54 protein-coding genes (2 of these 54 only partly in view) are annotated in these 54,760 nt (G+C 72.5%); 22 read left to right on the forward strand and 32 right to left on the reverse strand.

Translation table 11 applies throughout. From position 1 onward, the window contains the following. From ACE101_RS15860 to ACE101_RS15870, 3 genes are all read left to right on the forward strand, one after another. On the forward strand, positions 1–428 hold the 3' end of the coding sequence (locus ACE101_RS15860) for a class I SAM-dependent methyltransferase (protein WP_379131186.1). It extends 676 nt beyond the left edge of the window; only the last 428 of its 1,104 coding nucleotides appear in the window; the start codon falls outside the window, past its left edge; its stop codon occupies positions 426–428. An 8-nt stretch (positions 429–436) separates the two neighbouring features. Continuing rightward, complete coding sequence (pgeF, locus tag ACE101_RS15865; RefSeq protein ID WP_379131188.1) at positions 437–1,201, forward strand: peptidoglycan editing factor PgeF; 765 nt, start codon at positions 437–439, stop codon at positions 1,199–1,201. Between the two features lie 275 nt (positions 1,202–1,476). After that, complete coding sequence (locus ACE101_RS15870; RefSeq protein ID WP_379131190.1) at positions 1,477–2,340, forward strand: outer membrane protein; 864 nt, start codon at positions 1,477–1,479, stop codon at positions 2,338–2,340. A gap of 97 nt (positions 2,341–2,437) precedes the next feature. Here the strand turns inward: ACE101_RS15870 and ACE101_RS15875 are convergent, their stop codons facing one another. Next, entirely contained in the window at positions 2,438–2,830 is a 393-nt protein-coding gene (locus ACE101_RS15875) for a hypothetical protein (RefSeq protein WP_379131192.1), read from the reverse strand. A gap of 160 nt (positions 2,831–2,990) precedes the next feature. On the opposite strand from ACE101_RS15875, the gene ACE101_RS15880 reads away from it, so the two are divergent. The 3 genes from ACE101_RS15880 (at position 2,991) to ACE101_RS15890 (ending at position 5,319) form a co-directional block, all read left to right on the forward strand. Then, the gene (locus ACE101_RS15880; RefSeq protein ID WP_379131195.1) at positions 2,991–3,479 is read left to right on the forward strand and encodes a YciE/YciF ferroxidase family protein; all 489 of its coding nucleotides are present in this window, start codon (positions 2,991–2,993) and stop codon (positions 3,477–3,479) included. A 70-nt stretch (positions 3,480–3,549) separates the two neighbouring features. Next, positions 3,550–3,963, forward strand: a complete 414-nt coding sequence (locus tag ACE101_RS15885) for a VOC family protein (protein WP_379131198.1) — start codon at positions 3,550–3,552, stop codon at positions 3,961–3,963. A 60-nt stretch (positions 3,964–4,023) separates the two neighbouring features. Then, positions 4,024–5,319, forward strand: a complete 1,296-nt coding sequence (locus ACE101_RS15890) for an adenylate/guanylate cyclase domain-containing protein (protein WP_379131200.1) — start codon at positions 4,024–4,026, stop codon at positions 5,317–5,319. Here ACE101_RS15890 and ACE101_RS15895 read toward each other — a convergent pair. The 8 genes from ACE101_RS15895 to ACE101_RS15930 all read right to left on the reverse strand — a co-directional run bounded on the left by ACE101_RS15895 (position 5,277) and on the right by ACE101_RS15930 (position 12,967). After that, a complete protein-coding gene (locus ACE101_RS15895) occupies positions 5,277–6,281 on the reverse strand; it encodes a glucokinase (protein ID WP_379131203.1) in 1,005 nt (334 codons plus the stop codon). The two genes, ACE101_RS15890 and ACE101_RS15895, sit on opposite strands and share 43 nt — an antisense overlap. Positions 6,282–6,365: 84 nt before the next feature. Continuing rightward, positions 6,366–7,316 (reverse strand): 3-hydroxyacyl-CoA dehydrogenase family protein, encoded by a 951-nt coding sequence (locus ACE101_RS15900; RefSeq protein ID WP_379131206.1) that lies wholly within the window; start codon positions 7,314–7,316, stop codon positions 6,366–6,368. 176 nt (positions 7,317–7,492) lie between these two features. Continuing rightward, the gene (locus ACE101_RS15905) at positions 7,493–7,732 is read right to left on the reverse strand and encodes a hypothetical protein (protein ID WP_379131208.1); all 240 of its coding nucleotides are present in this window, start codon (positions 7,730–7,732) and stop codon (positions 7,493–7,495) included. Positions 7,733–8,159: 427 nt separating this feature from the next. Beyond that, entirely contained in the window at positions 8,160–8,750 is a 591-nt protein-coding gene (locus ACE101_RS15910) for an SAM-dependent methyltransferase (RefSeq protein ID WP_379131210.1), read from the reverse strand. Beyond that, the gene (locus tag ACE101_RS15915) at positions 8,747–9,484 is read right to left on the reverse strand and encodes a PIG-L deacetylase family protein (protein WP_379131211.1); all 738 of its coding nucleotides are present in this window, start codon (positions 9,482–9,484) and stop codon (positions 8,747–8,749) included. The genes ACE101_RS15910 and ACE101_RS15915 overlap by 4 nt, the downstream gene beginning before the upstream one ends. Further along, positions 9,484–10,638, reverse strand: coding sequence for an acyl-CoA dehydrogenase family protein (locus ACE101_RS15920; RefSeq protein WP_379131214.1), 1,155 nt, complete (start codon positions 10,636–10,638; stop codon positions 9,484–9,486). Before ACE101_RS15920 ends, ACE101_RS15915 begins: the two co-directional genes overlap by 1 nt. Positions 10,639–10,675: 37 nt before the next feature. After that, a complete protein-coding gene (locus tag ACE101_RS15925; protein WP_379131217.1) occupies positions 10,676–11,899 on the reverse strand; it encodes a glycosyltransferase family 2 protein in 1,224 nt (407 codons plus the stop codon). Between the two features lie 147 nt (positions 11,900–12,046). After that, entirely contained in the window at positions 12,047–12,967 is a 921-nt protein-coding gene (locus ACE101_RS15930; protein WP_379131220.1) for an NAD(P)H-dependent oxidoreductase, read from the reverse strand. A 295-nt stretch (positions 12,968–13,262) separates the two neighbouring features. On the opposite strand from ACE101_RS15930, the gene ACE101_RS15935 reads away from it, so the two are divergent. Then, positions 13,263–13,715 carry a phospholipase A2 family protein gene (locus ACE101_RS15935; protein ID WP_379131222.1) on the forward strand — a complete coding sequence of 151 codons (453 nt, stop codon included), beginning with the start codon at positions 13,263–13,265 and terminating at the stop codon, positions 13,713–13,715. 113 nt (positions 13,716–13,828) lie between these two features. On the opposite strand, the gene ACE101_RS15940 is transcribed toward ACE101_RS15935, so the two are convergent. Then, positions 13,829–15,469: a GMC family oxidoreductase gene (locus ACE101_RS15940; RefSeq protein ID WP_379131224.1), complete on the reverse strand. Its 1,641-nt coding sequence runs from the start codon at positions 15,467–15,469 to the stop codon at positions 13,829–13,831. Between the two features lie 280 nt (positions 15,470–15,749). Here ACE101_RS15940 and ACE101_RS15945 point away from each other — a divergent pair, with 280 nt between their 5' ends. After that, positions 15,750–16,844, forward strand: coding sequence for a methyl-accepting chemotaxis protein (locus ACE101_RS15945; RefSeq protein WP_379131227.1), 1,095 nt, complete (start codon positions 15,750–15,752; stop codon positions 16,842–16,844). 103 nt (positions 16,845–16,947) lie between these two features. Then, positions 16,948–18,102, forward strand: a complete 1,155-nt coding sequence (locus tag ACE101_RS15950) for a DUF2252 family protein (protein WP_379131229.1) — start codon at positions 16,948–16,950, stop codon at positions 18,100–18,102. 106 nt (positions 18,103–18,208) lie between these two features. On the opposite strand, the gene ACE101_RS15955 is transcribed toward ACE101_RS15950, so the two are convergent. Further along, positions 18,209–20,731: a glycogen/starch/alpha-glucan phosphorylase gene (locus ACE101_RS15955; protein ID WP_379131231.1), complete on the reverse strand. Its 2,523-nt coding sequence runs from the start codon at positions 20,729–20,731 to the stop codon at positions 18,209–18,211. A 468-nt stretch (positions 20,732–21,199) separates the two neighbouring features. Between ACE101_RS15955 and ACE101_RS15960 the strand changes: the two genes are divergently transcribed. Further along, positions 21,200–22,822: an alpha-amylase family glycosyl hydrolase gene (locus tag ACE101_RS15960; RefSeq protein ID WP_379131233.1), complete on the forward strand. Its 1,623-nt coding sequence runs from the start codon at positions 21,200–21,202 to the stop codon at positions 22,820–22,822. A 212-nt stretch (positions 22,823–23,034) separates the two neighbouring features. Further along, positions 23,035–24,579, forward strand: coding sequence for a glycogen synthase GlgA (glgA, locus tag ACE101_RS15965; RefSeq protein ID WP_379131236.1), 1,545 nt, complete (start codon positions 23,035–23,037; stop codon positions 24,577–24,579). 31 nt (positions 24,580–24,610) lie between these two features. Here the strand turns inward: glgA and ACE101_RS15970 are convergent, their stop codons facing one another. The 3 genes from ACE101_RS15970 to ACE101_RS15980 form a co-directional block, all read right to left on the reverse strand. Beyond that, positions 24,611–25,192 (reverse strand): pyridoxamine 5'-phosphate oxidase family protein, encoded by a 582-nt coding sequence (locus tag ACE101_RS15970; protein WP_379131238.1) that lies wholly within the window; start codon positions 25,190–25,192, stop codon positions 24,611–24,613. A 102-nt stretch (positions 25,193–25,294) separates the two neighbouring features. Then, positions 25,295–25,903 (reverse strand): alpha/beta hydrolase, encoded by a 609-nt coding sequence (locus ACE101_RS15975; RefSeq protein WP_379131241.1) that lies wholly within the window; start codon positions 25,901–25,903, stop codon positions 25,295–25,297. A 73-nt stretch (positions 25,904–25,976) separates the two neighbouring features. Then, positions 25,977–26,906, reverse strand: a complete 930-nt coding sequence (locus ACE101_RS15980; protein ID WP_379131243.1) for a ring-cleaving dioxygenase — start codon at positions 26,904–26,906, stop codon at positions 25,977–25,979. Between the two features lie 131 nt (positions 26,907–27,037). Here ACE101_RS15980 and ACE101_RS15985 point away from each other — a divergent pair, with 131 nt between their 5' ends. Further along, positions 27,038–27,946 carry a LysR family transcriptional regulator gene (locus ACE101_RS15985; protein WP_379131245.1) on the forward strand — a complete coding sequence of 303 codons (909 nt, stop codon included), beginning with the start codon at positions 27,038–27,040 and terminating at the stop codon, positions 27,944–27,946. Between the two features lie 55 nt (positions 27,947–28,001). Here ACE101_RS15985 and ACE101_RS15990 read toward each other — a convergent pair whose 3' ends face one another. The 4 genes from ACE101_RS15990 to ACE101_RS16005 form a co-directional block, all read right to left on the reverse strand. After that, the gene (locus ACE101_RS15990; protein ID WP_379131247.1) at positions 28,002–28,439 is read right to left on the reverse strand and encodes a DUF3429 domain-containing protein; all 438 of its coding nucleotides are present in this window, start codon (positions 28,437–28,439) and stop codon (positions 28,002–28,004) included. Between the two features lies 1 nt (position 28,440). Next, positions 28,441–29,205, reverse strand: coding sequence for a TIGR02186 family protein (locus tag ACE101_RS15995; protein ID WP_379131250.1), 765 nt, complete (start codon positions 29,203–29,205; stop codon positions 28,441–28,443). Next, complete coding sequence (locus tag ACE101_RS16000) at positions 29,205–30,128, reverse strand: sulfite exporter TauE/SafE family protein (RefSeq protein WP_379131253.1); 924 nt, start codon at positions 30,126–30,128, stop codon at positions 29,205–29,207. Before ACE101_RS16000 ends, ACE101_RS15995 begins: the two co-directional genes overlap by 1 nt. 112 nt (positions 30,129–30,240) lie before the next feature. Next, positions 30,241–33,774, reverse strand: a complete 3,534-nt coding sequence (locus tag ACE101_RS16005; protein WP_379131256.1) for a hypothetical protein — start codon at positions 33,772–33,774, stop codon at positions 30,241–30,243. 511 nt (positions 33,775–34,285) lie between these two features. Here ACE101_RS16005 and ACE101_RS16010 point away from each other — a divergent pair. Next, positions 34,286–34,720, forward strand: a complete 435-nt coding sequence (locus tag ACE101_RS16010) for a MerR family transcriptional regulator (protein WP_379131259.1) — start codon at positions 34,286–34,288, stop codon at positions 34,718–34,720. Positions 34,721–34,796: 76 nt separating this feature from the next. On the opposite strand, the gene ACE101_RS16015 is transcribed toward ACE101_RS16010, so the two are convergent. The 7 genes from ACE101_RS16015 to ACE101_RS16045 form a co-directional block, all read right to left on the reverse strand. Continuing rightward, positions 34,797–35,711 carry a manganese catalase family protein gene (locus ACE101_RS16015; protein ID WP_379131261.1) on the reverse strand — a complete coding sequence of 305 codons (915 nt, stop codon included), beginning with the start codon at positions 35,709–35,711 and terminating at the stop codon, positions 34,797–34,799. Between the two features lie 176 nt (positions 35,712–35,887). Further along, on the reverse strand, positions 35,888–36,529 hold the full coding sequence (locus ACE101_RS16020; RefSeq protein ID WP_379131263.1) for a riboflavin synthase: 642 nt from the start codon (positions 36,527–36,529) through the stop codon (positions 35,888–35,890). After that, positions 36,493–37,614: a bifunctional diaminohydroxyphosphoribosylaminopyrimidine deaminase/5-amino-6-(5-phosphoribosylamino)uracil reductase RibD gene (ribD, locus tag ACE101_RS16025; RefSeq protein WP_379138723.1), complete on the reverse strand. Its 1,122-nt coding sequence runs from the start codon at positions 37,612–37,614 to the stop codon at positions 36,493–36,495. Before ribD ends, ACE101_RS16020 begins: the two co-directional genes overlap by 37 nt. 41 nt (positions 37,615–37,655) lie before the next feature. Continuing rightward, positions 37,656–38,201, reverse strand: a complete 546-nt coding sequence (nrdR, locus tag ACE101_RS16030) for a transcriptional regulator NrdR (RefSeq protein WP_379131266.1) — start codon at positions 38,199–38,201, stop codon at positions 37,656–37,658. A gap of 116 nt (positions 38,202–38,317) precedes the next feature. After that, positions 38,318–39,619 carry a serine hydroxymethyltransferase gene (gene glyA, locus ACE101_RS16035; RefSeq protein WP_379131269.1) on the reverse strand — a complete coding sequence of 434 codons (1,302 nt, stop codon included), beginning with the start codon at positions 39,617–39,619 and terminating at the stop codon, positions 38,318–38,320. A gap of 355 nt (positions 39,620–39,974) precedes the next feature. Next, positions 39,975–40,184 (reverse strand): SlyX family protein, encoded by a 210-nt coding sequence (locus tag ACE101_RS16040; RefSeq protein WP_379131271.1) that lies wholly within the window; start codon positions 40,182–40,184, stop codon positions 39,975–39,977. A 69-nt stretch (positions 40,185–40,253) separates the two neighbouring features. Next, positions 40,254–41,537 (reverse strand): L,D-transpeptidase family protein, encoded by a 1,284-nt coding sequence (locus ACE101_RS16045; RefSeq protein WP_379131274.1) that lies wholly within the window; start codon positions 41,535–41,537, stop codon positions 40,254–40,256. A 346-nt stretch (positions 41,538–41,883) separates the two neighbouring features. Here ACE101_RS16045 and ACE101_RS16050 point away from each other — a divergent pair, with 346 nt between their 5' ends. Then, the gene (locus ACE101_RS16050) at positions 41,884–42,264 is read left to right on the forward strand and encodes a hypothetical protein (protein WP_379131276.1); all 381 of its coding nucleotides are present in this window, start codon (positions 41,884–41,886) and stop codon (positions 42,262–42,264) included. Positions 42,265–42,319: 55 nt separating this feature from the next. Continuing rightward, a complete protein-coding gene (locus ACE101_RS16055) occupies positions 42,320–43,285 on the forward strand; it encodes a copper chaperone PCu(A)C domain-containing protein (protein WP_379131279.1) in 966 nt (321 codons plus the stop codon). Between the two features lie 181 nt (positions 43,286–43,466). On the opposite strand, the gene ACE101_RS16060 is transcribed toward ACE101_RS16055, so the two are convergent. From ACE101_RS16060 to ACE101_RS16090, 7 genes are all read right to left on the reverse strand, one after another. Further along, positions 43,467–44,402, reverse strand: coding sequence for a YVTN family beta-propeller repeat protein (locus tag ACE101_RS16060; RefSeq protein ID WP_379131281.1), 936 nt, complete (start codon positions 44,400–44,402; stop codon positions 43,467–43,469). Beyond that, entirely contained in the window at positions 44,399–44,938 is a 540-nt protein-coding gene (locus ACE101_RS16065; RefSeq protein ID WP_379131283.1) for an SRPBCC family protein, read from the reverse strand. Before ACE101_RS16065 ends, ACE101_RS16060 begins: the two co-directional genes overlap by 4 nt. Before the next feature lie 14 nt (positions 44,939–44,952). Then, positions 44,953–45,552: a DUF447 domain-containing protein gene (locus ACE101_RS16070; protein WP_379131285.1), complete on the reverse strand. Its 600-nt coding sequence runs from the start codon at positions 45,550–45,552 to the stop codon at positions 44,953–44,955. A 4-nt stretch (positions 45,553–45,556) separates the two neighbouring features. After that, positions 45,557–46,972, reverse strand: coding sequence for a DUF6513 domain-containing protein (locus ACE101_RS16075; RefSeq protein ID WP_379131288.1), 1,416 nt, complete (start codon positions 46,970–46,972; stop codon positions 45,557–45,559). Positions 46,973–47,326: 354 nt separating this feature from the next. Then, complete coding sequence (locus ACE101_RS16080) at positions 47,327–47,908, reverse strand: uridylate kinase (protein WP_379131290.1); 582 nt, start codon at positions 47,906–47,908, stop codon at positions 47,327–47,329. A gap of 10 nt (positions 47,909–47,918) precedes the next feature. Continuing rightward, positions 47,919–48,626, reverse strand: coding sequence for a (5-formylfuran-3-yl)methyl phosphate synthase (locus ACE101_RS16085; RefSeq protein ID WP_379138726.1), 708 nt, complete (start codon positions 48,624–48,626; stop codon positions 47,919–47,921). 13 nt (positions 48,627–48,639) lie between these two features. Further along, a complete protein-coding gene (locus tag ACE101_RS16090; protein ID WP_379131293.1) occupies positions 48,640–49,158 on the reverse strand; it encodes a DUF3280 domain-containing protein in 519 nt (172 codons plus the stop codon). A gap of 167 nt (positions 49,159–49,325) precedes the next feature. Here ACE101_RS16090 and ACE101_RS16095 point away from each other — a divergent pair, with 167 nt between their 5' ends. The 7 genes from ACE101_RS16095 to ACE101_RS16125 all read left to right on the forward strand — a co-directional run. After that, a complete protein-coding gene (locus ACE101_RS16095) occupies positions 49,326–50,588 on the forward strand; it encodes a lanthanide ABC transporter ABC transporter substrate-binding protein PedA1 (RefSeq protein ID WP_379131296.1) in 1,263 nt (420 codons plus the stop codon). Positions 50,589–50,678: 90 nt separating this feature from the next. Next, complete coding sequence (locus ACE101_RS16100) at positions 50,679–51,662, forward strand: YVTN family beta-propeller repeat protein (protein WP_379131300.1); 984 nt, start codon at positions 50,679–50,681, stop codon at positions 51,660–51,662. A 161-nt stretch (positions 51,663–51,823) separates the two neighbouring features. Further along, entirely contained in the window at positions 51,824–52,252 is a 429-nt protein-coding gene (locus tag ACE101_RS16105) for a cupredoxin domain-containing protein (RefSeq protein WP_379131303.1), read from the forward strand. Between the two features lie 68 nt (positions 52,253–52,320). Beyond that, positions 52,321–52,584 (forward strand): hypothetical protein, encoded by a 264-nt coding sequence (locus tag ACE101_RS16110; RefSeq protein WP_379131306.1) that lies wholly within the window; start codon positions 52,321–52,323, stop codon positions 52,582–52,584. Further along, complete coding sequence (locus ACE101_RS16115) at positions 52,581–53,327, forward strand: lanthanide ABC transporter ATP-binding protein PedB/LutE (protein WP_379131308.1); 747 nt, start codon at positions 52,581–52,583, stop codon at positions 53,325–53,327. The genes ACE101_RS16110 and ACE101_RS16115 overlap by 4 nt, the downstream gene beginning before the upstream one ends. Continuing rightward, entirely contained in the window at positions 53,324–54,199 is an 876-nt protein-coding gene (locus ACE101_RS16120) for a lanthanide ABC transporter permease protein PedC (protein ID WP_379131311.1), read from the forward strand. Before ACE101_RS16115 ends, ACE101_RS16120 begins: the two co-directional genes overlap by 4 nt. Positions 54,200–54,220: 21 nt before the next feature. Next, positions 54,221–54,760: the 5' portion of a hypothetical protein gene (locus ACE101_RS16125; protein ID WP_379131313.1), read on the forward strand. Its footprint extends 66 nt past the window's final position; 540 of the gene's 606 nt are visible here — the first part of the coding sequence; the start codon lies at positions 54,221–54,223; the stop codon falls past the right edge of the window.

Below are 54,760 nucleotides of genomic sequence, written 5' to 3' on the forward strand. Positions count from 1 at the left end.
GACGCCTCGCCCGCGAGGGCGGCGCGCTCCTCGCCATCGATTACGGCGAGGCGGATCTCGGCCTCACCGACACGCTCCAGGCGGTCTCCCGCCACCGCAGCATCGGCGTGCTCGACGCGCCGGGCGAGACCGACCTCACCGCGCAGGTCGATTTCGGCGCCCTCGCCCGGGCGGCGCACGCGGCGGGCGCGGCGATCCACGGGCCGGTGCCGCAGCGCGACTTCCTGCTCGCCCTCGGCCTGCAGCAGCGCGCCGACCGGCTCGCGGCCGGGGCGCCGGCGGATCGGGCCGCGGCGGTCGTCGCGGGCGCCGCCCGGCTCGTCGACGAGGCCCCCACGGGGATGGGGCGCCTGTTCAAGGTTCTGGGCGTCTCCGGACCGGGGCTGCCGAACCTCCCCGCCCTCCCCCGCTCCACCCTGTCAGGATAGGCGCCGCCATGCTCGTCGAAGCCCCCGCCCTCAGCGCCCTTCCGGGGCTGCGCCACGCCTTCTTCACCCGGCAGGGCGGCGTGTCGGAGGGGCTCTACGCCTCGCTCAACGGCGGCCCCGGCTCGGGCGACGAGCCCGCCCGCGTCGCCGAGAACCGTCGCCGGATGACCGCGCGGCTCGGCCTCGCGGCCGGCGCGCTGGCGAGCGTCCATCAGATCCACTCGGCCGAGTGCGTGATCGTCGAGGCGCCCTTCGCCGAACGGCCGAAGGCCGACGCCATGGCGACCCGGGTGCCCGGTCTCGCGCTCGGGATCCTCACCGCCGATTGCGGCCCGATCCTCTTCGCCGATCCGGAGGCCCGCGTCGTCGGCGCCGCCCATGCGGGCTGGAAGGGCGCGCTCACCGGCATCGTCGAATCCACCCTCGACGCGATGGAGCGGCTCGGCGCGGCGCGGGGCCGCGTCACCGCCGTGCTCGGGCCGACGATCGGCGCCGAGGCCTACGAGGTCGGCCCGGAATTCCGGGAGCGCTTCCTCGACGCCGACCCGGACAATGCCGCCCTCTTCGCGCCGAGCCCCGGCCGGGCGGATCACCACCTCTTCGATCTGCCCGGCTACATCACGCGGCGGCTCGTGCGGGCCGGAACCGGCACCGTGGCGGATCTCGGCCTCTGCACCTACGGCGACCCGGACCGCTTCTTCAGCTACCGGCGCACGACCCATCGCCGGGAGGCCGATTATGGCCGTCTCGTGTCCGCCATTGCGCTGGCGTGAGAGCAGGTATTCCGGTTCGACAAGTACCGGCCGCGGCCGCGCCCGAAAAATTTCCGGGATCTAGTGAACCTTGGCCGTTCGGCCGCGTTGAAGCCGCAAGGAGCCAAGGGAGTTCAGGCGACGAACCGCCGATAAGGCCGCGGTGAACCTCACCAGCGTTGTCGCCAGGACACAGCTTTCGCAAGGCTGCCGGGATATGTCGAGGCACTGCTTCGGGTGAGGGTCGGGCTTCCAGCCGGGCCATCCCCGCAGCGATGTAGAGAGGACCAGAAACCATGAAGTCGCTTCTGAAGAGCGCCACCGCCCTCGCGGGCGTGCTCGTTGCCGGTTCCGCCCTGGCCGCGGATCTGCCGCGCCGGGCCGCTCCCCCGCCGGTGTTCACGCCGGTGCCGGTGTTCACCTGGACCGGCTTCTACGCCGGTTTCAACGCCGGCTACGGCTTCGGCACCAACGACAACAACAACCCGACCGTGATCGGCGTCGGCCCGGCCTCCGGCCTCGTCCTCGCCCCGACGGTCATCGCCTTCCAGAACCGCAACAACTCCGACGGCTTCGTCGGCGGCGGTCAGATCGGCTACAACTACCAGTTCACGCCGGGCTCGGGCGTGGTGATCGGCCTCGAGGCCGACGCCCAGTACGCCGATTTCGGCCGTGACCGGAACCGCTTCCTGGCCACCGGCCCGCTGGCCGCCCAGCAGGTCTTCAACCCGAACGGCCTGTCGGGCCTCGACTACTTCGGCACCGTGCGCGGCCGTCTCGGCTACGCCTGGGATCGGACCCTGGTCTACGCCACCGGCGGTTTCGCCTACGGCGGCGGCGGCGGCAGCGACTTCGGCACGGCCAACCGTGACGACTTCCAGACCGGCTGGACCGTCGGCGGCGGCGTCGAGTACGCCCTGCCCACCGACTCGTTCCTGAACTTCTTCAAGTCGAACGCGGTCACGCTGAAGGTCGAAGGCCTCTACGTGAACCTCGACCGGGGCAACGGCCTGAACGGCGCCTTCGCGGTGAACAACGCGGGCGGCATCGTGACGACGTCGAGCCCGGGCGTGGTCGTGGTCAGCGGCGCCAACCTGCGCCGCGACACCGAGTTCGCGGTGGTCCGCGCCGGCCTGAACTACAAGTTCGGCACCTACTAAGATCCAGCCTGGGCCCCGATCACCCAGCGCGAGAGCCCGGCCGAAAGGCCGGGCTCTTTGCGTTGGGGCGGAGCCGGCCGGCTGCCCCCGCCTTGCGTCAGTGCAGCGCGACCACCGATCCGGCCTCGCGATCGGTCCGCGGCGCCGGCGATGCACCCTCCGCCAGGGCCGTGCGGATCTGCGTCAGCTGGGCCTCCATCCCGGCGAGCTGCGCCTCCAGGCGGCGCACCCGCTCGCGCTCCACGGCGAGCATCGCCTCGGCCGCGCCTTGCCGAGCCTGAGCCTCGGCCGCCTCCCGCCGCGCCGCCGCCACCCGGTCGGCCGCCGCGCGCAGCTCGGCCTCGACCCGATCCAGCAACGGACGCACCTGCGCGGCGATGCGGGCCGCGCGGGCCTCGGCGGCGTGCGTCCGGGCGGTCGCGGCCCGGACCTTCTCGGTGGCCTGCCGCAGCAGCGTGAGGATCGTCTCAAGGTCGGGAAGCGCGGGCATGGCGGGCTCATCCTGGCGGGGACGGGGAGCGCGGAGCGGATGCCCCACGACGCCCTTCCGCATCGCCGGGGTCAAGGTGCCCGAGGGCCGAAAACGCCCGGAACGATCCCCCGAAGCCCGAGTTTCCGGGAGGACGTGCATACTAATCGGGAGTACCAAGATGGCTGGGAAAGACCTCAAGGCCCTGTTCCTTCACCAGCTCAAGGACACCTATTTCGCCGAGAACGCGATCCTCAAGGCGCTGCCCAAGATGGCCGAGGCGGCGCGGACGGAAGCCTTGCGCGGCGCCTTCGGCGTCCACCTCCAGGAGACCCGCGAGCAGGTCAAGCGTCTCGATCAGGTCTTCCGGATCCTCGGCGAGAAGCCCGAGGGCGTCACCTGCAAGGCGATCCAGGGCATCATCGCCGAGGGCGAGGAGGTGATGGGCGAGTTCGCCGACAGCGAGGCGCTCGATGCGGGCCTGATCGCCGCCGCGCAGGCCGTCGAGCATTACGAGATCACCCGCTACGGCACCCTCCTCGCCTGGGCCCGCCAGCTCGGCCTCAGCGAGGCCGAGGGGCTGCTGAAGGAGACCCTTGTCGAGGAGGAGAACACCGACGAGGTTCTGTCCGAACTCGCCGAGGAAGCGGTGAACCCGGCCGCCGCGTAAGGCGGGGTGCCGCCTGCGGATCCTGGCCGGAGGGACGCGCGTTCCTCCGGCTTCCCACGGGACCATGACCATGCCTGAGATCGCGGGCGTTCTCGAAACCGTTCTCTACGTCGAGGATCTGGAGCGGGCTGCCGCCTTCTGGGGCGGTCCCATGGGCCTGCCCTGCCTCCACGCCGACCACCGCATGCGGGCTTTCGACGTGGCCGGCCGCGGGGTGCTGCTCCTGTTCCCGCGCGGCGGCTCCCTCGACCCCGTCGTGACGCCGGGCGGGACCATCCCGCCCCATGACGGGAGCGGGCCGCTCCACGTCGCCTTCGCGATCCCCGCGGAGGCCCTCGCGGATTGGGAGGACCATCTCGCCGCGAGCGGCATCGGCGTCGAGGGGCGCACGGCTTGGCCGCGCGGGGGCACCAGCCTCTATTTCCGCGATCCCGACGGCCATCTCGTCGAACTGGCGACGCCCGGTCTCTGGAAGGGCTATTAGGTCTTATCGGGGAGGGGGCGGGCCTCGACGGCGGCGCGGCCGCCGCGTAAAGCCGGGCGCATGACCGCACACGTTCGGGGACCGGCGCAAGGGCTGACGCGGGAGACCCTGGCTTCGGTGCTGACCGCCGGGAACCGCCGCCGCATGGTCGCGCTGCGGCTGGTGATCTTCCTGTTGCTCCTCGTGGCGGCGCAGATCCACGACGGCTCGCTCCATGCCGGCAGCCACTGGTTCATCCTGGGCGGCTATGCGGCGAGTTCGGTCTGGCTGGTCCTCGCCGAGCGCCATCAGAACGGCCGGCGGCTGTCCTGGATCTCGACCCTGCTCGACGCGGCGCTCGCGATCTACGTCGTCATCGAGCACATGATGGCCGGCTCGGACGAGGCGGTCGATGCCGGCGACATGGTGAGCCGCCTGCCCGCCTTCCTGCTCCTGCTGCAAACCGGCCTGTCCCTGCGGATCGTGCAGACCGCCGTCTTCGCCGGGCTGGTGGCCTCGGCCTGGGGGCTGGTGCTGGTGGCCGGCATCCTGCGACCGGACCTCGCCCCGTTCGGGCCGGCCGTCACCCTCAACCACCAGATCTTCGGGCTCCTCGCCTTCGTGGTGGCGAGCCTGTTCGTGGTCGACGGGGTCGCCCGCCTGCGCCGGGCGGTGGGGGAGGCCCTGCGCCTCGAACAGGAGCGGGCCCGGCTCGCCCGCTTCGTGCCGGCGGGGATCGACCTCGTGACCCCGGACGGCCACACGCCCCTGCGCTTCCGGCACGCCGCCCTCCTCGCCCTCGACATCCGCGGCTTCTCGACCCTCACCCGCAGCTGGGGCGGCGGCGCCGTCGCCGGCTGGCTCCTCGAGATCCGCGCCACCGCCCACGCGGCGATCTCCGGGCAGGGCGGCATCGTCGACAAGTACGTGGGGGACGGCGTGCTCGCCCTGTTCCTCGACGGCCCGCCCGCCGCGCAGGCGCGCGCCGCCCTCGCCTGCGCCGGCGAGATCCGGCGCCGGGTCGCCGCCAACAACCGGGACCGCGTCCGGAACGGCCTGCCGGCCCTCGACGTGACGGCGGCCCTGCACACGGGCGAGGTGCTGGTCGGCGTCTTCGACGACGGCCACCGGGCCGAGTTCACGGTGCTCGGGCCGGCCATGAACGCGCTCGCCCGCATCGAGCGCCGGGCCAAGCACGAGAATCTCGATCTCGCCGCCTCGAAGCGCTTCGCCCGGCTCCTCGGGCCCGGCGGCCCGCCCGCGCGCCGGCTCCCCCGCCGGGCCGGGGAGGAGGATTGCCCCGACGTGGTGGCCCTCGATCCCGGCGATCCGCCTCAGGCCGCCGCCGTGCCGCTCGACCAGACCTGCCCGTCATAGGCGAAGAGCTTCGGCTTCGCGGCGAGGGCGGAGAGGCCCGTGAAGGCCGGATCCGCGATCGTGATCACGCAGGTCGGGATCGCCGCCATCATGTCCGCGAAGGGCGGCTTGTGCGCGAAGGCCCGGCGGAAATCCCCCCGCTCCAGCACCGGCAGGATGCGCGGGGCGATGCCGCCGCCGATATAGACGCCGCCGGTGGCGAGGAAGGTGAGCGCGAGGTCGCCGCACAGCCGCCCGAGCAGCTTGGCGAAGAGCCGCAGCGTCTCGACCGCCACCGGATCCTCTCCCGACAGGCCCCGGGCGGTGATCTCCGGCGGCTCGGCCCCGGCCCCGCCGAGGGCGGCGTAGAGCCGCGACAGGCCGGGCCCCGAGAGCAGGGCCTCGACGGTGACCCGCCCCTCGATCCGCGCGATGGCGGGCCAGAGCGCCGCCTCCTCCGCGTCGCTCGGCCCGAAATCCGTGTGGCCGGCCTCCGTCGAGACGATGGCGAGCTGCTCGCCGAAGGGCACGAGGGCCGCCGCGCCGAAGCCCGTGCCGGGGCCGAGCACCAGCCGGGAGCCACGGCCCGGCGCGAGGGCGGGGCCGATCGGCTCCAGGATGCGGCGGTCCTCGCCGGCCGGGTCGAGGGCGGCGGCGCCGGCCGCCACCGGCACGTAATCGTTGACCACCACGCAGCGGGACAGGCCGAAATCCCGGCCGATCCGCTCGCCCGCGATCACCCAGTTCGCGTTCGTGAGTTGCACGGCGGGCCCGTCCACCCGCCCCGCGATGGCGAGGATCGCCGAGCGGGGCGCCGGCGCCGCGCCCTGCGCCAGCGCCGCCCGGATCGCCGCGCTCGGGTCCGGATAGGCGGCGGTGCGCAGATGGTCGAACGCTACCGGATCGGCATCGGGCCGCGGCAGGACCGCGAACCGCGCGTTGGTGCCGCCGATATCGCCGATGAGGACGGGATAATCGAACATGGACGACCGGGTTCCCGTGCGAGAGGGACGACCGACCCGATATAGCACCGCTCCGGCCGCGGTCGACGGCCTCCGCCGCCGAGGTCAGGCGCCCTCCATCCGTCCGACCGTCTTCATGGCCTGCTTCAGGGCGAGCAGGCGCCGGTCGCGGTCGCGGAACAGCTCGGCCGGATCGCGCCCGCCCCAATCGAAGAAGCCCCGCCCCGCCATCACGCCCGTATGCCCCTGCGCCGCGAGGGCATCGAGCGAGTCCGAGGCGGTGCGGGCGACGGGCGGGCTGTAGCTCGCATTGGCCAGCGCGTGGCGCAGCAGCTCGATCCCGGTGAAATCCGCCTTGGCGAGATGGCCGAGGATCGGGATGCGCAGGGCGAGCCCGTGGATGATGGCGTCGTCGATCTCCCGCGGCGAGGCGATGCCCTCGTCGAGGAGGTGATAGACCTCCGCCGAGATCGCCGACTGGATGCGGTTGGCGACGTAGCCCGGAATGAAGCGCTTGAGCACGATCGGCACCTGACCGAGGCCGATCACGAGGTCGCGGATCTCCGCCACCACCGCCGGATCGGTCGTCGGCCCCGGCACCACGTCGACGAGATCGACGATGTAGGGCGGCGTGTACCAGTGCGCGACGAGGGCGCGCGTCTGCCGCTCCTCCGGGATCAGCGGGAAGACGTCGAGATAGCTGGTGTTGCTGGCGAGGATCGTCTCGGGCGGGCAGAGCCGCGCCAGCTCGGCGAACAGGGCGCGCTTCGCGTCCGGGTTCTCGGTGATCGCCTCGATGACGAGATCCGCGCCGGCCACGGTGGCGGCGAGATCGGGCGTGAGCTGCACCGCCCCGGCGAGGCGGGCGGGCGTCCAGTCGGCGGAGACCGCGCCGGCCTCGCGCAGGGTGTCGAGGGCGGAGGCCATCAGGCCGGGAACCTGCTCCAGCGTCTCGGGACGGCTGTCGGTCATGCGCACCCGGTGCCCGCCGAGCGCCAGCACCAGCGCGATCCCATGGCCCATCAGGCCCGCGCCGATCACGGCGATCTGCCTCATCGCATCTCCTCCCCATTTGGCAGCCCCGTTCTGCGGCGGGAGCGGGCGGCACTCTGGGGCGGCATCGGCGCTGCGGCAAGGGCGGAGGCCGGATCGCGCCGCAGACCCGGCATGCAAAAGGCCGGTGGAGCGCCACCGGCCTTCGGACCCCGTCAGATGGATGAAGCGAAGCGCCGTCAGCGGGCCTGGGCGACCCGCTCGGCGATCTCGGCCTTGCGCGGCGCGGCCGGCACCGGCTGGGGCGTGGTGGTGAGGCCGGCGATCGGGGCCGCCGCGCGGGTGTCCCGGGCCATCTCCCGGTAGAGCGGCGGGAACACCGCGGCGCGCGCCTCGTCGGCCCGGACGGGAGCGGAAGCGAGCGCAGCGGCGGCGACCGCGAGGGCGGCGGACGCGCTCAGCGAACGGCGGACGAGCATGGGAACCTCCAGTGATCAGCAGTTGATTTAATTAAATCATCTGATGCGGCGCTGCACAACAAATTTTTGCATTGCAAAATATCGCCGATTGCCGGCGCGGCGGCACGATCGTGCAAGGGCGCGCCCGGAGCGCGGGACCGGTGCCGTCGCGCTCCCGCAGCGGGGGTCGGGACACGATAAAGACCGGACGAGTGATGACGGACGTCGAATCCCGCGCATGACACGAGCTGCCGATCCTCATTCCGAGGTGGCGCGCAGCGCCCTCGACGCATTCCTGAACGGCATGTCCGAGGCGATCATCTCCTGGATTGCTCTTCCGGAGTGCTTCGAGGCTCGGTTCGCAAGCACTCAGCATGAGGACCGGCAGATCATGTCATGCGGGTGCGAAGCCAGGAGAGGCTCACGGCCCGAGAGGCTGACCCGGCCGTCAGTTTGCGGCGCGGCGCAGCACGTCCAGCCGATAGGCGTCGGTGCGGGACTGGTGGGTGACCGCGAGGAAATCTTGCGCCGCGGCGATGAGGGTCTCGGCCGCCTCATCGCCGCTGAGGGGATAGTCGGTCTCGCCGGTCCAGTGGACGAGAACCACGTCCCCGCCCGGACGCAGGCTCGCACGGAGGCGGGCGGCGAGGTGCGCCACGTCCGCGGCATCGAGGTAGTAGACGACCTCGGACAGCAGGACGAGGTCGAAGGACTCCGGCGGCCACGCGCCGGGGATCCGGCGACGGGCGAAGCGGACCTGGGGCCGGTCGGCGCAGCGCGCGCGGGCCTGGGCCAGGGCGGCCTCGGCCACGTCGAGCGCGAGCAGCGCCTCGCAGCGCGGGGCGAGGGCGTGGGTCAGAACGCCGATCGAGCAGCCCACCTCCAGGGCCGCCACGTAGCGCTCCCGCGTCAGGGCCGCCAGGGTCGCGGCGTATTTCGCCCGCTCGTAGGAGCTGGTGGCGAAGCGCCAGGGATCGGGATCGACGGCATAGCGCGCGTCGAAGTAATCCGGCGGCAGGGAGGCGGCGTGCCGGCTCACGGCGCCATCTCGAGAAAGATCTCATAGGGGCGCGCGAAGCGGGCGAGCATCGCCGCGTCGAGGCGGAATCCCTCCGGGTCGTCGTCGATCAGGGCCGTGGTCTGCGAGCGGTGCGCGGCGATCGCGGCGGCCTTGGCCCGGCCCTGCCCATCGATGGCGAGGCGCAGGCCGCGCGGCGGCCCGCCAACCTCGCGGTCGGGCGGGAGCGTCCAGCCCCAGACCGGGTAAGCGTAGAGGCGAAGGCCGACGATGCTGCCGGCCGCGCGCCGGGCGAGAGCCGCCGCCGCCGCGTGGTCGCAATGCGGATCCTGCGCCCAGGTCACGAACACGGCGCCGGCCCCGCAGGCCCGCGCCGTCCCGGCGATGGCCGCCACCGCCCGGTCGGCTTCCGCGCCGTCGGTCGGTACGAACCGGTCGGGCAGGCGCAGGAAGCGGACATGCTCCCGGGCGAGGCCCAGCGCCTCCGCGGCGGCGAGGGTCTCCGCCTCGCGCACCGCCCGCAGGCGCTCGGGCGGGTGGCTCGGCGAGTTCGGATGCGAGCCGACGCCGTCGCTCACCACGATCAGCCGCACCGGCAGGCCGGCCGCGCAGGCCTGCGCGATCAGGCCGCCGCAGCCGAGGCTCTCGTCGTCCGGGTGCGGGGCCACCACCACCAGCCCGCCGCCGCGCGTCAGGGCGTCGAGGTCGCCGAACGGCAGGGCCTCCGCGGCGGCGAGGAACGCGTCGGCCCGCATCAGACGCCCTCGTCCGAGGGGCGCCAGAGATCGCCCGCGGCGCCCTCCGCCCGCAGGATCTCGGCGGCGGCGCCCGTGAGCGCCCGGTCGGGCGCCGGCTGGCGCAGATAGGTGGCGAGATCGCGCGAAAGGCGCTCCAGCGGATGGCCGCGCAGGAAGCCCTGCAGACCCACGGAGCGCTGGGCGAGTTGCAGCACGTCGAGCCCCGCCCGCTCCACGGCGAGCCGCGCGAGGTTGACGAAGGCCACGATGCGGTCGTCGGGAAGCCGGGCCTCGGCGGCGGTGCGGGCCGCCGCCTCCACCCAGAGGCGCGCGCCTTCGAGGGTGATAGCTCCCTCGCCGAGCCGGGCGAGCTGGTGGGGATCCTCCCCGCGCCCGGTGCGGGCGAGATGGCTGCGCCACGCGTCGAACACCGCCTCGATGCCGCCGAGTTGCACCGCCGCGAAGCGCCACGCGCCGCCGGAGAAATCCGGCTGCCGGTGGTAGTCGTCCGGCCTGCCGAGGACCGCGTCCGGGGCCACGCAGAGCCCAGTGAAGCTCACGGTTCCGGTCGCCGAGGCGCGCATGCCCTGGGCCCGCCAGTCCGAGAGATCCGCGCGGGCGCCGGCCGGAAGCGGCACGACGAGCATCACCGGCGCGCTCTGCCCCGGCGCGCGCGCCGTCACCAATGCACGCGTGACGAAGCCGGCCCCCGAGGCGAAGGTCTTGCAGCCCGCGAGGGCGAGCCCGCCGTCGCGCTCCGCGATCGTCAGGCCGCCCTCCGGCGGCTCGGTGTTCCAGACCCCGAACAGATGGCCCGCCCGCGCATCGGCGAACAGCCGCCCGCGCTGGGCCGCATCGCCGTAGCGGGCGACGAGCCGGAGCGCATTGACGTGGCCCTCGTAGAGGCGCCCGAGGGCGAGGCTGCCGGAACCGATGCGGCGCAGAACCTCTGCGAGCCGATGGGCACCGGGCTCCTCGCCGAGCCCAAGCCCCCCCGCGTCGCGCGGCGTCGGCGCGGCGAGGAGCCCCGCCCGGGCGAGATCGGCGACATCCTCTGCCGGGAAGCCGTCGTCCCGGTCCTCGGCATCGGCCCGGGCGGCGGCCGCCTCCGCGATGCGCCGCGCCGCCCGCAGAAGGTCCTCGGCCGATCGCGCCGCAGGCGCTGCCTCCATCGTCCCCGGCTCCCGCGGGGAGGTGGCGTCGCCGGGCTCAAGCATGGCCGACGCCCTCGCTGGGCCGAGGGGCGGGCGGGACCGGCCCGCCGCGGGCGGCGCGCTCGACCGCCGGACCGGCGCGGCCGGGGAGGCCCGGCCACCGGAGGGCGGGAGCCGACCGCAGCAGGACCAGGAGGGTCTGCGCCCGGCGGATCTGCGCCGGGAGGTCGCGCGGGCGCAGGGGGCGCACGGCGAGCCGGGGGCTCGCCGCCTCGACGGCCGCCAGCACCGCCTCGGGCTGATCGAGCCGGGCGATCGCGCGGGCCTCCGCCGCCGGAAGGCCGAGCCAGGGCGCCCAGAGCGGGAGCCGGTCGAGCCGGCCGGCGAGGCAGAGGCGGCGCAGGTGCCGTCGCCAGCCATAGCGCAGGACGGCCCGGGACAGGGCTTCGAGGCGCGGATCGCAGGGAGCGTCCGGCTCCATGCAGCGCTGCCGCATCGTGTCCGCCGCCCCCCCGGGGGCGCGTCCCTCGAGGCGGCCCGAGGTGACGACCGTGATCGCGGGATCGTGCCGGACTCGCGCCCCATTCTGCCGGAGGGCCGCCACGAAGGCCCGGTCCTCCCCGACCGGGAGGGCCGGCATGCCCCCCGCCCGGTGATAGGCGGCACGGCGCACCGCGAGGCTCGCGCCGGAGGCGGTGGCGTGACGGGGCCAGGGATCGTGCGCCAGCGGGTCGATGCGGGCTTCGAGTTCGGTGAGCAGCGCGTCGTAGCAGGCTTCCAGCCGGCCGAGGGCGTGCAGGGCGTCGGGCAGGCGCCGTGCCTCCTCCGGGTCGAGGCCGATGCCCCCGGCGACGGCATCGGCACCGGCCGCGATCGCCGCGAGATTGCAGGCGACCCAGTCCGGCGGCACCCGGCTGTCGGCGTCGGTGGTCAGCAGGACGCCGTCCGCCGCCCCCGCCTCGTCCAGCCACGCGGACGCCGCCTGCATCGCCTCCCGCCGCGCCCAGCCGGCATGCGCCCCGGCACGGTCGCACCGGATGACGCGGGCCGGCAAGCCGAGGGTGGGCAGCAGGGCGGCGACCTCGTCCGGCGTGCCGTCCGTGCAGTTGTTGAGGAACAGCACGACGCCGAGGCTGCCGGCCTCGACCCCGACCTGGCTCCCGAGGGCGCTCAGGCAGCCGCCGATGCGCTCGGCCTCGTTACGGGCCGGGATGGCGACGACGGCCCGGAGGCTGCTGGCGAGGGCGGGATCCCGCGCGGCGGATTCGGTCGGACCCATGGGAAGGCTCGGCACGCGGGCTCTCGGCACTCCGGTCCAGGATGGCCGGCGGCACGGCAATGAGCAGGATCGGCCGAGGTTCCGCCGCGCGCCTGCGGCGGAATTGCGCGCCATCGGTTCGCGGACGACCGGATCGTGCGGATCGCGTCACGCCGTCGTGGGCTGGGCGGCCCGCTCGGCCTCGCTGGTGCCCGGCACCCGCCCCTTCGACGCGACGTGCCGCACGAACTCGTCCGTCCAGGCGCCGAAGCACGCCATCGCCTCCGCGTCGCCCGCCATGTCGCCGGCCTGATCGTCCGCGCAGGGCTTGCCGAGCCCCACCGTGGCGTGCCGCCAGAGGGGATCGGGCACCTCGATGCCGCTGTAGCGGCACTGCCAGACGAGGCCCTGATCGGCGAGCCGCTCCTCGCCCCGGTACGGCTGCCGGTCGGGATCGAACCACACCTTGTGCGCGAGGATGCGGGGGCGGCCATCCCCGTCGAGTTCGTTGCCGCCCTCGTTGCCGTAGCAGAAGAAGGCGGCGCTGCGCCCCTCAAGATGATTGCGGGTGAGGTCCCGCCAAAGGGCCGAGCGCTCCAGCGCCTGCGCCTTCAGGGTGCTCTTCTTGCCGATCAGGTCCGGGCGCGGATTGCCGCCGCTCATGCAGACGAGGCGGTCGAACATCGCCTTCAGGTTCGTGGTCGGGCCGTACCACCAGACCGGGCCGATGATCGCCCAGGCATCCGCGCGGGCGAGGCGCGGATAGAGCTTCTCGTTCCACATCAGGTCCGGCTGGTGGTCGCTTCCCGGGGCGTAGCAGTTGCAGGGCCAGACGCAGAGCGCCATGGAGGACCCGACGCAGCCGTTGCAGCCCTGGATCTTGGGCTTTCCGTGCTCGTTGCCGATGTCGACGTGGTCGACCTGCCAGTCGGGCGGCAGGCGCCCGAGCATGCGGTGCATCAGGTAGCGCGCCTTGCCGTCGAGGCCGGGACAGCCGTCGAGGCGGCGGGCGGAGCCGGCGACGATCAGCACCTGCAGGGGGCGCTCCTCCACCGGCAGGGACTCGGTCTCGGCTCTCGGCGTATCCACGGCGGTGGCCCTCTCGTGCAGGGCGGTCCGATGCTGTGCGCGACTGGACCGACCCGGCCTCGGCCAATCCGCCGGCCGCGGCGGCGTTCCGTGGCCACCCTGCGCTCAAGCGTCCGGAAGCGCGGCCGGAACCGGAAGCGAAGCTCTCCGGTTGGCTCGCCGACCACGCGCCGCCGCGCCCCGGCCCGCTCGCCATGCCGACACGTCATGCCGAGCGGGCCCGGCCGCGGGGCCGATCCCCCATCATCCGCGAGGTCTCATGCATCCACGAGGTCTCATGCATCCGCGAGGCATCATGGTTCGTCTGCCCCTGTCGCTCCTGCTCGCCGCCGGCCTGACGGCGCCCGTCCACGCCCAGTCGCTCGATCCCGCGCCGCGCATGCCGCCGATGCTGATCCACGGCAATTACTGCGGACCGGGCAACAACGCGCCGCTGCCGCCGGTCGACGCCCTCGACCGGGCCTGCGCCCATCACGACGCCTGCACGCCGGATGGCGGCCTGCCCTCGCCGGCCTGCAACGCCCGCCTCGCGCGCGAGGCCGACCGCATCGCGCGCGATCCGCGCCAGCCCGAGGACCTCCGCGCGCTCGCCGGCATGATCGCCCTGGGCGCCGGCGTGATGCCCACCGCGCCGCAGGTGGCCGGGCGCCGGGCGCCGGCGACCGCCGACACCACCGGCTCCCTCGCCCCGGCGCCGCAGGTCCTGCCCGAGGAACCGGGCGCCTTCGACGAGGAGAACGGTGAGTAGACGCGGCCTCATACGGTTTCCGGATGATCGCTTCGCGATGCGGAAACCGGCCTCGCTCAGGCGCCGCGCGGGCTCGTCATACGGTTTCCGAAAGTGATCGTCCGGAAACCGTATCAGGCCTGCCGGGCATCCTCCAGGATCATCGCGGCCCCTTTCTCGGCCAGCATGATGGTCGGCGAGTTGGTGTTGCCGGAGGTGATCCGCGGCATGGCGGAGGCGTCGACGACGCGCAGGCCCCGCACGCCCCGCACGCGCAGGCGGGCGTCGAGCACGGCGCCCGCCTCATGGTCCGGCCCCATCCGGGCCGTGCCCACGGGGTGGAAGATGGTGGTGCCGAGATCGCCCGCCGCCCGCAGCAGGCCGTCGTCGGTGGTGACGTCCGGCCCCGGCCGGTACTCCTCGGGCCGGTAGCGCGCGAGGGGGGGCTGCGCGACGATGCGGCGGGCGAGCTTCAGGGAATCGACCGCGACGCGGCGATCCTCGTCGGTGGAGAGGTAGTTCGGCCGGATCGCCGGGGGCGCGGCCGGATCCGGGCTCGCCGCGTGGACGCTGCCGCGGCTCGACGGACGCAGGTTGCAGACGCTCGCCGTGAAGGCGCCGAACGGATGCAGGCCCTCCCCCCACTTGTCGAGGGAGAGGGGCTGGAAGTGGAATTCGAGATTGGCGGTGGCGTAGTCGGGCGAGGACTTGGCGAAGACCCCGACCTGGCTCGGCGCCATGGTGAGCGGTCCGGTGCGGAACAGCGCGTACTCGACCCCCATCCAGGCCCGCTTGAGGAGGTTGGCATAGGTGAGGTTGAGCGTCGGCACGCCCGTGACCTTGTAGACCGGGCGGATCTGCAGGTGATCCTGGAGGTTCTCGCCGACGCCGGGCGCGTGGTGGACGACCCCGATGCCGAGGGCCCGCAGCCGCTCGCCATCGCCGATGCCGGAGAGTTCGAGGAGCTTGGGCGAGGCCACGGCCCCCGACGCGAGCACCACCTCGCCCCGGGCGCGGGCGAGGAAGCGCCGGCCGTCGCGCTCGAACACGACCCCGGCGGCGCGCCCCTCCTCGATCAGAACCCGCTCGACATGGACGCCGGTCTCCAGCCGCAGGTTGGAGCGGCCGAGCGCCGGCCTGAGGAAGCCGCGGGCCGCGCTCCAGCGCCGGCCGCGGCGCTGGTTGACCTGGAAATACGACGAACCCTCGTTGTCGCCGGTGTTGAAGTCCGGGATCTTGCGGATGCCCGCCGCCTCCGCGGCGTCCCGGATCGCGTCGAGCACCGCCCAGCGGATACGCGGCGGCTCGACCCGCCATTCCCCGCCGGAGCGGTGGAATTCGTTCGGTGGGGCGATGTGGTCCTCGTGCTTGAGGAAATAGGGCAGCACGTCGTCCCAGCCCCAGCCGGCGAGCCCGAGCTGGCGCCAGCCGTCGTAATCGGCCGCCTGTCCCCGCATGTAGATCATGGCGTTGATGGCCGAGGAGCCGCCGATGACCTTGCCGCGCGGATAGGCGAGCTGGCGCCCGTTCAGCCCGGCCTCCGCCTCCGTGGTGAAGAGCCAGTCCGCCCGCTTGTTGCCGATGGCGAAGAGGTAGCCCGCCGGGATGTGGAACCAGATCCAGTTGTCCCGTCCCCCCGCCTCCAGCACCAGCACCGACCGGCGCGGATCGGCCGAGAGGCGGTTGGCGAGCACGCAGCCCGCCGAGCCCGCCCCCACCACGATGTGATCGTAGGACCCGAAATCCTCGGATGCCTCGTGCGTCACGTCCACCATGTCCCCTCCCGCGATCGGCCTTGTTTGCGCAGGTGTGTAGCGCAATCCGGGACCGGCGCGGAATGGGCCGGTGCGCGACGGCAGGACGATCGCCGAAGCGAAGGTCCTGCCGTCCGTCCAACCGGACAGCCCGCCCACAGGGCCGCACCCGACCGCAGGAACTCGGGCCTTCTCTCGCGAGAACTCGCGCTTGGCACCGCCAGAACTGTCCGGGATTTCAGACTTCCTCAACGACGACTGGCCAGGATGGCGGTCGCAGAGGAAGAGGGCGAGCGGCCAGATGGCGGTCAAGACGATTCCGGCTCCGCGGGACGAGCCCGTCGGCGTGAGCCTCGCGCAGGTCGCGCGCGAGACGGACGACGTCCGCACGATTGTCACCGACAAGGCCCGCGCCATCCAGGCGATCACCGGACAGGTGAAGATCCTCGCCCTCAACGCCCTCATCGAGGCCGCCCGGGCGGGCGAGCACGGGCGCGGCTTCTCGGTGGTGGCGCAGGAGGTGCGCGCGGTCGGCGCCCAGGTGGAGCAGATCGCCACCACCCTCGAGGCCGAACTCGCCGGCCGCGTCGCCTCGGTGCAGGGCATGATGCGCAGCCTCACCGAGACCGCCCAGGGCGAGCGCTTGGTCGATCTCGCGCTCAACGCCGTGGAGCTGATCGACCGCAATCTCTACGAGCGCACCTGCGACGTGCGCTGGTGGGCCACCGACGCCGCCATCGTGGATTGCGTCGCCGCGCCCTCGCCGGAGCGCGCGGCTCACGCCACCGAGCGCCTCGGCGTGATCCTGTCCGCCTACACGGTCTATCTCGACCTGTGGATCTGCGACGCCGCCGGCACGGTGGTGGCGAACGGGCGCCCCGGCCGCTTCCCGGGCGTGCGGGGCGCGAGCGTGGCCGGGGAGGAGTGGTTCCGGCGCGCGGCGGCGCTGCCGAGCGGGGACGCCTACGGGGCCGCCGAGGTGACGCGGCGGCCCCTGCTGAACAATGCCCAGGCCGCCACCTATTGCGCGAGCATCCGCGCCGGGGGCCGCGCGAACGGGGCCCCGCTCGGGGTGCTGGCGATCCATTTCGACTGGGAGCCGCAGGCGAAGGCCATCGTCGCCGGGGTGCGGGTCGCACCGCAGGATCAGGACCGCACCCGCGTCCTCCTGGTCGATGCGGGCGGGCGCGTGCTCGCCGCCTCGGACGGGCACGGCGTCCTCGCGGACGTCCTGCGCCTCGACACCCGCGGCCGGACGGGCGGCTTCGACCACGATCCCCAGGCCGGCCTGCTCACGGCCTTCCACCGCACGCCGGGCTACGAGACCTATGCGGGACTCGGCTGGTATGGCGTGATCCAGCAGCAGGACCCGGGGCGGAAGGCGCGCTCGCGCTGACGGGTGACGCTGCGTCCGTTCGGCCCCTTGCGCGGCGGCCGCTCCCGCGGCTCTGATGCGACCCCGCCCGGCTCCGGGCGCGCGATGCCCCGACGAGTGACGCATGAGCCAGGACCTCCGCGGCAAGGACCGCCGCAGCAAGGAGCATCGCAGCAAGGACCGCGCCGCCCCGAGCTTCGCCGACGAGACCGAGGCCTATCTGGCCTGGGTCGAGACCTATTGCCCGCTGCGCCGCAAGGACCTGAAGCGCAAGCACGCGGCCATGCGCGCGAGCCCCTTCGCCTTCCTGCGGGGGAGCTTCTACCGCTGGCACCGGCATTTCGCGGCGGTGCCCGAGCCGGTGCGGGTCGCGCCCGCATGGCTGGTGATCGGCGACACGCATCTGGAGAATTTCGGCACGTGGCGCGACGCGGACGGGCGCCTCGTCTGGGGCGTCAATGATTTCGACGAGGCGGCCACCCTGCCCTTCACCAGCGATCTGGTGCGGCTCGCCACCAGTGCCGCCCTGGAGACGGACAGCCCCGGCTTCCGGCTGAGCGCCACGGAATCCGCCGATGCGATCCTGGAGGGCTACACGGCCCATCTGCGCTTCGGGCCCGAGCCCTTCGTGCTGGAGGAGCGGCACGCGTGGCTGCGCGATCTCGCCGCCGCGAACGGCGACGCCGCCCAGGCGGTCTGGCGCAAGCTGCGCACGCGCAAGCGGCTCGACCCCGCCGAGGTCCCGGCCCCCGTGCGGCGACGCCTGGAGGCGGCCCTGCCGCCGGGCGCCGGGCCGGTGCAGTTCCACCGGCGGCGGGCCGGCATCGGCAGCCTCGGCCGCCCGCGCTACCTCGCGCTCGCCGAGTGGAAGGGCGGCCTCACGGCGCGGGAGGCCAAGGCGGCGGTGCCCTCGGCGGTGCATCTGGGCGAGCCGCCCCGGCCCGATCCGGCCGCGGATTCGGCGCGCCTTCTCGCCGCCGCCTGCCGGGCCCCCGATCCGATGCTGCGCTACGACGGCGACTGGGTGCTGCGGCGCCTCTCGCCCGAGGCCCGCAAGGTGGAGATCGGCGAGATCAAGGGCGTGCCCGATCAGCGCCATCTCGTGCACGCGATGGGGCGCGAGATCGCCAACGTGCATCTCGGCGTGGTGGGCGGGCCCGGCCCCCTGCGGGCCTATCTGGAGATCCTGCCGGACACCTGGCTGCGCCACAGCGCCACCCTGGCCGCGGAGCAGGTGCAGGCGGATTTCGCGGCCTTCCGCGACACCGAGGAGGAGTGATCGGGCCCCCGCTTGATCGAAGCGAAGTCCAAATCCGTCGTCCCGAAGGGATCAAGCGGATGTGGGATGAGGCCCGAGGGCCCCAGCCTCTGCGGCCTCTCCCGCCCTAGGCGACCTTCACCCGCCAGATCTCCTCGGCGTATTCCCGCATGGTGCGGTCGGAGGAGAACCACGCGGTGCGGGCCGTGTTGAGGATCGCCGAGCGCCACCATGTCCGCGGCCGGCGCCACGCGGCGTCGACCTCGCGCTGCGCCCGCCAGTAATCGTCGAAATCGGCGGTGAGCAGGTAGCGGTCCTCGCCCGAGACCTCGTCGACGAGGGGGCGGTAGCGGCCCGGCTCCCCGGCCGAGAAGCCGCCCGTCGCGATCAGGTCGAGGGCCGCCTCCAGGCGGGGCGAGGCCGCGATGGCGCGGGAGGCGTAGCCGGGCTCGGCCTTGGTGGCCCGCACCCCCGCGGCGGTCAGGCCGAAGATGAAGATGTTCTCGTCCCCGACATGCTCCTTGATCTCGATATTGGCGCCGTCGAGGGTGCCGATCGTCAGGGCGCCGTTGAGGGCGAGCTTCATGTTGCCGGTGCCCGACGCTTCGAGGCCCGCCGTCGAGATCTGCTCGGAGAGGTCGGCCGCCGGGATGATCGCCTCGGCGAGGCTCACCGAGTAGTTCGGCACGAAGGCGACCTTGAGCCGGCCCGCCACCGTCGGATCGGCGTTGACGCGCTCGGCGACGTCGCAGGCGAGACGGATGATCAGCTTGGCCTGGTGGTAGCTCGGGGCCGCCTTGCCGGCGAAGAGCTTCACCCGGGCCGGCCAGTCGCGGTCGGGCTCGGCCAGGATGGCCTGGTAGAGCGCAACCGTCTCCAGGATGTTGAGGAGCTGGCGCTTGTACTCGTGGATGCGCTTGATCTGGACGTCGAACAGGGCGGCCGGATCGATGACGATGCCGGTGCGCTCCTTCACGACGCGGGCGAGCGCCTGCTTGCGCTCGCGCCGCACGGCCGCGTAGCGCTCCTGGAAGCCCGCATCCTCGGCGAGCCGGGCGAGCCCTTCGAGAGCCGTCGGATCGTCGAGCACCCGCGCGCCCACCGCCTCGACCGCGAGCTTGGTGAGGCCCGGATTGGCGTTGTGGAACCAGCGCCGGAAGGTGATGCCGTTCGTCTTGTTGACGATCTTGTCGGTGTCGAGGGCGTGGAGCGGCGCGAATACCGTCTGGCGCATCAGCTCCGTATGCAGGGCCGAGACGCCGTTGACCCGCCGTGCGCCCAGGAAGGCGAGGTGCCCCATGCGCACGCGCTTGCCGTGCATCTCGTCGATGAGCGAGACCGCGGCGAGCTGCCCCGCGCCGACCGTGCCGTGCTTCGAGAGCTGCTCCAGATGCATCCAGTTGATGAGGTAGATGATCTGCATGTGGCGCGGCAGCAGCCGCTCCATCAGCTCGACGGGCCAGGTCTCCAGCGCCTCGGGCATCAGGGTGTGGTTCGTGTAGCCGAGCGTGTGCGTGGTGACGTGCCACGCATCGTCCCAGGACAGCCCGTGCTCGTCGACGAGGAGCCGCATCAGCTCCGGCACGGCGATGGCCGGATGGGTGTCGTTGAGCTGGATCGCGGCGTGGTCGGGCAGCGTGCGCAGGTCGCCGCGCTCGGCGATGTGGCGCCGCACGAGATCCTGCAGCGAGGCCGAGGTGAAGAAGAATTCCTGGCGCAGGCGCAGCTCCTGGCCGGCCGGCGTGCCGTCGCTCGGGTAGAGCACCCGCGAGATCGCCTCGGCGCGGTCGCGCTCGGCCATGGCGCCGACATGGTCGCCGCCGTTGAAGCGGGCGAGGTCGATCGGCTCGGGCGCACGCGCCTGCCACAGGCGCAGCACGTTGACGTGCTTGGCGCCCCAGCCGATCACCGGCGTATCGTAGGGGACAGCCCGCACGATCTCGGCCGGGCGCCAGACCCGGCGGATGGCGCCGTCCGGCAGCACGGTCATGCTGACCTCGCCGCCGAAGCCGACGCAGCAGGCCGAATCCGGCCGCTCGAACTCCCAGGGGTTGCCCTCGGCGAGCCAGGTCTCCGGCACCTCGCGCTGGACGCCGTTCTCGATCACCTGCCGGAACAGGCCGTGGTCGTAGCGGATGCCGTAGCCGTAGGCCGGAATGGCGAGGCTCGCCATGCTCTCCATGAAGCAGGCGGCGAGCCGCCCGAGGCCGCCATTGCCCAGCGCCGCGTCGGGCTCGGCGCCCGCGATGGCGTCGAGATCGACCCCGAGCTGCGCCAGGGCCGCGCGGGCCGTCTCGGTGAGGCCGAGATTGCCCATCATGTCGGAGAGCAGGCGGCCGATGAGGAATTCGAGCGACAGGTAATGCACGCGCTTCTGCGGCACGGGGGGCGTCGCGGAGGCGAGGCAGGCATCCATCACCCGGTCGCGCAGGGCGAACGCCGTCGCGGCGAACCAGTCGCGGTCGCGCGCGGTGGCCGGCGACCGGCCGATCACGTAGGCGAGCTTGCTCAGGATCGCATCGCGCAGGAGCGTCACCGCATCGGCGCTCGGCGCCGCGGCGGGCGCCGGGGGGCGCCAGTCGGACCGCGGCTCGTCCGCGAAGGCGACGTCGCTGCGGCGATCCCCTGCGAGTAGAACTTCGTTCAGCACCTCAAACCCCCTTCGATCGCTGCCGGTGAAGTCTTCGCCGCATCGCGCTCTATGTCGCGTTATGAGCGGCAAACCAACAGCCCATCTGTGGTATCGTGTGACCTTAAGGTCTATGTGTCGAGCCGGCCGGAGACTCTGTGGTCGAGTCTCCCGGCGTGTGGCCGGGGCGACACGTGACATCGAAACAGGTCACGACTGTGGCCGGTCCGGGATGAAGCGGCCATGAATGACCCCGGCGGCGCATGACCCCGGCGGCCTTCGCCCTGGGGAACGTCGCCCCCGGAGCGGGGTTCCGCCCGGCCGCCCCGTCGGCCAACCGTCACGCGTCCGCGGTAACCTCCAGCCGCTGCGGGAACCCGCGCCGCCTTGCGGGCTTGCTTGCGGAGGTCCGCGCGGGGCGGCTTTGCGCGATCACCCGCCGGACCGCTCTCCCCGATCCCCCGAAGGCCGCAGAAACGGAGCCGAGCCATGCCCGGTGAACTCTGGTGGAAGACCGGGACCGTCTATCAGGTCTATCCGCGCTCCTTCCAGGACGCGAACGGCGACGGCGTCGGCGACCTGAAGGGGATCACGGCTCGTCTCGACTACCTCGCGTGGCTCGGGGTCGACGCGGTCTGGCTGTCGCCGGTCTGCCGCTCCCCCATGGCCGATTACGGCTACGACGTCTCCGATTACTGCGACATCGACCCGCTCTTCGGCACGCTCGCGGATTTCGACCGCTTCGTGGCGGAGGCCCATCGCCACCGGCTCAAGGTCATCATGGACTTCGTGCCGAACCACAGCTCGGTGGAGCATCCGTGGTTCCGGGAGAGCCGGTCCTCGCGCGACAACCCGAAGCGCGACTGGTACATCTGGCGCGACCCCAAGCCCGACGGCTCGCCCCCCAACAACTGGGTGAGCAATTTCGGCGGTCCGGCCTGGACGCGGGATCCGGCCACGGGCCAGTTCTACTACCACGCCTTCCTGAAGGAGCAGCCCGACCTCAACTGGCGCAATCCAGAGGTGCGCCGGGCGATGCTCGACGTGCTGCGCTTCTGGCTCGACCGCGGCGTCGACGGGTTCCGGGTCGACGTGATCTGGCATCTGATCAAGGACGAGGCGCTGCGGGACAACCCGCCGAATCCGGACTACGTCCCGGGCGATGCCGCGATCAACAGCCTGACCCCCCTCTACTCCGCCGACCAGCCGGAGGTGATGGACGTCATCGCCGAGATGCGGGCGGTGCTCGACGGCTACGACGAGCGGGTGCTGATCGGGGAGATCTACCTGCCCCTGGAACGGCTGATGGCCTATTACGGCGTCGACCTGTCGGGCGCGCACCTGCCCTTCAACTTCCAGCTGATCCAGACGCGCTGGCACGCCGAGACCATCGCCGCCCTGGTGGCCGAGTACGAGGCGGCGCTGCCGCCGGGGGGCTGGCCCAACTGGGTGCTCGGCAACCACGACCAGCCGCGCATCGCCGCCCGGGTGGGCGCCCCCCAGGGCCGGGTCGCCGCCGTGCTCCTGCTCACCCTGCGCGGCACCCCGACGCTCTATTACGGCGACGAGATCGGCCTCGCCCAGGTGCCGATCCCGCCGGAGCGCGCCCGCGACCCCTGGGAGCGCAACGAGCCCGGCCGCGGCCGCGACCCGGCGCGCACGCCCATGCAATGGGAGGCGAGTCCCGGGGCCGGCTTCTCCGCCGCGGAGCCCTGGCTCCCCCTCGATCCCCGGGCCGCGACCTGCAACGTCGAGACCCTGCGCGACGATCCGGGCTCGATCCTCACCCTCTACCGGCGCCTCCTCGCCCTGCGGCGCGAGCACACGGCGCTCAGCCTCGGCGCCTACCGGGCGGTCTCGGTGGAGGACGACGTCCTCGTCTACGAGCGGGAGCATGACGGGGAGGTCCTGCGCATGCTGCTGAATTTCGGGCATGCGGCTTGCACCGTCCCCCTGCCCGCCGAAAACGGCTGGCGCGTGCTGCTGTCGAGTTCCGGAAGCCGGATCGGCGAGAGGCCCCGGGACGGCCATCTCGCACTTGCGGGAGACGAGGCCCTCGTTCTCCTGAGGGAGCCGCTCGCGCCGCCGACGGCCACGCTTGATCCAAGTTAATCTCCAGGAAAGCTTCGTAAATTGCCCCGCTTGGCGAGGAATATTTCGGTTTTTTCTCGTCGATTTCGCCTTTGGTCTTGAAATCCGGCCCGATCGCGATATTGTGCAATGCGGCGGAACCGGTCGCGTGCCTGCGCGTTGCCGGACTGACAACAGGCGCCGTGGCGACGTCCGCCAGCATCCTTGCGGCCCGCGGCGTGGGGGCTCTATCGATGACGGGATCGGCGTACGTGCGCTCGGTGTGTTCTGCGTCGCCGTCTTCGTCCCGTCCGCCCATCATCCCTCGTCCGGATTCATCGCGCGGATCGCTGCGCCAGCGCATCCTGTTCGCGACGCCGGAGATGGCGGACTTCCTCAAGACCGGCGGCCTCGGCGAGGTGGCGGCGGCCCTGCCCCGGGCGCTCCGCCAGCACTACGACGTGCGCATCCTGATCCCGGGCTACCGGCAGGTGGTCGAGCGCTACGCCGACATCCCGGTGGTCGCCCAGCTTCCCGGCCGGGACGGCCTGCCGCCCTCCAGCCTCGGCCTCGTGGAGACCGGGGACGGCCTGCCGGTCTACGTGCTGCTCAACGCCGAGCTCTACGACCGCGCCGGCTCGCCCTACGGCGACCAGGGCGGCGACTTCCCGGACAACGACCTGCGCTTCGCGCGCCTGAGCCTCGCGGCCGTGGAACTCGCGATGGGCGCCGATCCGGACTGGCAGGCCGATCTGCTGCACCTGAACGACTGGCAGACCGCCCTCGCCCCCGCCTACCTGGCCTGGCAGGGCCTGCGGGTGCCGAGCATCCTCACCGTCCACAACCTCGCCTATCAGGGCCTGTTCCCGCGCGAGAATCTCGGCTGCCTCGGCGTGCCGGAGAGCGCCTTCCAGATCGACGGCGTCGAGTTCTACGGCAAGCTCTCCTTCCTGAAGGCGGGTCTGTTCTACGCCTCCCACGTCACCACCGTGAGCGAGACCTACGCCTACGAGATCACCACGCCGGAATCCGGCTGCGGCCTCGACGGGCTCCTGCGCACCCGCGCCCAGCAGGGCCGGCTCACCGGCATCCTCAACGGCATCGACGAGATCTGGGACCCGCGCACCGACCCGCATCTGGCCACGTCCTTCGAGCCCGACGACTGGAAGGGCAAGCGCGCCAATGCCGACGCGGTGCGCCAGCGTTTCGGCCTCGGCGTCTCCCGCGGCCCGCTCTTCGCGATCGTCTCGCGGCTCGTCCATCAGAAGGGCGTCGACCTGACCCTCGCGGCGGCGGAATCGATCGTGGCGGAGGGCGGCCAGCTCGTGGTCACCGGCCAGGGCGAGCCGCGCTTCGAGAGCGCCTTCGCCGACCTCGCCCGGCGCCATCCCGGGGCGGTGGGCGTGCGGATCGGCTTCGACGAGACCGACGCGCACCGGATGTTCGCGGGCAGCGACTTCCTGCTGATGCCCTCGCGCTTCGAGCCCTGCGGCCTCTCCCAGATGTATGCCCAGCGCTTCGGCTCCCTGCCGATCGCCCACCGCACCGGCGGATTGGCCGATACGGTGGAGGATGGCGTCACCGGCTTCCTGTTCGGCGAGGCGACGCTGAAGGGCCTGACGGGCGCCATCCGCCGCGCCCTCGACGCCTTCGCCTCGAAGCGCCAGCTCAACACCATGCGCCGCACCGCGATGGCCCGCACCTTCGGCTGGGATCAGGCGGCGTCGAGCTACAGCGCGCTCTATGCCCGCACGATGGGCAACGGCGGCGACTTGCTGCGCGCCCGCGCCGCGGCCTGATCCGGCGCGGTGGCGGGAAGCCGGGCGGTCGCTACCCCGGCGCGATCTCCCGCCGCCGCCGCTCCATCGCCGCCTCGATCTCGGCGGCGGTGAAGCGCGGGGTCATGTGCTGCGGGCAGTTCCAGTCGAAACCCGCCACCTCGACCACCGCCACGCGCTCGATCCGCGCCCGGTAGGCGTCGAGCGCCACCGCGGCGGCGAGATCCGGCCGCTCCGCCGGCTCATGCATCGTCAGGTGGCCGAGGAGCTTCAGCCGGTGCCGGGCCGGGTAATCCATGAAGAACAGGGCCACCCGGTCGTTCGCCGCGACGTTGCCGAGCGAAATGTACTGGCGGTTGCCGGCGAATTCCGCCCAGGCGAGGGTTGTCCGGTCGATCACCCGCACAAAGCCCGGCGGGCCGCCGCGGTGCTGGATGTAGGGCCAGCCATCCTCGGAGGTGCTGGCGAGATAGAAGCTGTCCCGCCGGGCGAGGAAGGCGGCCTCGGCCGGCGTGAGCGCGGCGTCGGCCGGAGCGGCATCGGGCTCGCGCGGCATCGCCGCGTAGGGTGAGCCGAGCCGCTCCTGCCCGGCGCGGACCGCCGGGGTGAACAGGGTTTCGTGAAAGCGTCGCATGGCCGCTCCTCCGGTGGGAGACGTCAAGATGGATCCGCACTCCCACCGGCGGAATGGCCGCCTTCGACACGACACTCTTTCAACCGGCGCAGCAATCACGGATCAGCGCGCGAGCCACGCCCCCGCCCGGACGAGGTCCGCCTGCATCAGCCCGTGCCCGCCCGGCAGCACCTCGTGGGTGACAGCCGCCCCCGCCTCCCGGAGCATCCCGGCGAGCCGCGCCGCATTGGCCGCGGGCACGATCGGGTCGAGGGCCCCGGAGAGAATCAGCACCGGGGTGCCGGCGAGGTCGGCGGCGGGCGGGTCCGCCAGCGGCACCATCGCCCGCAGGAGGACGGCGCCGGCCAGCACGCCCGGATGCAGCAGCAGCAGGGCCGCCGCGATGTTGGCGCCGTTCGAGAATCCCACCGCCACGGGCGCCGGGAGCCCGTAGGCCTCGCGGGCCTGCCCGACGAAGCCGGCGAGGTCGGCGGCCCGGCGGCGCAGGTCCGCCTCGTCGAACACGCCCTCGGCGAGCCGGCGGAAGAAGCGCGGCATCCCGTTCTCCAGGACCGGCCCGCGGGGCGACAGCAGCGCCGCGCCGGGCGCGAGGGCGCGGCCGAGGGGGAGGAGATCGCCCTCATCCCCGCCGGTGCCGTGGAGGAGGAGGAGCGGAGCCCGGTCCGGGCCGGAGGCGGGCTCGTGGCGATGGATGAAGGACAGGGCGGTCATGGGGAATCCTCGATGTGGACCGGGACGGCGGGGCCCGCCCCCGGTGAGGGGAGCGGGCCCGCGCGGGGCGGCGTCAGGCGACGGCCGGGAGCACGCGCTCGATCTCGCCGCGGTGCGGCTCCAGGAAAGACGGCAGCTTGAGCGCTTCGCCCAGGGTCGCGACGGGCTCGTCGGCCGCGAAGCCGGGGCTGTCCGTCGCGATCTCGAACAGCACGCCGCCCGGCTCGCGGAAGTAGACCGAGCGGAAGTAGTTGCGGTCGCGCTGCTCGGTCACGGCGAGGCCGTGCGCTTCGGTCAGGCGGCTCACCATCGCGGCCTGGGCGGCGTCATCGGCCGCCCGGAACGCGATATGATGGACCGATCCACCCCCCGGCCGGCCGCGCAGGAAATCGCCGACCGCCCGGATCGTCACGTGGCCGCCGCGACCCGCGCTGCCGCTGAAGCGGGTGAGCACGCCCTCTCGGCCGGTCTCGCGCAGGCCGAGCGCGTCCGTGAGGATCGCGGCCGTGGGCGCAGCCTCGCGCAGGAGCAGGGTGACGCCGTGGAAGCCGCGGATCGCGTGCTCGGCGGGGACGTCGCCGCCGGTCCAGGCGGGCTCCGCCTCCGCCCCGGCGACACCGACGAGCGCGAGCGGCATCCCGTCGGGATCGCGGAAGGGCAGCACGGTCTCGCCGAGCACCTTCGCGGGCGCCTCGTGCGGCACGCCGGCCGCGATGAAGCGGTGCGTCCAGTAGCCGATCGACCCCTGCGGCACGCGGAACGCGGTCTCCTGCGTCTCGCCGACGCCGATCCGGCCCGGCGCCACGTGTTCCCAGGGGAAGAAGGTCAGGATCGTGCCGGGCTGACCGGTCTCGTCGCCGTAATAGAGGTGATAGGTGCCCGGATCGTCGAAGTTCACGGTCTTCTTGACGAGGCGCAGGCCGAGAACCCGGGTGTAGAAGTCGAGGTTGCGGCGGGCGGGGCCGGAGATCGCGGTGACGTGGTGCAGGCCGGTGGCGGTCATGTCTGCCTCCATGGGAACTGGGTTTCGGGGGACCGGCTCCGCGGTCCCGATCGGGTCGAGGCGGAATTTAGGAGTTGCCCTTTCGGCGCGAAACGGAAACGATGGAAAGACATCGTTTCCGGAATTGACTGATGGGCGCGCTTCCCGATTTCGAGGCCTGGGCGGTGTTCGCCCGGGTGGCACAGATCGGCTCCTTCTCGCGGGCGGCCACCGATCTCGGCCTGTCCACCGCCACCGTGTCGAAGGCGGTGAGCCGGCTGGAGGCCCGGCTCGGGACGAGCCTGTTCCACCGCACCTCGCGGCGCCTCGCCCTCACGGAGGCGGGCCGCGCCGCCCTCGACGGCGCCGCCCGGATCCTCGCGGCGGGCGAGGCGGCGGAGGCGGATGCCCAAGCCGGCGCCCGCGAGCCGCGGGGGCTCGTGCGGGTGGCCGCGCCGATGTCCTTCGGGCTGAAGCACCTCGCGCCGGTGCTGCCGGATTTTCTCGCGGCCTATCCGGAAGTAGCCGTCGACCTGCATCTCGCCGACGCCCTGATCGATCTCGTCGGCGGGGGCTTCGATCTCGGCCTGCGCATCGCGGCGCTCGCGGATTCCTCGCTGCGGGTGCGGCGCCTGTGCGGGGTGCGCCGCTCCCTCGTGGCGGCCCCCGCCTATCTCGACCGGGCGGGCCGGCCGGCGCATCCGCACGACCTCGCCCGCCACGTCTGCCTCGGCTACGCCTACCTGCCGAACCCGGACCGCTGGCACTTCGCCGGCCCCGGCGGCGAGGTGGCGGTGACGCCGTCCGGCCGCCTGCGGGCGAACAACGCCGACGCGCTCACCCCTGCCCTGCTCGCCGGCCTCGGGCTCGCGGTGCAGCCGGATTTCCTGATCTGGGAGGAGCTGGCCGCCGGCCGGCTGGAGCGGGTGATGACCGACTGGGCGCCCCCGCCCATCGCCCTCAACCTCGTGATGCCGCCCGGCTCTCTGCGCCCGGCCCGGGTCGCCGCGCTGATCTCCTTCATCGAGCGGCACTTCGCGGCGGCGCCCTGGGCGTCATGACCGGCCGGAGCCGATCGCCGGAGGCGCATCCCGGGGCCGTCGGCCTCTCCGAGACTCAGGGAGCGAGGATGCCGGCCGCGAGGAGTGCGGCACCCGCGACACCCGACAGGGCGAGCCGCAGGCGGCCGAGCCAGCGCGGCACCAGCCCGCGCCGCGGCAGGTCCTGATCGATCGCACCCCAGACGAGCACGAGAGCGCCGAGGAGCCGCAGGTCCCAGGGTGGTGGCGCGGCCAGCGCCGCCCAGGCGACGAGGGACGGCACGACCGCGATCAGGTAATCGGCTTGGCCGCCGCCCCGCCCGGCCGCGCCCCAGCGGATCCCGCCGAGGAACGAGGCGATGATGGCCGCGTAAGTCGCGAGCGCCGGCCGCACCGCGAGGCCGAAGAGATCGCCGTGCCCGAGGATCAGGAGCAGGGCGAGCCCGAGGAACGGGATCAGCCCCGCCGCCCCGAGAACCAGGGCGCCGACCGGGGCGGTTGCGTCGCGCTCCATTTCAGTCCCTCCGGAAGATCACGCTGGCGAGCCAGCCCGAGAGCAGCGCCAGCACCCCGGTTCCAACGCCGTAGAGCAGGGACCAGTCGCGGGCGACGCTGGCGAGGCCCTGCTCGACGCCGGTCTTCACCAGATCGAAGCGCGCGGATTCGCGGGCGAGCGGCACGGTGCCGGCGAGCAGCGCGACCTCCACGTCGTAGGCGCCGACCGGCGCCCGCGCGGGCAGCGGCACGGTGGCACGGAACACCGTGGGCGTCAGGAAGCGCACGGCGGCCTCGTTCTCGACGAACAGCCGCTCGCTGCGCCGCAGGCGCAGGAGCGCGTCGCGGAACGGGTCGTCCTCGGGCGAGGCGGTCATCTCGGGCGACTCGACGATCGCCCGCAAGCCCAGCCGCAGCCGCCGCCGGGTCGCCTCGTCGGCCACCTCGGCCAGGGGCCGGGAGGCGAGCACCGCCAGGAAAGCGGGCACCTCGGCGAACTTGCGCTGGGCGCGGTTGACCCAGAGCGGCCCGAGCGCCTCCTTCTCGCGCACGGTGAGCGACTGGCGGGGCCCGCGGATCGTCACCACCACGTCGTAGGCGCCCCGGCGGGCCGCCATCTGCGCGTCGCGCTCGACCGCCCCGAAGATCGCCACCGACGACCCCGCGTAGTTCGAGGTGATGGCGAGCCGCGTGAAGGACAGGCTCACCACGAGCGACTCGGCGGCGGCCGGGATCGCGGTCAGCCCGTAGGCCGCGAGCCCGAGGAGCAGAGCGAGGGCCCGCATCAGCGCCCCTCGACGGCCGCGATCGAGAAGGGCTCGGTCGGGCGCAGGGTCAATTCCAGCACGAAGCGCAGATCGACCGTGAGCACCAGGACGGCGAGGAGCAGCCGGAAGGTGTCGGCGCGCAGGTTTCGGCCGAGCCGCCCCCCGAATTGCGCCCCGAACACGCTCCCGGTGATCAGGATCACCGCCAGCACCACGTCCACCGCCTGGTTCTGCACCGCATGCAGGACGAGGCCGACGAGGCCGGTCCAGAGGATCTGGAACTGCGAGGTGCCGACCACCACGCCCGTCGGCACGCGCAGGAGATAGAGGAGCGCGGGGACCAGGATGAAGCCGCCGCCGATGCCGAGCACCGCCCCCGCGAAGCCCACGAAGAGGGCGAGGCCGAGGATCGGCAGCACGCTCGCGTAGAGCCGGGAACGCGGAAAGCGCATCCGGAGGGGCCACGCCATGTAGGCCGGGTGCTCGCGGCCGAGGCGGACCGGGGCCGGCCGGCCTCCCCTTCGCGCCCAGAGATCGCGCAGGGATTCGACCAGCATCAGGCCGCCGACGACGGAGAACAGCGTGACGTAGGCGAGGGTGATGACGAGATCGAGCTGGCCCGCCCGCCGCATCGCCGCGAAGAACCAGACGCCGAGCGCCGTGCCGATGAGCCCGCCCGCGACGAGGACGAGGCCGAGCCGGATGTCGACGCCGCGCCGCCGCAACGCCGCGAGCACGCTGGTGGTGGAGGAGGCGACGATGGGCGCCGTCTGGGTCGCCACCGCGACGGCCGGCGGGATGCCGAGCACGATCAGGACCGGCGTCATCAGGAAGCCGCCGCCGATCCCGAACACCCCGGAGATGAAGCCGACCGCCGCGCCGAGCCCGAGCAGCAGCAGCACGCTCACCGGCATCTCGGCGATCGGAAGATAGATCTGCAACGGCAGGGCGATCCGGGCGGCGACCTGCGAGAGGTAAGGCCGCCCCGATGAACGAAGGCTGACCGTCGCCGGCAGCGAAGCCCCCGGGAAGGTCAGCCTGGGGGGACCGCCGTCACACGCCGGTCCCGCTGAACTTGCCGGCCGTGGGCTTGGCCTCGCCCGGGCGGGAGGTCGGGAAGGGCGGCGGGGCGCCGACCAGCGACATCGGCGCCGGGGCCTGGGCGGAGGCCGGCTCCGCCCGCGGCGGCGGGGGCTCGTTGCTCGCCGGATCGGGGGTCTTGGGCTTCCAGCCCTCGGCCAGGGCCTTGGCGGCGGCGAGATCCTTCGCCGACAGCTTGGCCGCGACCTCGTCGCGCTTGTGCCCGGCGTCGTCGTCGCCCTGCGCCGCCGCGGCCGCGAACCAGCCGTAGGATTGCGCGAGATCCTGCGGCACGCCGAGGCCGCGGGCGAGCAGCACCGCGAGGTTGTACTGGCTGTCGCGCACGCCGTACTCGGAGGCGCGGCGGAACCATGAGGCCGCGGCGGCGTAATCGGGCTTGCCGCCCGCCCCCCCCGACTCGGCCATCAGCACCGCGAGGTTGTGCATGGCGCGGACATGCCCCTGATCGGCGGCTTTGCCGTACCAGAGCCGCGCCTGGGCGACGTCGCGGGTGACGCCCATGCCCTTCTCGTATTGGCTGCCGAGCCGGTACTGCGCCGGAGCGTAGCCGTGATTCGCGAGGCGCTCGAACAGCTTGGCCGAGAGCGCGAGGTCCCGGGGCAGGCCGCGGCCATCCGCCTCGCGGCTCGCCAGCTCGTAGATCGCGGCGCCGTCCCCGTCCAGGGCGGCCTGCCGCAGGCTCGCGAGCGCGGGCGGGAGGCCGGCGAGATCGGGAGCGAGGGAGGCGGCGGCAGCGATGCGCGGCACGGCCGGTGTCTCCGGTGCGGGCACGCCCGGGGCCTTGCCGGGCCGGGCGGCGGCATCCCCGAGCGCCTGCGTGGTGGTCGGATCGGCCGGCGGGGCCGCGGTTTCGGGATCGGCCTGCACGGCCGCGATCGGGCCGGGCGCCGCCGGGCTCTCGGGGGCGCGCCGGTAGCCGTGCAGCGCCTGCAGGGTTCCGAGCGCGAGCACGATGGCGGCGAGGCCGAGGAGGAGCGGCCGGCGCCGGCGCTCCAGGGTCGCCCGCAGCTGCCCGACGATCCCCGGCCCGGAGGACACCTCCGCGGGAGCCGCCGCCTCGTCCCGGTCGGCGGCGCGGGGGGTCCTGGCGGCGGCCTTGCTGCTCGCGGCCTCCGCCGCGGCGGCCTGCGCCGCGCGGCGGGCGGCCGCGATGAAGTTCGCCTTGATGTCGGCGGCCGGAAGCTCCGCGGCCGGAGCCGTGGTCTCCGGCGCGGCGGGACGGGGCGCGCGGGGCCGGCTGGCGCCGGGCTCCAGCATTTCGTCCGCCGGGCCGGCGGCTCCCCCGCGCCCCTGGCGGACGGGCGGTGCGACGCTCTCCTGCAGGGAGTCGCGGATGGAGGGGCTCGCGCGGCGGCGCGGCGGCAGCACCGGCGCGGTCGGCACCTCCGCCCGCTCGGTCTCGATCTGGGAGAGCCGCGTCACGAGGCGCTCGAGGGCGCCGTGGACGCTCTCCATGGTCGCCTGCATCCGGCGCTCGGAGGCTTCCTGCTGCGCCCGCAGCTCGGAGAGGGTGGTGTGCAGCGTCCCGAACGGGCCGGGTGCGGCCCCGCTCCCCGGAACCCCGGCGCCGATCGTATCCGCGACCGCGTGGCGGGCCGCCCGCTCGGCGGCGGCCTGGATCGGGGCCTCCTCGCGCAGGAGAGCGACCTGGGCGAGGAGATCGCCCATCGTCCGCTCCAGCCCCTCCAGGGCCGGGTCATTGCCGCGGGTGTCGATGCGGGCCGCGAGCGCGAGAACCTGCTTCTCGAGCCCGTCGAGGGCGTCGTTGCCCGCGCCCTCGCCGACGCGGTCGAGCTTGTCGGCCAGGGCACGGAGCATGCCGTGGATCGAGGCGAGATCGCCGCCGGGCATCGCGGGACGGCGCAGCGAATCGCCGATCTGCTCCAGCCGCTCGATGACCTCGCTCACCGGACCGCCCGTGGCGACCCGGTCGACCTTCTCGGACAGGGCGTCGATGCGCCCGATGATGTCGTCCGACGCATCGGGCACGGAACGGGGCGCGGTCGCGGCGGCCTGGGCGCGCAGCTCGTCGAGCTTGCGGTCGAGATCGGCGAGGCCCTGGGCGATGACGGGCGAGGCCGCGCTCGGAGCGCGCAGCCCGCTGCGGATCTCCTCCAGCAGCGGCTTGATCTCGGCGACGATCGGGCGCTGCTCGGCAAAGCCGCTGCTCAGCTCGGTGATCCGGGCGTTCAGCTCCTCGACCGCGTGGACGAGGGTCTGGATGCGCTCCGGCGTCGCGAGGCCGGACACCTGGCGGCGGATCGCGTCGAGTTCGCGGAAGAGGTCGGCGATCGCATCCCGGTTGGCGAGGCTGCCGACGTCGGAGGTGTTCAGCGCACCGCTGACCTTGCGCGACAGGACCTCCACCTCCCGGGCGAGGCGATCATGCACGTTCGCCGCGACATCGTCGGCGAGCCGTTCCACCTGCACCCGCATGAGGTCGATGGTCCCGGCGACCGCCGCGATATCCTCGGGCTGCCGCGCCCGCCGGACCTCCTCGGACAGGGTGCGGACCGCCTGCTCCATGGCGCCGAGGTCGCGGCTGGTGGCGAGCCCCGTCACCGATTCGCGCAGGCGCAGGGTCTCCGCCTGCAATCCCGCGATGGCCGGCGAGAGGGTCTCGGCGGCGGCCGTCGCGCTCCTCGCCACTTGGTGGAGGTCGCGGCGCATGGCATCGACCACGTCCTCGGCCCGCTCGCCCGGCCCGTCCTCCGCGCCTTCGAGCTGCTGCTGGCGCTGGCGGATCTCCGCCACGGCCGCGCGCAGCTCGTCCTGGACCGGCAGGCCGCGGCGCCCGATCGGCCGCTGACCGCTCGCCGCGATCCGCTCGCCGAGCGCCGTGATGCGGGTCTCGAACTCCTTCAGCATGGCCTGGAGCCCGGCGGGCTCGGCCGCGGCGGCCCCGGCGCGCAGCACCTCTCGAAGGCGGCCCTCGATGCCCTCCACGGCGCGCACCACCGCCTGATCGACGATCTCGCGGCTCTCGGCGAGGCGGCGGTCCATCTCGGCCTTGAGGAGATCGGGCAGGCGGGCCGGATCCCCCGCGCCCGCCTGCTCGCGCAGGATCTCGGAGAGCCGGCTCTCGATGCCCTCGACGGCGCGGACCACCGCCCGGTCCGCGCTCTCGAAACTGGTGTTCAGGCGCCGGTCGATCTCGTCGAGGCGCCGGGTCATGGCCGCGAAGGCCGCGCCCATCCCGGCCTCCGCCGGCAAGGGCGCGTCGCGCTCCCGCCGCCGCGGCGGCTCGGGCGAGCGGGCGGCGTCGTGCGGCGCCTCGAAGCGCGCGCGGCCTCCGGAGCGGACGGACGGCTTCGCGCCGTCGCCGCCCCGCATGCGCGGGCGCGCACCGCCGCGGGCGGATTCCTGCGAGATGGTGAGCGCGAGCCAGTCCTCGACGGACATGCCCGCGCGGCGGGCGGCTTCCCGGGCGGCCTGCCGCACATCCGGGTCGAAGGCGTCGAGGCTGGGAGGAGCGTTCCGTCTCATAAGCGGGGACCTGAGGAGAAGCGGCGGGCAGCGCCGGGCCGGCGGAGGAGAGGCCGGCTGCGACGATCGTGAAGGCTTGGTCAATGGCATGGGGCGCGGAAGCCCTGGGGCGGACTTTCTTTCGGTCAAGGTAAACAAGCCCTTAAGCTGGGCGCGGATGCGCCCTCGCCCGCCGGCCAGCCGCGACGGCGCTGGTATACCCGCAGAACGACCTGAATGATTTTTGTTCACAACCGGAAGGCGAGATTCGGCCCGCCTTGACGCATTTCGGCCTGCCGAAACCCTCCCGGAACGGGCGAAACGGTAAGGGGAACAGCCCTGCAACCTCTTGTTCAGACAAGCGTTTTACTGTAATTAACACACGCCCAAGTTGACGTTACCTTTCCCTAAGGTAGGTCAGATGACCTTCTTTGTGTCATGGTGAGGTCGGGCAAGGGCGCGAACCGCCCATGCCGCGGGTCCAGCCGTGGGGTTTTGAATGGAATACGAGAGACAGGGGGAAACGATGAGAATGGCATCCGGACGCACGAGCTCCCCCGCTTCCGCCCGGACCGGGCGCGGGCCATCGAGTCGCCATGCGGCGCCGGCGACCCTGACGATCGGAGACCTCGCGGAGGAATTCGGCGTCACGCTGCGGGCGCTGCGCTTCTACGAAGCCAAGGGTCTGCTGCATCCGCAGCGCCGCGGCACCACACGTCTCTACACCGAGGAGGACCGCACGCGACTCGCCACGATCCTGCGCGGCAAGGAGCTCGGCTTCACCCTGCGCGAGATCGCCGCGATGGTGGACGGGGACGAGATCGTGGAGCCGGGCACGGCCCCGACGCTCGCGCTGAGCCCGGCGCAGGTCGAGGAGCAGATCACGCATCTCGAGAACCAGAAGGCCGAGATCGAGCGGGCGCTCGAGGCCCTGCGCAGCTACAGCAAGGCGAAGCCGAGCGCCTGAGCCGGAGCCGCACGGGCGCGGCCGCGAGGCCGCACCCGGCTGCTGGCGGAGGAGCCGATCGCTCCGCCGACCTGGGTCACCGGCTCTTCTTGTAGAGCTTGCTGGCGATCTCGAAGATCTCCTCGGGGGCGTAGTTCGGCGCGAAGGCGCCGTAATTGCCGTCGAGTTCCGGGATCTTGCCGCCTTCCGGCAGGCCGTCCACCACTTCGAGGTTTCCGGGCGGGTCTCCGGGCAACGCGACCTCGTCGTTGGACCAGACGCCGGCGGCTTCCGCGTAGTCGTCCGGGCTGAAGCGGTAGAGGCGGCGGTGGCTGCCCTCCTCCAGGTATTTCTGGCATTCGGGAATGCGGCTGAGGTCGATGTTCGGCGTCGGCAGCATCTTCTCGATCTCGACGCCCGTGAGCTTCTTGAGCGCGAGCGCGTAGGCATGGGCGTGGACCGAGCCACGCACCAGCAGATAGCCGCAGACCTCCCGCCCCGTCGGGGCCGTCAGCGTTTCATAGACCCGCAGCTTGTGCAGCCTCGCCCCGCATTCGAGGTGGAAGTTGTGCAAGAGGTCGATGATGATGTTTCCGGTCGTGGTGACCATGTCCATGTTCCACGACGCGGCATTGCTGTTCATCGGCATCGCGCCGCCGCCGTTGCTGAAGAAGCTTCCGGCGAGCCGCACGTCCTGCATGTCCTTGAACGGTGCTTTGGACACGTCGACATCCGGCGTCTCGTCGCCGGGACCGTTGTTCAGCATGGCGACGCCGGTCGAGACCAGCTCGACATGCCCGAGTTCCTCGGCGAAGATGCTCGATACGAGGCTGTAGAAGGGCCGGAGCTTCGACTTGTTCCGAAAATTGAAGCTCTGGAACATGTAGTTCCCGAGGGTCGACATCTCGCCGTACTTCCCCCCGAGCAGTTCCTGCAGGGCCGCCGCAGCATTGGGCTCCGGGCGCTTCGGCTCCGGCAGGGCTGCCTGAAGGCGGTCGATGCGCATGAACATGAGCGGATCTCCCGGGAGCATGATACTCCCCCGGGGCTACGATCGGACCGGCCGCTTGTTCCTTCGCGCGTGAACTTATTTGCCGCGAGTTATTGAGCCGGCACGCTACCGGGTGGCGCGACCGCCTGCATCGCGCGACCGTCCGCGTGACGAGGCCGCCGAAACGGGCCCCGGCCTCACCCCTGCCGGGCGGCATGCGCCTCGGTGAGACGGGCGGCATAGCGGGCGATGAGGTCGATCTCCAGGTTCACCCGGTCCCCGGCCCGCCGCTCGCCCCAGGTCGTCACCGCGAGGGTGTGGGGGATCAGCAGGACCGTGAACAGGTCGCCCTCGACCCCGTTCACCGTGAGCGAGGTGCCGTCCAGGCAGACCGATCCCTTCTCGGCGATGAAGCGCGCCAGGGCGGCGGGCGCCCGCAGCACGAAGCGGTCGCTCGGCGCCCAGCTGTCCCCCTCGCCGCCGGTCACCGCCTCGCGGGCGACGATCTCCGCGAGGCCGTCGACATGGCCGGTGACGAGATGGCCGCCGAGCTCGTCCCCCATCCGCAGGGAGCGTTCGAGGTTGAGGCGCGTGCCCGGCTGCCAGCTCCCGACGCTGGTGCGGTCCAGGGTCTCGGCGGCGGCATCCACCGCGAAGCGGCAGCCGGTGCCGTGCGGCACGATCTCCACCGCGGTCAGGCAGGGCCCCGAGCAGGCGATCGAGGCGCCGAGCGCGATCGTCGCCGGATCGTAGGCGGACTCGATGGTGATGCGTCGCAGGCGCTCGCCGCCCTCGACGGCGATCACGCGTCCGACATCGGAGACGAGGCCGGTGAACATGGCGAACTCCGCGCATAGGTGGTGAAGAGGTCGGGACCGAGCCGGATCTCGTCCGTGCGGACGAGCGTCCCGCTCGCGATCAGGCCGGCAAGGTCGAGGCCGATGGCCGGCACGCCCGGAAGGCCGAGGGGCCGGCTGCCGGTCACGATCAGGCAGGCGTCGATCAGGTCGTCGCGGGCGAGCGCGTCGGCCAGGGTCGGGCCGCCCTCGCAGAACACCCGCGTCACGCCCTGTTCGCCGAGCCGCCGCAGGGCCTCCGGCAGGTCGAGTCGCTCGCCGGGACCACCCGGGACCCGCAGCACCTCGGCGCCCGCCGCCCGCAGCGCTTCCGCGGCCGCGGCCGGGGCATCCGGGCCGCACAGGATCAGGGTCGGAACCGCATCGCTCGTGCGCACCAGCCGGGCCCGCGGGGGCGTGCGCAGGAGCGGATCGAGCACCACCCGCAGGGGTGAGCGGTCGCCGAGCCCCGGCAGCCGCACGGTCAGCTCCGGATCGTCCGCCAGCACCGTCCCGACGCCGACCATGATGGCGTCGCTATGGGCCCGCAGCAGGTGGATCCGGGCATTGGCGAGGGGGCCGGTGATGAGGAGGCGCCCGTTGCCCCCCGCCGCGAAGCCGTCCGGCGTGCGGGCGAGCTTCAGGACCAGGGCCGGGCGCCCCGCCGTGACGCGCAGGATGTGGCCGCCATGGTCGCGGGCCGCCTCGGCCCCGAGCGTGCCCACGCTCACCGACAGGCCCGCCGCCCGCAGGCGTCCGTGACCGCGCCCGGCGACCCGCGGATCGGGATCGTCCATGGCGCTCACCACCCGGGCGACGCCCGCGGCCACCACCGCATCGGCGCAGGGCGAGGTCCGGCCGTGATGCGAGCAGGGCTCCAGGGTGACGTAGAGGGTGGCGCCGCGCGCGGCCTCGCCCGCCTCCGCGAGGGCGACGCGCTCCGCGTGCGGCCGCCCGCCGGGCTGCGTGACGCCCTGCGCGAGGATGCGCTCCGCGCCCATCGGGCCCGCCACCAGCACGGCCCCGACCGAAGGGTTGGGCCATGTCCGCCCGAGATTGCGCCGGCCGAGGGCGAGCGCCAGGCGCATGTAGCGCCGGTCGAGGGCGGCCTGCCGCTCGGAGGAGGATGTCACGCCCGGGACCGGGCGCGGCGCACCGACGCGTCGCCGCCCTCCCCTGCTGGGGGCCGGGCCGCCTCGGGCACGGGGTCCGGCGCGGCCGGCTGCGCGGCGCTCAGGCGCCCGAGCAGCTCCTCGAAATCCTTGGCCTCGCGGAAGTTCTTGTAGACGGAGGCGAAGCGCACGTAGGCGACGTCGTCGAGCTCCTTGAGCCCCTCCATCACCAACTCGCCGATGGCCTCGCTCGTCACCTCCGCCTCGCCGCCGCTCTCCAGCTGGCGGGTGATGGCGCTGACGAGGCGCTCGACGCGGTCGCTCTCCACCGAGCGCTTGCGCAGGGCGACGTCGATGGAGCGCTGCAGCTTGTCGCGGTCGAACGGCACCTTGCGGCCGGAGCGCTTCACGACGCTGAGTTCGCGCAGCTGCACGCGCTCGAAGGTGGTGAAGCGCCCGCCGCAATCCGGACAGACCCGGCGGCGGCGGATCGCGGAGGCGTCGTCGCTCGGCCGGGAATCCTTCACCTGGGTATCCAGGCCGCCGCAGTAGGGGCACCGCATCGGCCGCCGACCCTCCGTGAGACGCCCCGCCCCGGCCCGGGCGGCGGCGCTATGCCGAAACGAACGGGGGCCGGGCCCGCTGCCACGGGCCCGGCCCCCGAATCGCGTGTAATCGATCAGCCGTAGATGGGGAAGCGGTCGGTGAGGGCGTGCACCTCGTCCAGCACCTTGGCCTCGGCGGCGGCATCGCCCGCCTCGCCCGCCCGGGCGAGCCCATCGAGCACCGTGACGATCAGCTCGCCCACCTTCTTGAACTCAGCGACGCCGAAGCCGCGCGAGGTGGCGGCGGGGGTGCCGAGGCGGATGCCCGAGGTGATGGTCGGCTTCTGCGGGTCGAACGGCACGCCGTTCTTGTTGCAGGTGATGCCGGCCCGCGAGAGCGCGGCCTCGGCGGCCTTGCCGGTGAGGGTCTTGGGCCGCAGGTCGACCAGCATCAGGTGGTTGTCGGTGCCGCCCGTGGTGATGTCGAAGCCGCCCGAGATGATGGTGTCGGCGAGCGCCTTGGCGTTCTCCACCACCTGCTTGGCGTAGACCTTGAATTCCGGCTTCAGCGCCTCGCCGAAGGCCACCGCCTTGCCGGCGATGACGTGCATCAGCGGACCGCCCTGGAGGCCGGGGAACACCGCCGAGTTGATCTTCTTGGCGAGCGCCTCGTCGTTGGTCAGCACCATGCCGCCGCGCGGGCCGCGCAGGGTCTTGTGCGTCGTCGTGCTGACGACATGGGCGTGCGGGAATGGCGAGGGATGCACCCCGCCCGCCACGAGGCCGGCGAAATGCGCCATGTCGACGAAGAACACCGCGCCGACGCTGTCGGCGATCTCGCGGAACCTCGCGAAGTCCCAGTGGCGCGGGTAGCCCGAGCCGCCGGCGATGATCACCTTGGGCTTGTGCTCCTCGGCGAGTTTGGCGACCTGCTCCATGTCGATGCGCTGGTCCTCGCGGCGCACCGTGTAGGAGACCGGCTTGAACCACTTGCCCGACACGTTCGGAGGCGCGCCGTGTGTGAGGTGGCCGCCCGCGGCGAGGTCGAGGCCGAGGAAGGTGTCGCCCGGCTGCATGGTGGCCATGAACACGGCCTGGTTCGCCTGGGAGCCGGAATTCGGCTGCACGTTGGCGAACGCGCAGCCGAACAGGCGCTTGGCGCGCTCGATGGCGAGGTTCTCGGCGATGTCCACGAACTGGCAGCCACCATAGTAGCGGCGGCCCGGATAGCCCTCCGCGTACTTGTTGGTGAGCACCGACCCTTGCGCCTCCAGCACCGCCCGCGACACGATGTTCTCGGAGGCGATCAGCTCGATCTCGTGCTGCTGGCGGCCGAGTTCCTGATCGACCGCGCGGGCGAGCTCCGGATCGACATCAGCAAGGGAAGCCGAGAAGAACGAGTTGGACAGGGATGTCTTGGCGGTGCCCGCGCTCATGTTGACCTCGACTGTTGGAGAGTTTCGTCCCGAAGACGGCCGGTTGACTTTATCGCCTCATGTGGGCCGGCTTCTACACGGCGCCGGATCCGCGGCCAAGGGCGCTCCCCGATCCGCCGAGGGGGACCAGGGTGCGGCCCGCAGGCGCGGGGACGATCCGTGCAGGACCGGCGGCGTTCCGTTCCCCGGAGGGCCGACCGGATGCAAGGCATCACATGGCCGTGGTATCCTCTCAACGGGATTTAAGTCAAGGAAGGCAATGAATAGAAAAACTTAATGCCAATGCAGAAAAACTTGGGATGCCACATCCCTCCCGGCCCGAGCCCGCCCCGGTCCGGAGCCGGACAATCCCCGCTCAGTAATGCGGCGGGGGCGGCTCCTCGCCCGGTGCGGTCGGGCGCTCCGCCATCTCCCGCAGGCGCTCGTTCAGGGCGGCGACCTGCCGGGTCAGCAGATCGACCCGCGCCCATTGCTCCGCGACGGTGCGGCTGAGGTCGTCGATGGTGCGCTCCTGATGCGCGAGGCGGATCTCGAGATCGGTCAGGCGGGTATCCGGTTCGGCCATGGGGGTCGCTCCAACGCGAAACGGCCCGGGCGGGCCCGGGCCGTCTCTGACGAAAGGGGAAGGCTGCGATCAGTTCGTCTGATCGTCGTCCGCGTCGGGGTTGAAGTTGCGGGGCCCCTGGGCGGCGGCGGTCATGGCGGCGGTCGGCGCGCCGACGCCGTCGCGCTTGTAGATGTCGTCGCGGAACTGCACGAGGCCGTCCGGCGTGGACCAGGCGGTGATGTAGGTCCAGTAGACCGGGATCGGCGCCACCGGGCGCGCATCGACGCGCTGGCCGCTCTGGATGATCGACTCGATCGTCTCCGGGTTGCCCTGCGGGGTGCCCTGGAGGATCCAGGCGACGTAGTCGCGGACGTTCTGGACACGCACGCAGCCCGAGGAGACGAAGCGGAAATCGTCGCCGAAGATGCCCTTGGCGGGCGTGTCGTGCATGTAGACGCCGTGCGGGTTCGGGATGTTGATCCGCACGAAGCCCATCGAGTTGAGGTCGACGCCCGGATCCTGGCGGAAGCGGTAGCGGGTCGCCTCGTCGGAGCGCCAGTTCACCTGCGACGGCGGGATCTCGCGGTCACCGTCGAAGATCCGGATCTTGTTGTCCGTCAGGTAGCTCGGCTCCTTCTGCATCTTCGGGATCAAGTCCTTCTTGATGATCGAGGCCGGGACGGTCCAGTAGGGGTTGAAGTTCACCTCCTGGATCTTGGCGTTCATGATCGGCGACTGGCGGTCGATCTTGCCGACGCCGGCGGCGTGCCGGGTGGCGACGTGGTCACCCTCGACCGTCTCGACGAGGGCCGCCGGGATGTTCACGATCACGTAGCGGCCGCCGAGATTGCCCGAGTAGGAGCGCAGCCGCACCGCGTTGAGTTCGAGCTGGCGCAGGCGCACATCCGCCGGCACGTTCATGGCCTGGACGGTGGTGAGGTTCATGGAGCCGGTCTGATTCAGGCCGTGGCGGGCCTGGAACCGGCGGACGCCCGCATCGACGTAGGAATCATAGACCGGCGAGGAGCCGGCGGCCGGGTCGAGGTCGCCCGAGACGATGAGGCGCTGACGCAGGGCCACGACCGCGGGGCTCTTGGAACCCACGCGCAGCCGGTCGGCGCCGGAGACCGGCTGCCAGCCACCCCGGGCGACGATGTCGCGGTAGCGCTCGATCATCTGCTCGGTGGCCGCGAGGGTCTGCGGCGACAGGATCGGCGTGTTCGAGCGCTGGACCCGCATCGTCGAGGCGGAATCGTAGTTCTGCGCCCATTCGGCCTGGGCGAGGCTCCGCTCCTCGGCCGTGGCCGGGATGGCGACGGCGGCCAGCAGCGCCAGACCGAGCGAACCACTGAGAGACGCGCGTGTCAGCATGGAAGCAAGCTCGTGAAATCTTTAAGGGGACGGACATGCCGATCGGCAAATCACCGTGCGACGTGACCGTGTCGGTGTGCGGTTAAGACTCCATGAGGAGCGGGCCAGATTGTGGCGGGGCCGGAACACCCCTGTGGAGACGGGAGGTTCGCCGTGGACTGCGTCCTTACGGCAACATCCGGTGCGTCCCGGCTGCGACGGCCGGCCCGTGGCGGGCGCGGCCTCGCTCCGCCCGGCAGGGTTCGCGAAAGTGGCCACCGGTTTTGCGGCAAGAACCTGCGACACATCAGGAATCGAAGCGGACGAAGCGTTGGCTTGCCACCGCAAGTCTGCTTAGAGGAACCCCATGAGGAACGAGCGGCAGCACCGGCGAGGATCGCGCCTGCGGGCGCTCGGCGCCGTGCTGGCCCTCTACGGGCTCGTGCTCCAGGCCTTCCTCATGGGCCTGAGCCCGGTGCCGGCCGCGTCCGCCGCAGGGGTGATCTGCACCGCGCACGGCCCCGGCCATCCCTCCCGTGGCGGCCGGGACGCTCCGCTGCCGTCCACGGCCCATGCCTGCTGCGCCGCCGCCTGCCAGGGACTCGCCCCGCCGCCCCTGCCGCAGGCCGCCGCGCTCGCCCGGCCGCTCCGCGTCGCGGTCGCGCTGACGTGGCGGCGCGGCGACGCCGTGCCGGTGCGGACGCCGCCGCCGCTGTCCGGCTCCGCCCGCGGCCCTCCCCGCGCCTGAGCGCATCCGCGGCGCCACCGCGCCGCATCGATCCCTCACGCGACTGGAACAACCGATGATCCGCTTCGTCTCCGGCGGCCTCTGCGCCGCGCTCGCCCTCTCGTCCGTGCCCGCCCTCGCCCATGCGGTGCTGGAGCGGAAGGAGGCCAGCCCCAACCAATCCTACCGGGGCGTGGTCCAGATCGGCCATGGCTGCGCCGGCCAGTCCACCACCCGCATCACCGTGACGGTCCCGGAGGGCGTCCTCGGCGCCAAGCCGATGCCGAAGCCCGGCTGGACGCTCACCACCACGACGGGGCCCTATGCCCGGGCCTATCCGTACTATCACGGCGAGATCCGCGAGGGCGTGAAGGAGATCACCTGGAGCGGCGGCCCCCTGCCGGACGATCAGTTCGACGAATTCACCTTCCAGGCGCGGATCTCCGACGCTTTCGCTCCCGGCGCGACGGTGTATTTCCCGGTCCGCCAGGAATGCGGGGCGGAGGCGGTCGCCTGGGCGGAGATCCCGGCGGCGGGCCAGAGCGCCTACGACCTGAAGAGCCCGGCCCCCGGGGTCCGGATCGTGGCCGCGGCCCAGACCGCGACGGCCCGGCCGGCCCCCGCCCCGGTGAAGGCCGGCGACCTCACGATCGAGACCCCGTGGATGCGGGCGACGCCGGGCGGCGCCAAGGTCGCGGGCGGCTATCTGCGGGTGACCAATATCGGCAGCACCCCCGACCGCCTCGTCGGCGCCTCGATCCCGCTCGCGGGCCGCGGCGAGGTGCATGAGATGTCGATGGCGGGCGGGGTGATGCGGATGGCGCCCGTCGAGGGCGGGCTGGTGATCAAGCCCGGCGAGACCGTCGAGCTGAAGCCCGGCGGCTACCACCTGATGTTCCTCGACCTGAAGTCTCCGGTCACGGCCGGCGAGACGGTCGAGGGCACGCTGACCTTCGAGCGGGCCGGATCGGTGCCGGTGCGGTTCCAGATCGGGGCGATCGGGGCGGCCGGGCCGGGCGGCGCGGGCGGCCACCAGCATTGAGGCTCCGGCCTCGCCTAACCTCTCCCCGTTGCGCACGACCGTCCGGGACAGGACGGGGCGCTTCTCCCCCTCTCCCACCCGGGAGAGGGGTCCCGGTGCCCGCATTTTTCCCGGACCGTGCGAGGGGAGGCTCAGGCTCCGGAGGGTGGCACCGCGGAGCCGCATGCGCGAGGGATCCGGATCACCGCAGGAAATCCCCGAAGGCCCGGGGGCCGTCCGAGGTCTTGACCTGGCCGGTCACCCGCAGGCTGCCGGTGTCGATCACGCTGACGCTGTTCGATTCCCAGTTCGCCACGTAGACCTGCCGGCCGTCGCGGCTGGCGGCGATCCCCTCCGGATACTCGCCGACATCGATCCGCGGTCCCGGCTGGAGCGTCGCGAGGTCGAAGGTGCTGACCGTGCCGCCATACTGGTCGGTGACGAAGGCCCGCCCGCCGGTGAGCGCCACCGCGTAGGGCCGCTCGCCGACCGCGACCCGGGCGATCTCCCGGCGCGCCGCGATGTCGATGACCGAGACGTCGTTCGAGCCGACATTCGCCGTGTAGGCCCGCCCGCCCTCCGCATCGATGGTCACGCCGAAGGGCCGGGTGCCGACCTTGACCACGCCGAGGCGTTGGCGCGTCGTCGCGTCCACCACCGAGACCGCGTCATCGTCGCGATCCGCCACCAGGAGGAGGCGGCCGTCGCGGGTCACCGCGATCCCCGAGGGCGAGGTGCCGACCGCGATCTCGCCCTCCACCGCCAGCGTCGCAGGGCTCACGGCCCAGAGCCGCTTGGCGTACCAATCCGCGACGTAGATCGCGCCGCTCGCCGGGTTCACCCCGACGCCGAGCGGGCCGCCGCCGAGGGGCACCGTCCGCTCGATGCGCCGGGCCGGGACGTCGATCACCACCAGGGCCTTGTCCTCGGGGGCGGTGACGTAGGCGCGGGCGCGGTCGGGCGAGAGGGCGATTCCGGCCGGCGCGCCGGGCACGGGGATGGTCGCCACGACCCGGCCCGCGGCGAGGTCGACGATGTCGACCGCGTTCGCGTTCTGCGCCGTGACGACGGCCTCCCCGGCGGCGGCCGGACCGAGCAGGCCGGCACCGAGGAGCAGCCCCGCGAGGAGACGCCTCACGAACCGCTCTTCTCGAGCTTCGCCTTCAGGTTCTCGAGCCCGCCCTTGTAGAGATCGGACACCGCCTTCACGGCCGCCTCGTCGCTCAGCTCGGGCGGCGGATCGTTGTTCATGTAGCCGCGGTAGAACGCGCCGTCCCAGCTCACCGTCGAATTGCCGCCCTCGGCCGGCTCGACCTTGATCGTCGATGAGTAGTTGTTGACCGGGAGAACCTTCACGTCGACCTTGTTGATCCGGTACGACAGGCTCTTGTTCTCGGTGGAATACTTGTAGAGCTCTTCATCGACGGTGGCGCCGCCCTTGAGCGTGAGGGTGCGGGTGGCCTTGACCTCGTTGCCGCCCTTGCCCTCGGTCTTCTCGACCGGCGGCAGCCAGCTCATGTCCTGGAAATTGCCGACCACGGCCCAGACCTTCTCGGGCGCGGCGTTGATGGTGACCTTCTCCTCGACCTTCTTGCGGGTCGGGCCGTGAGCCTGTGCGGCGAGCGGCGCGAGCGCGACCAGCGCCGCGACGGCGCCCCCGATCAACAGCTTCATGAAAGCATCTCCTCTCAAGCCTCGGTGTCGTCGACGAGGAGCCGGTCCGCCGCGGCGAGATGGAGGGCCGCGGCGACCTTCTCCTCGATCCAGGACCAAGCCTCGCGCTCGGCGGGGCCGGCCGTCTTGGAGACCGCGATGTGCAGGTATCGCATCTCCGAGAGCACTTTGTCGGGGGGCAGCCGGTCGAGGCGCGTCGACAGGATCGCGGCCTCCAGCACGGCGGCCTGCGCCCGGTTGTAGCCCGTGAACGGGCGGTGGGCGGCCTCGTGCACGATCCGCGCGCGGAAGCGCGGCCGCACGGGGTCGTCCTCCACCGCCACGACCGCGAATTCCCGGTGTCCGTAGGCTTCGGCGAGGCGCCGGCCCGGGATGCGCGCGCAGGGCACGGTGGCCCAGTCCCGCCGGCCGGTGACGCAGCCCGCGATCACCCGCATGTCGGACGGAGCCGCGGCGGCGAAATGCGGGTTCGTCTCGAGGTTGGCGATGGTCGGCGAGGGCCGGAACGGCGCCAGCACGCAATGGTCGCCCTCCGCGATCAGACCGAACGGCACGAGGTGCAGGCTTCCGTCCTGCCCCTGCGTCGTGACGATGGTCTCCAGGATCAGCGGCACCGCCTCACTCCGTGTCCTCGCTGCCGCGCGACGGCTTGCGGCCGTGCAGCGTGTGCCCGACCTCCTTGAACGTGGTGGTGTCCTGCGCCACCGCGTCCATCGCGCTGCCCCATTCCAGGGGCTCGTCCTGCACGTAGCGCTTGCCGAGCCGCCAGGCGAGTTCGGCTTTGGTCAATTCCCCGCCGAGATAGAAGGCGTGGCCGCCATCGCTCGCGACGTCGAGATCGGGGAAGAACGCCATGGCGTCGGTGCCGATCCGGTGGATCGCCCGGTTGTAGATGTGCACCCCGTCCTCGGCGACGGCGACGCGGTAGTTGGGGTCGCGCACCTCGGCGGCGAGGGCGGCGATCTCCTCGGGCGTCTGGGTGTAGGGGCGCTTGTCGTGGAGGCTCAGCAGCTGGCGCCCGTAGCCCTTGGGCAGGGCGCCGTCGGCGCGGGCGGCGTACATCACGCGCCGGGCCGCGTCGTGCTCCTCCACGGTGCGGCGGGTGTGGTTCGAGACCTGCACGATCAGCACGTTGCGGATCGCGAGTTCCGAGCACATCCCGACGAGGAGCGCGGTGACCCCGACGCTGTCGGCCTCGGTCAGCTCCGTGAGGTTGCCCGTCCCCATCATCATCTCGATGTCGGGGTGGCGGCGGCGGGTCTCGTGGTAGCGCACCACCGAGGCCGCGAAGCCGAAATGGATCGGCTCCAGGATCGGATCGGCGAGGAAGGGGCGCCCGGCCTTCTGCAGGCGCTCGATGGCCCGGTCGAGGGAGGGCAGATCCTCCGGGCGCATCGGCACCAGCACCGGCACCGCGTCGGTCTCGAAGGCGAGGTCCAGCGTCTCCTCGTTGAGGCTGAGGAGGAAATCCGCCCCGGCCCGCGCCCCCCGGGCGAGTTCGTCGCGGTCGAAGGAATCGACGCTGACCCTCAGGCCCGCCTGCTTGAGGAGCCGGACCGTGTCCTCGAGATGCGGGAAGGGCGTGTCCGGCAGCCCGCCGAGATCGATGACGTCGGCGCCGCGCCGGGCGAGATCCTGGGCCCGGACGAGGATCTCGTCCGGGGTGAGCTTCGAGGCATCCACGATCTCGGAGAAGATGGTGAGGTCGTGCCGCGACAGGTCGACGTTGCGGCCCGCGAGCCCGAGATGGACCGGCAGGTCGACGATCTCGTCGGGCCCGCGCTCGACGGGCACGCCGAAGAAGGCGGTGAGCGCCGCGGTATCGGCCCGGCAGCGGCCGGGCAGGATGATTCGGTCCGCCCCCTCCGGCACCGTGACGCGGCGGCGGATGATCTCCTCCGTCATCAGCGCCGCGACCTTCACGCCGGCATCCGCGATGGTGGCGGTGAAGCGGTCGCGCGGCAGCGTCGCGACGATCTTCTCCAGACGCGGCTTGGCGAGCCGGCCGGTGACGAAGACGAGGTGCTCCGTCATGGGTGCGCGACTCGCATGGGCGTCTGCGGACGGGGCGCGGGCCGCTCTCTCGTGCGGGCTTGCGCGCCCGATGGCCGGCCGCGCACCGGCACGGCGCTGGAATTCTCCCCACTCCTCATGCTGCGGTGGCCGGCGAAAGCCGGCCCTCGAAGCACCCCGGAACGGCAATCCGAGGCGGCGATGTGGAGTGAGGCGGCGATGTGGAGTGAGCCGACCTGGAGCGGCGTTCCGGGGTGCTTCGCGGCTCTTTCGGAGCACCTCAGCATGAGGACCGGCCGGGAATGCCGGGAGCGGGGTCGCCGGCCGATGCCGTGGGTCCTGTGGGAGAGGGGGCTTGGACGCGTCCCGCGCATGTCAGACTCCCGCCTGCGCCGCCACCGCCGCGCCGTCCCGCCAGCGCCGCTCGCCGCGCGGGCCGCGCAGCACGATCTCGCCCCCGAACCGCCGGGCGAAGCGGGGGAAGGCCGCATCGACGAGATCCGCCGCCGGATCCGCGACCTCCGCCGCCTTCACCAGCACGCAGCGCGCCGCGCCGAGTTCCGCCGCGAGCCAGAGGGCCAGGCTGTCCGAGGTCACGTCCCAGCTCTCGGGGATCTCCGGATGCCCGGCCTTGAGCCGCTCCGGATCCCAGACCGGCACGCCCCCGCGCGCGATCGCCGCCGCCGGGTCCGTCGAGACCGCGAGGCGCGGTTCGAGCCCCCGGAAGATCCGGGCCATGCCGCTCATCGCGTCGAGGGCGAGGCGGTGGGCGAGCGCGTCGTCGAAGGCGAGGCTGTCCTGCATCGCGCGCACCGCATCGGCGAGGCGGCCGCCGCCCGGGACGATCACGGCGGGGCCCTCCGCCCCGTCCGCGAGCCCGCGCAGGACCGCGCGCAGCCGCACGGCATCCGTCGTCAGGCTCCCGCCGAGCTTCACCACGCTGAGACCGGGTGTCATGCGGCGGTCCTTACGCCGCCGCCGGACGGGCCGCAGCCGTGGCGAGGCGTCGCGCCGCCTCGGCGATGCGCCGGGCATCGAGGGCGGTGCGCCGGTCGTGTCCCGCGCAGAGGCCGCCCCGGAAGCCGAGATAGCCGGGCGCGAGGGGCGCGAGCACCGGGACGTCGTCGAGGCGCAGCGAGCCGGCGAGGCCCGAGAGCAGGCCGAATCGCCGGCAGGCCGCCGTGAAGGCGGCGAGGTGGTCGAGCGCGAGGTGGTCGGTGAGGCGCCGCCCGTCCTTGCCGCGCGTGTCGATCATGGCGCCGCGGAAACCCGCGGCGGCGAGCGCGGGCAGGATCGCGGGATCGGGGCGGTCCTCGGCGAACAGCACGGCGATCACCGGCGGGCCGGGCGGCAGGGCGAGATCCGCCGGCGGAGGCCCCGCGGGCAGGGCGATCTTCAGGAAATCGACCCCGGTGCCGGCGAGCGCCCCCAGCATCGCGGCGGCCTCGGCCGCATCCCCCGGCTCCCCCGCCACCGCGCTGGTGAGCCCGCCCGCGGCCGCCGCCGCGATGGCGCGCACCGCCTCGACCGGCAGGCCGCCGAGCGCCCCGCGATCCGGGTCCTTGGCATCGACGAGGTCGGCGCCCTCCGCGCGGGCGAGCGCGGCCTCGGCCGCGTCGCGCACGCTCACGAGGAGCCGCACCCGCGGCTGGTCCGGGGCAGCGGAGAAGGGGATCTGGGGCACGGGATCAGGACCGGTTGGGCAGGGGTTCCGCGAAGAGGCGGTTCTTCACCAGCCAGCGCACGCTGTGAAGCCAGGTCTCGTCCGTGTCGCCGCGGATCACGACCTGGCCGCCGCGCAGCACCTTGCCGCTCTCGGCATCCGAGATGGTGATGCTGAGGTTGAGGATCTGGTTGGTGTTGCGTTGGACGTAGCCGTAGATGGCGAGGCGGGCGCCCGCCTCCTTGGCGATCCGCTCGGCGCAGCCCTCGCACTTGTAGAGCGGCGCCTCCTTGCGGATCTCGGCGGCCTTCGGGGCGAGATCGACGGATTCGACCTGCCCCTGCACCGCCGCGCGGAGCGTGTCGGTGGCGAGCGCGAGGCGCCGCGCCTCCTCCGGCCGCGGCGGGCGCCCGCCGACGGCGCCGGGATCGAGGAGTTCGATGCCGAACACCGCCGCCGTCTCGGGCGCCGCACGCGCGAACTCCGGCCGCAGAACCCCCGCGAGGAGCAGGGCGGCGAGGAGGAGAAGACGGGCCGGCAGCATCGCCCGACACTGCCACGACGGGCAAGGCCGGCGCAACGGACGGGGTCTCCGGCATCCCCGGCTCCGCCTCGGACTTTCGGGTGCGGCGGAACGGCGCCGTCGTCTTACGATTCCCTTAGCGATAAGGCATTGAGACCGCGGGAGAATCCTTGTTAGCGTAGATCCGCATGGCCTCCTTCCCCAGCGCTCTCCTCCCGACCGGTCTCGTCTGTGCGGCCCTGCTCGCCGGCACGGCGAGCGCCGCCCTCGCCCAGCCCGCCCCGGCGCCCGCCGCCGAGGCGAGCGCGCCGGACGCGGCCACGATCCGCGTCGGCCTGATCTACCGGCCGCAGGACGCGCCCTCCTCCTACGACGCCCAGGCGGTGCCCGAGGACGAGGGCGTGGCCGGCGCCCGGATGGCCGTGCGCGACAACAACGCCAGCGGCCGTTTCACGAAGCAGGCCTACGCCCTGGACGAGGTCGCCCTCGCCAATCCGCGCCCGGGCGAGCCGCCGCCGAAGGACCCGGTGAGCGCGGCGCGCGAACTCGCCGACCGGGGCGTACGCTTCATCGTGCTGGCCCTCACCGGCCCCGAGGTGCTCGCCGTGGCGGACGCGCTCAAGGGCACCGGGGTGGTGCTGCTCAACGCCGCCGCGCCGGACGATTCCCTCAGGGCGGCGGATTGCCGGGCGAACGTCTTCCACATCGTCCCGAGCCGGGCGATGCGGACCGACGCGCTGGCGCAGTTCCTCGCCTTCATGCGGTGGCGCAAGCTCTTCCTGATCACCGGCCCGCAGGAGGGCGACAAGCTCTGGGCCGAGGCGATGAAGCGCTCGGCGAAGAAGTTCGGGCTCCAGATCACGGCGGAGAAACCCTGGACGTTCGGCCCCCTCGCCCGGGCCCGCGGCGACACGCCGACCCGGGCGGAGGCGCTCGTCTTCACCCGCGGGGTCGATTACGACGTCGCGGTGGTGGCCGACGAGGCGGGGGATTTCGGCGACTACGTGCCGTTCCACACCGTCGATCCGCGGCCCGTCGTCGGCACGCAGGGGCTGTTCCCGACGACCTGGCACCCGACCCTGGAGGTCTGGGGCGCCGCCCAGGCGCAGAACCGCTTCCGCCGCCTGACGAACCGGCTGATGCGCCCCCTCGACTATCAGGTCTGGACGGCGATCCGCGCGGTCGGCGAGGCGGCGATGCAGACGAAGAGCACGGACCCCGCCGTGCTCGGCCGCACCCTCACCGATCCGGCCTTCGGCCTGCCGGCCTACAAGGGCGTGTCCCTGAGCTTCCGGCCCTGGGACCAGCAGCTGCGCCAGCCGGTGCTGCTGGTGCAGCCGAGCGCCCTCGTGGCGGTGGCGCCCGAGCAGGGCTACCTGCACCAGCGCACGCCCCTCGACACGCTCGGCATCGACCAGCCGGAGAGCCGGTGCAATCTGTCGAAATCGTGAGGCGCGGGCTTCCGCGCCCGCCGTGATCCGGCCCTATACGGGTCCCCGAGCCCCCAACGGGCAGGGAACGGAACCAGGGAGAAACACCGAATGCGCCACCGGATGAGGGACGCGCTCGCCATCGGGGCCGCATGGCTCGGCCTCGCGGCCGCGGAGCCCGCCCGGGCCTATACGGTCTACGTGACCAACGAGAAGGGCAACTCGGTCAGCGTCATCGACACGACCACGCTGCAGGTCACCGCGACCTGGCCGGTGGGACGGCGCCCGCGCGGCGTGACGATCAGCCACGACGGCAAGCAGCTCTTCGTCTGCGCCAGCGACGACGACCGCATCGACGTGATCGACACGGCCACCGGCAAGGTCACAAAGTCCCTGCGCTCGGGGCCGGATCCGGAGCTGTTCATCCTGCATCCGAGCGGCAACCCGCTCTACGTCGCCAACGAGGACGACAGCCAGGTCACGGTGCTCGACATCGAGAAGAACCGCGTCATCGCCGAGATCCCGGTGGGGGTGGAGCCGGAGGGCATGGGCCTGAGCCCGGACGGCGGCGTGCTGGTGAACACCTCCGAGACCACCAACATGGCCCATTTCATCGACACCCAGACGCATCAGGTGATCGACAACGTGCTGGTCGATGCCCGGCCCCGCTTCGCCGAGTTCTCGACGGACGGGAAGTGGCTCTGGGTCTCGGCGGAGGTGGGCGGCACCGTCTCGGTGATCGACACCGCGACGCGCAAGGTGGTGAAGAAGATCACCTTCAAGATCCCGGGCGTGACCGACGAGCAGATCCAGCCGGTGGGCGTGCGCCTGACCCGGGACGGCGCGCGCGCCTTCGTGGCGCTCGGGCCCGCGAACCGGGTCGCGGTGATCAACACCAAGACCTACGAGGTCGAGAAGTACCTGCCGGTCGGCCAGCGCGTCTGGCAGCTCGCCTTCACCCCGGACCAGAAGCAGCTCTTCACGACGAACGGCACCTCGAACGACGTCTCGGTGATCGACGTCGAGAGCCTGAGGGTGGTCAAGAGCATTCCGGTGGGACTGCTGCCCTGGGGCGTGGCGGTCTCGCCGCAATAGCGCGTGAGCCAGGGGTGTCATCCGCGACGCGAGCCGGCGCGATCACACCTCGCCACCCGGCCGAACGGATCCGGGTCGGACGCGGGATCCCCTCTCCCGAGCGGGAGAGGGGATCCCGTGCCCTCGGCCCGAACTTCCCACCACCCCCGAACGGATCTCCCATGCGCGCCCTTCGCCTCGCCCTCGCCGCCTGCCTCCTTGCCACCGCCCTGCCGGCGACCGCCCGCGACCTCGCCAAGGGGCGCAGCGACCTGCCCGATCTCGTCCTCGGCGACGACCAGGGCAACGACTACGCGGTCTCCGCCAAGGACATCGAGATGGAGGCGGGCAAGTCCTACCGGCTGCGCATCACCGCCAAGGGCCAGAAGGAATACAAGTTCTTCGCCCCCGAGTTCTTCCGTGGGGTCTGGATGAACCAGATCGTCGTCAATCACCTCGAAGTGCACATGGCGGGCGCGCCGCATCACCTCGAATTCGACGACCAGGGCACGATGGAGGTCGAGTTCGTGACGGTGCGGGCCGGCGAGTTCCCGTGGTACGTCCAGGGGCTGGAGAGCCGCGGCATGACCGGACGCTTCATCGTGAAGTGAACCGGCATTTCACCCGCGGCCGAACCATCCTACATGAGCCGCAAAACCGAGGAGGAAACCGAACCGCCATGCGTCCGACCCTGCGTCCGAGCCCCTGTCTGCTGGCCGCCCTCGCGCTCGGGCTGTCGGCGAGCGCGGCCCAGGCCGACGATGCCGCCGCCTGCCGCGACGGCATCACGATGATCAAGGCCGAACTCGCCAAGGCGCCCGCCGAGCCGCTCCAGCGCAGCCTCAGGAAGGCCCTGCGCAGCGCCGAGCGCGAGCAGGGCGAGGGCGAGTTCGACGAGTGCATGGACGCGGTCCGGGACGCCCGGAAGGCGCTCGGCCGATGAGCGCGCCCGCCGCGCTGGCCGTCGAGCACGTCAGCCACCGGTTCGGCAGCCGCACGGCCCTGGACGACGTCTCGCTCCAGGTGCCGCGCGGCCAGTTCGTGGCGCTGCTCGGCCCGAACGGCGCGGGCAAGACGACGCTCTTCTCGGTGGTCACCCGGCTCTACAACAACCAGGACGGTGCGGTGGCGATCTTCGGCCACGACCTGCGCCGCGAGCCCTCGCGGGCGCTCGCCCGCCTCGGCGTGGTGTTCCAGGCGCGCACCCTCGACACCGACCTCACCGTCCGCCAGAACCTCCTCTACCACGCGGCCCTGCACGGCATCGCCCGGCGCGCCGCGGAGGGCCGGATCGAGGGGCTGCTCACCCGCGTCGGCCTGCTGGAGCGCCGGGACGACAAGATCCGCACCCTCTCGGGCGGCCAGTCGCGGCGCATCGAGATCGCCCGCGCGCTCATCCACTCGCCCGATCTCCTGCTCCTCGACGAGCCCACCGTCGGCCTCGACCTCGAATCGCGCTCCGACATCGTGGCGATCGTCCGCGCGCTGGTGCGCGAGGAGAGCCTGTCGGTGCTCTGGGCCACCCACATCTTCGACGAGATCGAGGCCCAGGACCGGGTCGTGGTGCTGCACAAGGGCCAGGTGGTGGCGCGGGGCCTGGCCGGGGCGCTCGCCGAGCCCTCGGGCTCCCTCGAAACCTCCTTCCGGCAGATCGTCGCCGAGCCCGGCCGCAGGCAGGTCGCATGAGCCACGCCCCCTCCCCCGCCCTGAAGCCGGCCGCGGCCGCTTTGCGCGGGCGCCTCGACGCGACCGGCTACCTGATCTGCTTCCTCGGCATCGTGCGCCGGGAGCTGCTGCGCTTCTTCAACCAGAAGGAGCGGTTCTTCTCGGCCATGGTGCGGCCGCTCGTCTGGCTCTTCATCTTCGCGGCGGGGTTCCGCAACACGCTCGGCGTCTCGATCACGCCGCCCTACGAGACCTACGTGCTCTACGAGGTCTACGTGGTGCCCGGCCTCGCCGCGATGATCCAGCTCTTCAACGGCATGCAATCCTCGCTCTCGATGGTCTACGACCGCGAGGTCGGCTCGATGCGGGTGCTGCTCACCAGCCCCTATCCGCGCTGGAGCCTGCTCTTCGCCAAGCTCGCGGCGGGCGTCGTGGTCTCGGTGGTGCAGGCCTACGTCTTCCTCGCCATCGCGGCCCTGTGGGCGGCGGACATCCCGGCGATCGGCTATCTCGCGGCCCTGCCGGCCTTCCTCGCCTCCGGGCTGATGCTGGGCGCCATCGGCCTGTTCCTCTCCTCCCTGGTGCGGCAGCTCGAAAACTTCGCGAGCGTGATGAACTTCGTGATCTTCCCGATGTTCTTCGCCTCCTCGGCCCTCTACCCGCTCTGGCAGGTGAACGCGTCGAGCGAGACGCTCTACTGGATCTGCCAAGCCAACCCGTTCACCCACGCCGTCGAGCTGATCCGCTTCGCTCTCTACGGCGCCTTCAACCCGGTCTCCTGCGCGGTCGTGGTCGGGACGGGGATCCTCTTCTTCATCCTGGCGGTGATCGCCTACGACCCCGGCCGCGGGCTCCTCGCCCGGCGCGGCGGTCCGGCGGGCGACGCGGCCTGAAACCCATCACGGACACGTTCGATGCTTCGCACCCTCCTCGCCGCCGCCCTGATCGCCTCCGCCTCCGCCGCCCTCGCGCAGCCGAAGGCCGATCCCGACTGGCCCTGCCCGCAGCGCAAGGTCACGACGCTCGGCTTCGGCGCCGTCTGGACCGGCCCCGACCCGACGCAGGCCCTTCAGGACTGGGGCCAGGACCGCGAGGCCGCCCAGCTCGCCCAGAAGCTCGCCTCCCGCAAGACGCCGCTGGAGGAGGTGGACCCGCTCATCGCGGACTTCGCCGAGAAGGCCGGCGCCGAGAAGCCGGCCCGCCTGACCCGGGTCTTCGCGGGGGTGTTCGAGGTGATCAACGGCGAGCGCGACAAGGTGGTGGCCGGCATCGGCCGCTACGCCCGCGGCCAGCGCGTCATGGCCGAGCGCATCCGCGACGAGGCGAGCCAGATCAGCGAGATCAAGACCTCGCCCGACGTGAAGGAGACCAAGGAACTCGCCGACCTGGAGAGCCGCTTCACCTGGGACAAGCGCATCTTCCAGGAGCGCAGCCAGTCGCTGAGCTACGTCTGC

The sequence above is a fragment of the Methylobacterium carpenticola genome (genome assembly GCF_042748905.1).
Taxonomy (GTDB): domain Bacteria; phylum Pseudomonadota; class Alphaproteobacteria; order Rhizobiales; family Beijerinckiaceae; genus Methylobacterium; species Methylobacterium carpenticola.

Bases quoted from the DNA above. Each gene is read 5' to 3' on its own strand.
- pgeF (WP_379131188.1), top strand. From the start codon at position 437: ATGCTCGTCGAAGCCCCCGCCCTCAGCGCCCTTCCGGGGCTGCGCCAC.
- ACE101_RS15870 (WP_379131190.1), top strand. From the start codon at position 1,477: ATGAAGTCGCTTCTGAAGAGCGCCACCGCCCTCGCGGGCGTGCTCGTT.
- ACE101_RS15875 (WP_379131192.1), bottom strand. From the start codon at position 2,830: ATGCCCGCGCTTCCCGACCTTGAGACGATCCTCACGCTGCTGCGGCAG.
- ACE101_RS15880 (WP_379131195.1), top strand. From the start codon at position 2,991: ATGGCTGGGAAAGACCTCAAGGCCCTGTTCCTTCACCAGCTCAAGGAC.
- ACE101_RS15885 (WP_379131198.1), top strand. From the start codon at position 3,550: ATGCCTGAGATCGCGGGCGTTCTCGAAACCGTTCTCTACGTCGAGGAT.
- ACE101_RS15890 (WP_379131200.1), top strand. From the start codon at position 4,024: ATGACCGCACACGTTCGGGGACCGGCGCAAGGGCTGACGCGGGAGACC.
- ACE101_RS15895 (WP_379131203.1), bottom strand. From the start codon at position 6,281: ATGTTCGATTATCCCGTCCTCATCGGCGATATCGGCGGCACCAACGCG.
- ACE101_RS15900 (WP_379131206.1), bottom strand. From the start codon at position 7,316: ATGAGGCAGATCGCCGTGATCGGCGCGGGCCTGATGGGCCATGGGATC.
- ACE101_RS15905 (WP_379131208.1), bottom strand. From the start codon at position 7,732: ATGCTCGTCCGCCGTTCGCTGAGCGCGTCCGCCGCCCTCGCGGTCGCC.
- ACE101_RS15915 (WP_379131211.1), bottom strand. From the start codon at position 9,484: ATGCGGGCCGACGCGTTCCTCGCCGCCGCGGAGGCCCTGCCGTTCGGC.
- ACE101_RS15920 (WP_379131214.1), bottom strand. From the start codon at position 10,638: ATGGAGGCAGCGCCTGCGGCGCGATCGGCCGAGGACCTTCTGCGGGCG.
- ACE101_RS15925 (WP_379131217.1), bottom strand. From the start codon at position 11,899: ATGGGTCCGACCGAATCCGCCGCGCGGGATCCCGCCCTCGCCAGCAGC.
- ACE101_RS15935 (WP_379131222.1), top strand. From the start codon at position 13,263: ATGGTTCGTCTGCCCCTGTCGCTCCTGCTCGCCGCCGGCCTGACGGCG.
- ACE101_RS15940 (WP_379131224.1), bottom strand. From the start codon at position 15,469: ATGGTGGACGTGACGCACGAGGCATCCGAGGATTTCGGGTCCTACGAT.
- ACE101_RS15945 (WP_379131227.1), top strand. From the start codon at position 15,750: ATGGCGGTCAAGACGATTCCGGCTCCGCGGGACGAGCCCGTCGGCGTG.
- ACE101_RS15950 (WP_379131229.1), top strand. From the start codon at position 16,948: ATGAGCCAGGACCTCCGCGGCAAGGACCGCCGCAGCAAGGAGCATCGC.
- ACE101_RS15960 (WP_379131233.1), top strand. From the start codon at position 21,200: ATGCCCGGTGAACTCTGGTGGAAGACCGGGACCGTCTATCAGGTCTAT.
- glgA (WP_379131236.1), top strand. From the start codon at position 23,035: ATGACGGGATCGGCGTACGTGCGCTCGGTGTGTTCTGCGTCGCCGTCT.
- ACE101_RS15970 (WP_379131238.1), bottom strand. From the start codon at position 25,192: ATGCGACGCTTTCACGAAACCCTGTTCACCCCGGCGGTCCGCGCCGGG.
- ACE101_RS15975 (WP_379131241.1), bottom strand. From the start codon at position 25,903: ATGACCGCCCTGTCCTTCATCCATCGCCACGAGCCCGCCTCCGGCCCG.
- ACE101_RS15980 (WP_379131243.1), bottom strand. From the start codon at position 26,906: ATGACCGCCACCGGCCTGCACCACGTCACCGCGATCTCCGGCCCCGCC.
- ACE101_RS15985 (WP_379131245.1), top strand. From the start codon at position 27,038: ATGGGCGCGCTTCCCGATTTCGAGGCCTGGGCGGTGTTCGCCCGGGTG.
- ACE101_RS15990 (WP_379131247.1), bottom strand. From the start codon at position 28,439: ATGGAGCGCGACGCAACCGCCCCGGTCGGCGCCCTGGTTCTCGGGGCG.
- ACE101_RS15995 (WP_379131250.1), bottom strand. From the start codon at position 29,205: ATGCGGGCCCTCGCTCTGCTCCTCGGGCTCGCGGCCTACGGGCTGACC.
- ACE101_RS16005 (WP_379131256.1), bottom strand. From the start codon at position 33,774: ATGAGACGGAACGCTCCTCCCAGCCTCGACGCCTTCGACCCGGATGTG.
- ACE101_RS16010 (WP_379131259.1), top strand. From the start codon at position 34,286: ATGGCATCCGGACGCACGAGCTCCCCCGCTTCCGCCCGGACCGGGCGC.
- ACE101_RS16015 (WP_379131261.1), bottom strand. From the start codon at position 35,711: ATGTTCATGCGCATCGACCGCCTTCAGGCAGCCCTGCCGGAGCCGAAG.
- ACE101_RS16020 (WP_379131263.1), bottom strand. From the start codon at position 36,529: ATGTTCACCGGCCTCGTCTCCGATGTCGGACGCGTGATCGCCGTCGAG.
- ribD (WP_379138723.1), bottom strand. From the start codon at position 37,614: ATGCGCCTGGCGCTCGCCCTCGGCCGGCGCAATCTCGGGCGGACATGG.
- nrdR (WP_379131266.1), bottom strand. From the start codon at position 38,201: ATGCGGTGCCCCTACTGCGGCGGCCTGGATACCCAGGTGAAGGATTCC.
- glyA (WP_379131269.1), bottom strand. From the start codon at position 39,619: ATGAGCGCGGGCACCGCCAAGACATCCCTGTCCAACTCGTTCTTCTCG.
- ACE101_RS16040 (WP_379131271.1), bottom strand. From the start codon at position 40,184: ATGGCCGAACCGGATACCCGCCTGACCGATCTCGAGATCCGCCTCGCG.
- ACE101_RS16045 (WP_379131274.1), bottom strand. From the start codon at position 41,537: ATGCTGACACGCGCGTCTCTCAGTGGTTCGCTCGGTCTGGCGCTGCTG.
- ACE101_RS16050 (WP_379131276.1), top strand. From the start codon at position 41,884: ATGAGGAACGAGCGGCAGCACCGGCGAGGATCGCGCCTGCGGGCGCTC.
- ACE101_RS16055 (WP_379131279.1), top strand. From the start codon at position 42,320: ATGATCCGCTTCGTCTCCGGCGGCCTCTGCGCCGCGCTCGCCCTCTCG.
- ACE101_RS16065 (WP_379131283.1), bottom strand. From the start codon at position 44,938: ATGAAGCTGTTGATCGGGGGCGCCGTCGCGGCGCTGGTCGCGCTCGCG.
- ACE101_RS16075 (WP_379131288.1), bottom strand. From the start codon at position 46,972: ATGACGGAGCACCTCGTCTTCGTCACCGGCCGGCTCGCCAAGCCGCGT.
- ACE101_RS16080 (WP_379131290.1), bottom strand. From the start codon at position 47,908: ATGACACCCGGTCTCAGCGTGGTGAAGCTCGGCGGGAGCCTGACGACG.
- ACE101_RS16090 (WP_379131293.1), bottom strand. From the start codon at position 49,158: ATGCTGCCGGCCCGTCTTCTCCTCCTCGCCGCCCTGCTCCTCGCGGGG.
- ACE101_RS16095 (WP_379131296.1), top strand. From the start codon at position 49,326: ATGGCCTCCTTCCCCAGCGCTCTCCTCCCGACCGGTCTCGTCTGTGCG.
- ACE101_RS16100 (WP_379131300.1), top strand. From the start codon at position 50,679: ATGCGCCACCGGATGAGGGACGCGCTCGCCATCGGGGCCGCATGGCTC.
- ACE101_RS16105 (WP_379131303.1), top strand. From the start codon at position 51,824: ATGCGCGCCCTTCGCCTCGCCCTCGCCGCCTGCCTCCTTGCCACCGCC.
- ACE101_RS16110 (WP_379131306.1), top strand. From the start codon at position 52,321: ATGCGTCCGACCCTGCGTCCGAGCCCCTGTCTGCTGGCCGCCCTCGCG.
- ACE101_RS16115 (WP_379131308.1), top strand. From the start codon at position 52,581: ATGAGCGCGCCCGCCGCGCTGGCCGTCGAGCACGTCAGCCACCGGTTC.
- ACE101_RS16120 (WP_379131311.1), top strand. From the start codon at position 53,324: ATGAGCCACGCCCCCTCCCCCGCCCTGAAGCCGGCCGCGGCCGCTTTG.